General features: G+C 46.8%; 54 protein-coding genes and 2 pseudogenes (2 of these 56 cut by a window edge). 11 read left to right on the forward strand and 45 right to left on the reverse strand.

The genetic code is table 11. From position 1 onward, the window contains the following. From ACFRAM_RS04810 to ACFRAM_RS04825, 4 genes are all read right to left on the reverse strand, one after another. Window positions 1-126, reverse strand: partial view of an ABC transporter permease gene (locus ACFRAM_RS04810; RefSeq protein WP_379464798.1) — the 5' portion only. 795 nt of this gene lie to the left of the window's left edge; only the first 126 of its 921 coding nucleotides appear in the window; it begins with the start codon at window positions 124-126; its stop codon lies off the left edge, out of view. A 77-nt stretch (window positions 127-203) separates the two neighbouring features. Then, window positions 204-1,844, reverse strand: coding sequence for an extracellular solute-binding protein (locus tag ACFRAM_RS04815; protein WP_379464799.1), 1,641 nt, complete (start codon window positions 1,842-1,844; stop codon window positions 204-206). Between the two features lie 141 nt (window positions 1,845-1,985). Then, entirely contained in the window at window positions 1,986-4,331 is a 2,346-nt protein-coding gene (locus ACFRAM_RS04820) for a helix-turn-helix domain-containing protein (RefSeq protein WP_379464800.1), read from the reverse strand. A gap of 306 nt (window positions 4,332-4,637) precedes the next feature. Continuing rightward, a complete protein-coding gene (locus tag ACFRAM_RS04825; RefSeq protein ID WP_175371289.1) occupies window positions 4,638-5,516 on the reverse strand; it encodes a helix-turn-helix domain-containing protein in 879 nt (292 codons plus the stop codon). A 136-nt stretch (window positions 5,517-5,652) separates the two neighbouring features. On the opposite strand from ACFRAM_RS04825, the gene ACFRAM_RS04830 reads away from it, so the two are divergent. After that, window positions 5,653-7,629, forward strand: coding sequence for an alpha-amylase family protein (locus ACFRAM_RS04830; protein WP_379464801.1), 1,977 nt, complete (start codon window positions 5,653-5,655; stop codon window positions 7,627-7,629). A gap of 254 nt (window positions 7,630-7,883) precedes the next feature. On the opposite strand, the gene ACFRAM_RS04835 is transcribed toward ACFRAM_RS04830, so the two are convergent. Then, window positions 7,884-8,807: a helix-turn-helix transcriptional regulator gene (locus tag ACFRAM_RS04835; RefSeq protein ID WP_379464802.1), complete on the reverse strand. Its 924-nt coding sequence runs from the start codon at window positions 8,805-8,807 to the stop codon at window positions 7,884-7,886. A 184-nt stretch (window positions 8,808-8,991) separates the two neighbouring features. Between ACFRAM_RS04835 and ACFRAM_RS04840 the strand changes: the two genes are divergently transcribed. Both ACFRAM_RS04840 and ACFRAM_RS04845 read left to right on the forward strand, forming a co-directional pair. Further along, window positions 8,992-10,455 (forward strand): DHA2 family efflux MFS transporter permease subunit, encoded by a 1,464-nt coding sequence (locus ACFRAM_RS04840; RefSeq protein WP_379464803.1) that lies wholly within the window; start codon window positions 8,992-8,994, stop codon window positions 10,453-10,455. Between the two features lie 59 nt (window positions 10,456-10,514). Continuing rightward, window positions 10,515-11,096, forward strand: coding sequence for an LOG family protein (locus ACFRAM_RS04845; protein WP_379464804.1), 582 nt, complete (start codon window positions 10,515-10,517; stop codon window positions 11,094-11,096). Between the two features lie 196 nt (window positions 11,097-11,292). Here ACFRAM_RS04845 and ACFRAM_RS04850 read toward each other — a convergent pair whose 3' ends face one another. The 4 genes from ACFRAM_RS04850 to ACFRAM_RS04865 all read right to left on the reverse strand — a co-directional run bounded on the left by ACFRAM_RS04850 (window position 11,293) and on the right by ACFRAM_RS04865 (window position 14,380). Beyond that, window positions 11,293-12,231 (reverse strand): SDR family NAD(P)-dependent oxidoreductase, encoded by a 939-nt coding sequence (locus ACFRAM_RS04850; RefSeq protein WP_379464805.1) that lies wholly within the window; start codon window positions 12,229-12,231, stop codon window positions 11,293-11,295. Window positions 12,232-12,268: 37 nt separating this feature from the next. Next, window positions 12,269-12,868: a GNAT family N-acetyltransferase gene (locus ACFRAM_RS04855; RefSeq protein ID WP_379464806.1), complete on the reverse strand. Its 600-nt coding sequence runs from the start codon at window positions 12,866-12,868 to the stop codon at window positions 12,269-12,271. A gap of 157 nt (window positions 12,869-13,025) precedes the next feature. Continuing rightward, on the reverse strand, window positions 13,026-13,451 hold the full coding sequence (locus tag ACFRAM_RS04860) for a GNAT family N-acetyltransferase (RefSeq protein WP_379464807.1): 426 nt from the start codon (window positions 13,449-13,451) through the stop codon (window positions 13,026-13,028). A 38-nt stretch (window positions 13,452-13,489) separates the two neighbouring features. After that, the gene (locus ACFRAM_RS04865) at window positions 13,490-14,380 is read right to left on the reverse strand and encodes a LysR family transcriptional regulator (protein WP_379464808.1); all 891 of its coding nucleotides are present in this window, start codon (window positions 14,378-14,380) and stop codon (window positions 13,490-13,492) included. Window positions 14,381-14,488: 108 nt separating this feature from the next. On the opposite strand from ACFRAM_RS04865, the gene ACFRAM_RS04870 reads away from it, so the two are divergent. Beyond that, window positions 14,489-15,679, forward strand: coding sequence for a coenzyme F420-0:L-glutamate ligase (locus tag ACFRAM_RS04870; protein WP_379464809.1), 1,191 nt, complete (start codon window positions 14,489-14,491; stop codon window positions 15,677-15,679). Between the two features lie 156 nt (window positions 15,680-15,835). On the opposite strand, the gene ptsP is transcribed toward ACFRAM_RS04870, so the two are convergent. From ptsP to ACFRAM_RS04910, 8 genes are all read right to left on the reverse strand, one after another. After that, window positions 15,836-17,563 (reverse strand): phosphoenolpyruvate--protein phosphotransferase, encoded by a 1,728-nt coding sequence (ptsP, locus tag ACFRAM_RS04875; RefSeq protein ID WP_379464810.1) that lies wholly within the window; start codon window positions 17,561-17,563, stop codon window positions 15,836-15,838. After that, window positions 17,556-17,828, reverse strand: a complete 273-nt coding sequence (locus tag ACFRAM_RS04880) for an HPr family phosphocarrier protein (protein ID WP_379199648.1) — start codon at window positions 17,826-17,828, stop codon at window positions 17,556-17,558. Before ACFRAM_RS04880 ends, ptsP begins: the two co-directional genes overlap by 8 nt. Window positions 17,829-17,845: 17 nt before the next feature. Continuing rightward, window positions 17,846-19,867 (reverse strand): transketolase, encoded by a 2,022-nt coding sequence (tkt, locus tag ACFRAM_RS04885; protein ID WP_379464811.1) that lies wholly within the window; start codon window positions 19,865-19,867, stop codon window positions 17,846-17,848. Window positions 19,868-19,937: 70 nt separating this feature from the next. Then, on the reverse strand, window positions 19,938-21,377 hold the full coding sequence (locus ACFRAM_RS04890; protein WP_379464812.1) for a PTS mannitol transporter subunit IIBC: 1,440 nt from the start codon (window positions 21,375-21,377) through the stop codon (window positions 19,938-19,940). 53 nt (window positions 21,378-21,430) lie between these two features. After that, entirely contained in the window at window positions 21,431-21,868 is a 438-nt protein-coding gene (locus ACFRAM_RS04895; protein ID WP_379464813.1) for a PTS sugar transporter subunit IIA, read from the reverse strand. A 20-nt stretch (window positions 21,869-21,888) separates the two neighbouring features. Beyond that, entirely contained in the window at window positions 21,889-23,049 is a 1,161-nt protein-coding gene (locus tag ACFRAM_RS04900; RefSeq protein ID WP_379464814.1) for a mannitol-1-phosphate 5-dehydrogenase, read from the reverse strand. Between the two features lie 17 nt (window positions 23,050-23,066). Continuing rightward, window positions 23,067-23,627 (reverse strand): 6-phospho-3-hexuloisomerase, encoded by a 561-nt coding sequence (gene hxlB / locus ACFRAM_RS04905; RefSeq protein WP_175371276.1) that lies wholly within the window; start codon window positions 23,625-23,627, stop codon window positions 23,067-23,069. Continuing rightward, on the reverse strand, window positions 23,628-24,332 hold the full coding sequence (locus ACFRAM_RS04910) for a ribulose-phosphate 3-epimerase (protein ID WP_379464815.1): 705 nt from the start codon (window positions 24,330-24,332) through the stop codon (window positions 23,628-23,630). Window positions 24,333-24,615: 283 nt separating this feature from the next. Here ACFRAM_RS04910 and ACFRAM_RS04915 point away from each other — a divergent pair, with 283 nt between their 5' ends. Next, the gene (locus ACFRAM_RS04915) at window positions 24,616-25,365 is read left to right on the forward strand and encodes a DeoR/GlpR family DNA-binding transcription regulator (RefSeq protein WP_175371274.1); all 750 of its coding nucleotides are present in this window, start codon (window positions 24,616-24,618) and stop codon (window positions 25,363-25,365) included. A 225-nt stretch (window positions 25,366-25,590) separates the two neighbouring features. Here the strand turns inward: ACFRAM_RS04915 and ACFRAM_RS04920 are convergent, their stop codons facing one another. The 3 genes and pseudogenes from ACFRAM_RS04920 to ACFRAM_RS04930 form a co-directional block, all read right to left on the reverse strand. Next, window positions 25,591-26,178 (reverse strand): YdeI/OmpD-associated family protein, encoded by a 588-nt coding sequence (locus tag ACFRAM_RS04920; protein ID WP_379464816.1) that lies wholly within the window; start codon window positions 26,176-26,178, stop codon window positions 25,591-25,593. Between the two features lie 94 nt (window positions 26,179-26,272). Continuing rightward, window positions 26,273-26,524 (reverse strand): annotated as a pseudogene (locus tag ACFRAM_RS04925) (MFS transporter); the annotation flags it as partial. An 87-nt stretch (window positions 26,525-26,611) separates the two neighbouring features. Next, window positions 26,612-27,076, reverse strand: a complete 465-nt coding sequence (locus tag ACFRAM_RS04930; RefSeq protein WP_379464817.1) for a VOC family protein — start codon at window positions 27,074-27,076, stop codon at window positions 26,612-26,614. 102 nt (window positions 27,077-27,178) lie between these two features. Here ACFRAM_RS04930 and ACFRAM_RS04935 point away from each other — a divergent pair, with 102 nt between their 5' ends. Together ACFRAM_RS04935 and ACFRAM_RS04940 are read left to right on the forward strand one after the other, a co-directional pair. Next, window positions 27,179-28,093 carry a helix-turn-helix transcriptional regulator gene (locus ACFRAM_RS04935; protein ID WP_379464818.1) on the forward strand — a complete coding sequence of 305 codons (915 nt, stop codon included), beginning with the start codon at window positions 27,179-27,181 and terminating at the stop codon, window positions 28,091-28,093. A 100-nt stretch (window positions 28,094-28,193) separates the two neighbouring features. Further along, window positions 28,194-28,721: an ABC transporter substrate-binding protein gene (locus ACFRAM_RS04940; protein WP_379465515.1), complete on the forward strand. Its 528-nt coding sequence runs from the start codon at window positions 28,194-28,196 to the stop codon at window positions 28,719-28,721. Between the two features lie 482 nt (window positions 28,722-29,203). On the opposite strand, the gene ACFRAM_RS04945 is transcribed toward ACFRAM_RS04940, so the two are convergent. From ACFRAM_RS04945 to ACFRAM_RS04985, 9 genes and pseudogenes are all read right to left on the reverse strand, one after another. Next, entirely contained in the window at window positions 29,204-29,749 is a 546-nt protein-coding gene (locus ACFRAM_RS04945; RefSeq protein WP_379464819.1) for a hypothetical protein, read from the reverse strand. A gap of 714 nt (window positions 29,750-30,463) precedes the next feature. After that, window positions 30,464-31,438: a formylglycine-generating enzyme family protein gene (locus tag ACFRAM_RS04950; protein ID WP_379464820.1), complete on the reverse strand. Its 975-nt coding sequence runs from the start codon at window positions 31,436-31,438 to the stop codon at window positions 30,464-30,466. Between the two features lie 73 nt (window positions 31,439-31,511). Next, a complete protein-coding gene (locus ACFRAM_RS04955) occupies window positions 31,512-33,686 on the reverse strand; it encodes a LamG-like jellyroll fold domain-containing protein (protein ID WP_379464821.1) in 2,175 nt (724 codons plus the stop codon). Between the two features lie 206 nt (window positions 33,687-33,892). Beyond that, a complete protein-coding gene (locus ACFRAM_RS04960) occupies window positions 33,893-35,248 on the reverse strand; it encodes a sulfatase family protein (protein WP_379464822.1) in 1,356 nt (451 codons plus the stop codon). A gap of 26 nt (window positions 35,249-35,274) precedes the next feature. Further along, the gene (locus ACFRAM_RS04965) at window positions 35,275-36,141 is read right to left on the reverse strand and encodes a carbohydrate ABC transporter permease (protein ID WP_175371264.1); all 867 of its coding nucleotides are present in this window, start codon (window positions 36,139-36,141) and stop codon (window positions 35,275-35,277) included. Further along, complete coding sequence (locus tag ACFRAM_RS04970; protein ID WP_379464823.1) at window positions 36,138-37,028, reverse strand: carbohydrate ABC transporter permease; 891 nt, start codon at window positions 37,026-37,028, stop codon at window positions 36,138-36,140. The genes ACFRAM_RS04965 and ACFRAM_RS04970 overlap by 4 nt, the downstream gene beginning before the upstream one ends. 53 nt (window positions 37,029-37,081) lie before the next feature. Next, a complete protein-coding gene (locus tag ACFRAM_RS04975) occupies window positions 37,082-38,443 on the reverse strand; it encodes an ABC transporter substrate-binding protein (RefSeq protein WP_379464824.1) in 1,362 nt (453 codons plus the stop codon). Window positions 38,444-38,467: 24 nt separating this feature from the next. Next, window positions 38,468-39,190, reverse strand: coding sequence for a GntR family transcriptional regulator (locus tag ACFRAM_RS04980; RefSeq protein ID WP_175371261.1), 723 nt, complete (start codon window positions 39,188-39,190; stop codon window positions 38,468-38,470). Window positions 39,191-39,413: 223 nt separating this feature from the next. Further along, window positions 39,414-39,578: pseudogene (locus tag ACFRAM_RS04985) on the reverse strand (helix-turn-helix transcriptional regulator); the annotation flags it as partial. A gap of 177 nt (window positions 39,579-39,755) precedes the next feature. Between ACFRAM_RS04985 and ACFRAM_RS04990 the strand changes: the two are divergent. Continuing rightward, the gene (locus ACFRAM_RS04990) at window positions 39,756-40,661 is read left to right on the forward strand and encodes a DMT family transporter (RefSeq protein WP_379464825.1); all 906 of its coding nucleotides are present in this window, start codon (window positions 39,756-39,758) and stop codon (window positions 40,659-40,661) included. Window positions 40,662-40,908: 247 nt separating this feature from the next. On the opposite strand, the gene ACFRAM_RS04995 is transcribed toward ACFRAM_RS04990, so the two are convergent. The 5 genes from ACFRAM_RS04995 to lpdA form a co-directional block, all read right to left on the reverse strand. Then, entirely contained in the window at window positions 40,909-41,241 is a 333-nt protein-coding gene (locus ACFRAM_RS04995) for an ArsR/SmtB family transcription factor (RefSeq protein ID WP_379464826.1), read from the reverse strand. Window position 41,242: 1 nt separating this feature from the next. Further along, window positions 41,243-41,665 carry an SRPBCC family protein gene (locus tag ACFRAM_RS05000; protein WP_379464827.1) on the reverse strand — a complete coding sequence of 141 codons (423 nt, stop codon included), beginning with the start codon at window positions 41,663-41,665 and terminating at the stop codon, window positions 41,243-41,245. 78 nt (window positions 41,666-41,743) lie between these two features. After that, entirely contained in the window at window positions 41,744-42,883 is a 1,140-nt protein-coding gene (locus ACFRAM_RS05005; RefSeq protein WP_379464828.1) for an ABC transporter permease, read from the reverse strand. Continuing rightward, window positions 42,867-43,499 (reverse strand): biotin/lipoyl-containing protein, encoded by a 633-nt coding sequence (locus tag ACFRAM_RS05010; protein WP_379464829.1) that lies wholly within the window; start codon window positions 43,497-43,499, stop codon window positions 42,867-42,869. Before ACFRAM_RS05010 ends, ACFRAM_RS05005 begins: the two co-directional genes overlap by 17 nt. Window positions 43,500-43,529: 30 nt before the next feature. After that, window positions 43,530-44,918 carry a dihydrolipoyl dehydrogenase gene (lpdA, locus tag ACFRAM_RS05015; protein WP_379464830.1) on the reverse strand — a complete coding sequence of 463 codons (1,389 nt, stop codon included), beginning with the start codon at window positions 44,916-44,918 and terminating at the stop codon, window positions 43,530-43,532. Window positions 44,919-45,115: 197 nt separating this feature from the next. On the opposite strand from lpdA, the gene ACFRAM_RS05020 reads away from it, so the two are divergent. Further along, a complete protein-coding gene (locus ACFRAM_RS05020) occupies window positions 45,116-45,682 on the forward strand; it encodes a TetR/AcrR family transcriptional regulator (protein ID WP_379464831.1) in 567 nt (188 codons plus the stop codon). Window positions 45,683-45,945: 263 nt separating this feature from the next. On the opposite strand, the gene ACFRAM_RS05025 is transcribed toward ACFRAM_RS05020, so the two are convergent. From ACFRAM_RS05025 to ACFRAM_RS05045, 5 genes are all read right to left on the reverse strand, one after another. Next, window positions 45,946-46,731, reverse strand: a complete 786-nt coding sequence (locus tag ACFRAM_RS05025; RefSeq protein WP_379465516.1) for an alpha/beta hydrolase — start codon at window positions 46,729-46,731, stop codon at window positions 45,946-45,948. A 200-nt stretch (window positions 46,732-46,931) separates the two neighbouring features. Further along, window positions 46,932-47,366 carry a YybH family protein gene (locus ACFRAM_RS05030; RefSeq protein ID WP_379464832.1) on the reverse strand — a complete coding sequence of 145 codons (435 nt, stop codon included), beginning with the start codon at window positions 47,364-47,366 and terminating at the stop codon, window positions 46,932-46,934. A 118-nt stretch (window positions 47,367-47,484) separates the two neighbouring features. Next, window positions 47,485-48,393, reverse strand: a complete 909-nt coding sequence (locus ACFRAM_RS05035; protein WP_379464833.1) for a helix-turn-helix transcriptional regulator — start codon at window positions 48,391-48,393, stop codon at window positions 47,485-47,487. Window positions 48,394-48,542: 149 nt separating this feature from the next. Beyond that, window positions 48,543-48,863, reverse strand: coding sequence for a carboxymuconolactone decarboxylase family protein (locus tag ACFRAM_RS05040; protein WP_379464834.1), 321 nt, complete (start codon window positions 48,861-48,863; stop codon window positions 48,543-48,545). Beyond that, complete coding sequence (locus tag ACFRAM_RS05045; protein ID WP_379464835.1) at window positions 48,860-49,279, reverse strand: tautomerase family protein; 420 nt, start codon at window positions 49,277-49,279, stop codon at window positions 48,860-48,862. Before ACFRAM_RS05045 ends, ACFRAM_RS05040 begins: the two co-directional genes overlap by 4 nt. Before the next feature lie 111 nt (window positions 49,280-49,390). Here ACFRAM_RS05045 and ACFRAM_RS05050 point away from each other — a divergent pair, with 111 nt between their 5' ends. Together ACFRAM_RS05050 and ACFRAM_RS05055 are read left to right on the forward strand one after the other, a co-directional pair. Further along, on the forward strand, window positions 49,391-50,263 hold the full coding sequence (locus ACFRAM_RS05050) for a LysR family transcriptional regulator (protein WP_379464836.1): 873 nt from the start codon (window positions 49,391-49,393) through the stop codon (window positions 50,261-50,263). Window positions 50,264-50,335: 72 nt separating this feature from the next. Further along, window positions 50,336-51,085 carry a WecB/TagA/CpsF family glycosyltransferase gene (locus ACFRAM_RS05055; protein WP_379464837.1) on the forward strand — a complete coding sequence of 250 codons (750 nt, stop codon included), beginning with the start codon at window positions 50,336-50,338 and terminating at the stop codon, window positions 51,083-51,085. Window positions 51,086-51,162: 77 nt separating this feature from the next. On the opposite strand, the gene ACFRAM_RS05060 is transcribed toward ACFRAM_RS05055, so the two are convergent. The 6 genes from ACFRAM_RS05060 to ACFRAM_RS05085 form a co-directional block, all read right to left on the reverse strand. Further along, window positions 51,163-52,068, reverse strand: coding sequence for a DUF4261 domain-containing protein (locus ACFRAM_RS05060; RefSeq protein ID WP_379464838.1), 906 nt, complete (start codon window positions 52,066-52,068; stop codon window positions 51,163-51,165). Between the two features lie 21 nt (window positions 52,069-52,089). Further along, window positions 52,090-52,977, reverse strand: a complete 888-nt coding sequence (locus ACFRAM_RS05065) for a YwqG family protein (RefSeq protein ID WP_379464839.1) — start codon at window positions 52,975-52,977, stop codon at window positions 52,090-52,092. A 231-nt stretch (window positions 52,978-53,208) separates the two neighbouring features. Beyond that, window positions 53,209-53,817 (reverse strand): dienelactone hydrolase family protein, encoded by a 609-nt coding sequence (locus tag ACFRAM_RS05070; RefSeq protein WP_379464840.1) that lies wholly within the window; start codon window positions 53,815-53,817, stop codon window positions 53,209-53,211. A gap of 78 nt (window positions 53,818-53,895) precedes the next feature. Next, window positions 53,896-55,155, reverse strand: a complete 1,260-nt coding sequence (tyrS, locus tag ACFRAM_RS05075) for a tyrosine--tRNA ligase (RefSeq protein ID WP_066372427.1) — start codon at window positions 55,153-55,155, stop codon at window positions 53,896-53,898. A 356-nt stretch (window positions 55,156-55,511) separates the two neighbouring features. Then, window positions 55,512-56,720, reverse strand: coding sequence for an MFS transporter (locus ACFRAM_RS05080; protein ID WP_379464841.1), 1,209 nt, complete (start codon window positions 56,718-56,720; stop codon window positions 55,512-55,514). A 42-nt stretch (window positions 56,721-56,762) separates the two neighbouring features. Continuing rightward, on the reverse strand, window positions 56,763-57,671 hold the 3' portion of the coding sequence (locus tag ACFRAM_RS05085; protein ID WP_379464842.1) for a M24 family metallopeptidase. It continues 291 nt past the right edge of the window; only the last 909 of its 1,200 coding nucleotides appear in the window; its start codon lies beyond the right edge, outside the window; its stop codon occupies window positions 56,763-56,765.

A 57,671-nucleotide genomic window follows, 5' to 3' on the forward strand; every position in this document is an offset into this window, starting at 1 on the left:
CTGCAAACCGTACATCGGAAAATAAAGGAATACCAGATAGTAGATCACAACGGGAAGCAGCATCAAATAGATATATTTATGTCGAGACCAGTCTCGCAGCAGCTTCAACACATAGACCTCCTTCATGTACAGAGTAAAAACAGCGGGTCCCAGGCCGGCGCAGGTCAGCGCGACGAACCATTAGGAACCCGCTCAAATCAGCGTTACCGTTTCAAATATCGTTCGTAAGCTGCCTGCTGAATATCAATAGCCTCTTGAATCCCCATGCCTTCAATGGTTTTCACGAAGGTATCGAAATTGTCGATTGGCTCCACACCCATAACGAATCTGTCGAACATCTCGTCACGATAAGTAGTCACATCCGTCATAATCGCTGCCAATCTTGCCGATTCATCATTGGTTAACGACAGCGTTGGAAGCCAGTCACCATTCTCTACATCCATCCAGGTACTGAGCGCTTCCTTCTGTTGAGGCAGCGAAACGTTCTGCTCCTGATAACGTTTATCCTGTACAAACGGACCTCCGAACGGAATCGCATATTGGCCGAGCGCAGTAGCGAAAGCCATGCCATCCGGATTTTTCATAATTTCATCGGTATAGGTAGGAAAGCCGTCCTTCATCTCGTAGCTCTTGCCCTCAATACCAAAGTTGAACAGCATACTTCCCTCATCACCATATTTGAAATCCAACCATTTTACTGTCTCCTCGATATGCTTGTTGCTGCTGGTAATGGCCGCTCCCACGCTGTTGAAAATTGGCGTAATTTGACCCAGAACCGGCTTGTCGCCCTTCTTGAGCGTTGGATAAGGTGCACCTACCAGGTTAAAGTCGGGATCTTTCTCGGACATCGCTGTCATATACTTTCCGATCCCGCCGCCTACCGCCAGTTCAGATGCAGCTAACAGCCCGCCAGTCCATTTGGCGTCCTTCTGCTTGTCGTCCGTGGCTGCATAATCGCGGTCAATTAGGCCTTCTGCGTACCAGTTGCGCATCGTGTTCAGGAACTCTTTATATTCCGGCTGAATTGGACCGTAAGCTGCTTTTCCGTCCTTCAAATAGAATTGGCTGGTAATTCCCCAGGCATTGAGGAACACATTACTGAAATTCAGCATCGTATCCTTTTTAATCAGGAGCGGAATTTCATCGGCTTTGCCGTTTCCGTTGGGATCGCCTTCCTTAAGCGCTTTCAATACAGTGTGCCATTCGTCAATAGTTGTTGGTACCTGAAGGCCTAGCTTATCAAGCCAATCCTTACGGATGCCAAGGCCAAAGTACGTACGCAAGTATGGATCCGCCCGCAGGAAAGGAAACGCATAAATCCGCCCATCGTCCGTGGAAACCTCTTTCTTGATCTCCGGGTGGTCTGAGAGCAGTTTGGTCAAGTTCGGAGCATATTTATCAATGTAATCATTAAGCGGAACAATAACACCGCTGTTCATGGCACCTACACCACCGCCCGGGTAATCATTCCAGCCCCATTCGATAACATCCGGATAAGAGCCTGAGCTCATCAGCAGATTGAACTGGTTCTTCTCCTGACCGGTAGTAGGACTCTGGAATTCAATATGAATTCCTGTCTTCTTCTCTGTCTCTTGATAAGCAGCAATATCATTTTGAGTCTTGATTCCTGGTGCCGCACTGCCCAAACCCTGTACATAATAAGTTAATGTAAGCGGGCTGGATACGATCTTACCATCCTTAGGCTCTTCCACATTCCCCGTTCCCGCCGGTGGCGAATTCGCAGGTTCTTCTGCTTGGTTCCCCCCTGAACAGGCCGATAATGAAACGGTTAGTGCCGTCATGGCCGCCAGCATCGTGATCAGGCTTTTTTTTCCATAACTCATGAATATATTCCCCCCTCTGGTTACTGTATGGTGTGCGTCCACTCGCAACTCCGACATCATCATACCCATGTTACACTGTCGCTGAATATGGCCTGGATGTTACATTGCCATTCCAATTGAAAGATCGGAGACTGCACATATCTAAGATCGATGTTCCGTTTGTGTGTTCGTACGATATTGACCAGGGGTGATCCCCTCATGTTTTTTGAAAAAACGAATAAAACCAATGTCGTTGGAGTAGCCTACCGCACGGGCCACATATGCTACGGTACGATCCGTATCCGTCAACAGCCGTTTTGCCTCCTTAAGTCGGGTCTCTGCTATAAACTCAAGAATCGTGTGGCCGGTAACCTTTTTGAAAAAAGAGGATAGATATGGCTGTGTAATTCCCAATTCATCCGCAATCAGGTTTACACTCAACATGTTCTCGCTGTAACGTTCCCTTACGATCTGTTTGATCGTCTCCAGCATCCGGCTGCCCTGATCACTACGTCCTTCCCGCCAGAGACGGCAGACGGTCTGAAACTCTCCTTTCAGCTGCTGGAATGTACGGTGGGCATCCGCGTTGCCATCGGACTGATTCTGTAAAAGCCGCATAGCAAGCTCCGCATCCGCATTCGGTGTATTCTGGACAATCCGGAACAACGTCGAAGACAAATGTAGCAGGAAATACGAGCCAACCAGCGGACTGCTGCCGTCAGTGCTGTAATGATCCGAATACAAAGCATTCAGAAGCTGTTCTGTTTTCTCTTCCTCACCTGATTTCACATAATTGGTCAACTGCTGTTCGATATCCAACGGATAATAATAAACCGGCGGCCGCTCCCGTAATTGGTCAACTGCGTGATCCTTGGCCTGCTGCTTGGCGTCCTCATCGAGCCGCTTGAGAGCATCGCGGAAGGCTTCGCCGATTGTTTTTATTTCCCGCGCAATGAAGCTCGCACCAATAGACACCTTTAGCCGGAATCGCTTACACAGCATGTGTTCCAGTTGCTCTGTGATCGCTGACAGTTCTGCCGTGCATGCCGCCTCATCGGCTTCACTGAAATTAATCAGGAGAGCAATTCTGCCCTGATCCAGCTCAGTGGTGTAGGCGATATGTCGCTCGCCCACCAGATCGGTGGCAATATTCGAAATAACGAAGTTGATAAAGAGCCATTCTTTAGGATCATTTTCAGTAGAAAAAGCATTCATATCCTCCACGTCGATCAACAGGATCGCAAAAGTATCGGAAATAAAACGAATATCCATGAATTCCAAGGCTTCCGGCTGCAGCTCATGAGGATCTGCGTAGCCCTTGATCAGCCGATTCAGGAAATGAAGACGAATAATGGGTGTCTGCTGCGACAACCGGCCCCGGAGTTCCGTTTCCGTTATTCGGGCCGACTGGATCGATGTATGTATGAATTGATATTCCAGAGGTCCCTCCTTGCGCGGCAGCGCAGGACTGTTGCCCGTTACAACCGATACTAAATCACGGAGTGGGCGTACGTTACGATAGGATAGATAGAACGATACAGCCGCTCCTGAAAGCGCAGCCAAAATCAGCAGCAATAAGGCCCAGCTTCGTACCTCGTTCACTTCCTTCAGAAAGACTACACGGGGAACCTCCAACACAAATTTCCACCCGAAGACGCTTGAAGTCACATAGGAGACTATCATCTCTTTCCCCTCACGCCGGGTCTCCAGCTTACCCTGCTCTCCTTGCATGTCTCCATATGTAAAAGATAACGGTACCTTACTGGCGGCCGTTGTGCTGACCATCCGGTTACTGCTGTCCACAATGTAGATACTACCTTGTCCGGCATCCGCCAAGCCCTGGAACATTTTGCGTAGTTCATCTTCATTAATCATGATAAACAGCGTGGCTAATCCCTTGGAACGGTTGCCGAGCGGAAGGGTCTGCATATATGCTAGAATGTCGCTTGACTCCCCGATACTGCTCCTTGCATGCAGTGATGGCTCGAAGGTACGGAAATGGTATCCGCTTTCAAATTTCTGCACCCATTCATCAGCGCTCAACCCGTCAAAGCGAACGGCCTGCTCAAACAAAATTTCCGGTGTAGTCTTCACGCCCGGCCCCAGCATGGTTCCAGTTTTGGGCAGATATATGTAGTAATCATTAATGAATGGTGTCAATTGCTTGTATCGCTTCAAATCCTCGGCTAATGCAATCATCTCGTACTGCTCTTTATCAGACAGGGGCGTTCTACTGCTCATTAGCTGCAGCAGTTTGGGATGATTGGCGATCTGCTGTTCCAACTGCTCGATCATTTGCAGCTGCCCATCAGCAAGCTCCCGGAGCTGTCCCAGCATAGCGGAATTACTACGCTCCACGGATTTCACCACCACTTCCCTGGCGCTCCAGTAAAGTATGCTGCCAAGAACAAGCAGCAGCAGAAGTATTGAGATATAGGACCAGAACAATGCCGGCCAAGCGCCTTTGAACCTAAACCATTTCCAGCTTCTCATACCTTTCTTCTCCATCGGCTCTCCTCCGCTTCCGCTCTATTGTTGTGCCCCTAACACCTAGAGGACCTCTATAATCCCGCTTTAGTATACCATCATTACAAGTGGGCAGGACCTAACCATTCGTTCACTGGAGTATCCATTTGTATGATTTGTAAGGAGATACCACTGGAATCCAAGCATAAAAAAACCATCCTCCAATAAGTTACGGAGAATGGTTCTGGATCTGATCCTGCAGAAGGCTTCTTCTTCGGGTGATACGACACCTCATTCCATCATATTTATTGATGCTGGGGATACAACGTTGACGAACTACTCCATTTTCTATTCTATTAAAAACACCTGATACTGCCTGCGGTACTCCCCTGGCGTGAGTGAAGTTTGGCGCTTGAACAAGCGTGTAAAATAGTTATTGTCCTGCAGGCCACACAACTCACCGATCCGTTTCAATGAAAGCTCGGAATGCGCCAGCAGCCGCTTGGCCTTCTCGATCTGAAGATGGTGCCTGTATTGTAGCGGGCTCATCCCCGTATACTGCTTCAGGCAGCGAGCCAGATAATCGAAATGATAGAGCAGATCACGCTCCATTTGCACGGAATCGAACGGCTGCTCTAAATGCTGGTTCAAATAAGCCGCCACCTTCTCGCTGAGAAAATAGGAACGGGCCTGCGGACTGCTGCGTCGCATCCCGTTCTGCAGTTGCAGGAGAAATTGGCCGAGCAGGATATTCAACTCAAAGGAACGCTGTAGGGTCAACACATGGTGCAGCTCAAGCATCTCGGTCAACAGAGGCTGGAGTGAGCGCAGATCCACAGCAGCGAATTTCGGAATCTCAATGACTCCCGGTGGAGCTTCCGTATCCTGATCACTCCGCTGGAGCAACGGCTGCTGCCAATGTGTCTTCTCCTTCAAGATGGGTTCCACAGACACAGGGTACTGAAAATGAATCCAGTACACCTCGGTCTCCAGCTCGGTCGGCCGTGAGCCGCGATGGGTTTTGCCAGGCTCCAGAACCAGCATCATGCCTCCGGCTACCTCATAACCAATACCATCTTCCTCCATGTGCAGCATCCCTTTGGCGCATATAATGAGATCGAATACCTCGAATTGGCGCTGAGCATGCTGCACACCGGGCTTCCATAACGTGTGACCGATTGCCGCCAGCAATGGAAAGGGCGGGACCGGTAGTTCAAGCACAAGCATGTAACGTCCTCCTGATTTAAAGACACCGAAATTGTACTATACAAAGTCGGAATTGTCGGCTGTATGTCATCCCATAATCCATTAGAGTGGTAGATATAATATGATTCTATCATTTAATGACCAGGGGGACGCAAGCATGAAATTTCGTCAGGTGCATCTCGATTTCCATACATCCGAAGCCATTGAAGGCATTGGCCGGGACTTTTCCAAGCAGCAATTTCAGGAGATGCTTAAGACCGGGCATGTCGATTCCATTACCATTTTCTCCAAATGTCATCATGGCTGGGCTTATCACCCGACAACCGCGAATGAAACACATCCACATCTGGATTTTGACCTTCTGGGCGCACAGATTGAGGCCGCTCATGAAATCGGCGTGAAGACGCCAGTCTATCTCTCCGCCGGATTGGATGAGCGGCTCGCCCGTAAACATCCACAGTGGCTGATTCGCAATCAGCAGGAGGTCATTAGCTGGACGGGTGACTTCATGACACCAGGATATCATCAATTCTGTATGAACACTCCTTATCTTGACGTTCTGGCCCAGCAGGTGGAAGAAGTCGTGAAAAACTACGATGCAGACGGCATCTTCCTGGATATCGTCGGCGTCCGGGAATGCTACTGTCAATATTGTGTGGCTGACATCCGTGAGCGGGGCTCAGACCCGCGTAATCTGGAAGATATGCGGAAGATGTGGGAAGAGACCTATGCCCGTTATGCCAAAAGAATGAATGATACCGTTCACACGGTGAAGCCTGGGCTTCCGGTATTCCATAACAGCAGCCACGTTGACCGCGGGCGGCGTGACCTTGCCCATGTCAACACCCATCTGGAGCTGGAGTCGCTGCCGACAGGCGGCTGGGGCTATGACCACTTTCCGCTCTCCGCGCGTTATGCACAGACGCTGGGCATGGATTTTCTCGGCATGACCGGTAAGTTCCATACTTCATGGGGCGAGTTCGGCGGGTACAAACATCCGAACGCGCTGCGGTATGAAGCCGCGTTGAGCCTTGCCAACGGAGCGCGCTGCTCCATCGGGGATCAGCTGCATCCCGGCGGCAAGATGGATCTCGCCACCTACACGCTGATCGGCGAAGCTTACCGCGAGGTAGAAGCCAAGGAAGAATGGTGCCAGGATACCACGGGCATCGCTGATATTGCCCTATTGTCACTTGAAGCTGCATCATGGGCTGCTGGCAATGGTCCGATCCCTCAGCACAACAAGCATGACACAGGAGCCGTGCGGATTTTGCTGGAGGGCAACTATCTCTTCGATGTGGTGGATTTGGAGGCAGATCTGGCATCATACAAGGTGCTAATTCTACCGGACGAGATTCAGATTACAGCGCAACTTAAGACTAAACTAGATGACTTTATTGCTGGCGGCGGCAAAATCCTGGCTACCGGACGTTCCGGTCTGTCCGTGGACGGAAGCGGATTTGCACTGGATTTGGGCGTTACTTGGCAGGGGGTATCAGCGTTCCGGCCATCATATCTGCGGCCGTCTTTCGAGCTCCCTTCGCTGCGCACAGCCTCCTTTGTCATTTATACCGAAGGTCAAGACGCTGTACTCTCACCGGGCGGTACTCTGCTCGGCAGCAAGGAAAATTCATACTTCAACCGCGACTTGTTCACCTTCTGCTCGCACCAGCATACTCCTTCCGATCTACAAGAAGCCGGAGCGGGCATCGCAGAGGGACGGGACGGTATCTATGTAGCTTGGCATGTGTTTGAAGATTATGCGGTAAAAGGTAGCCTGCCCGTGAAGGAAATCATCTGCTACGTGCTGGATCGCCTGCTAGGAAACCATAAATCGCTGACTACCAATCTGCCTGCGCAAGGTGTTACCACTTTGCAGGCGCAGCCGGCCTTCAAGCGTTGGGTTAATCATCTGTTATACGCTTCTCCGGTCCGCAGAGGGGAAGGTGTAGAAATTATCGAGGATCTGCTGCCTCTCATGAATACAGAAGTCACCCTTGCGGCGACAGAACAAGTTAAAGATGTATATCTGGCACCTCAAAACGAGGGTCTTCCATTCAACCAAGTTGACGGCAAACTGAGCTACACTGTGCCGCTGTGGGCCTGTCATCAAATGGTTGTGATTCAATTCTAGTGCGGATGTCCAGCCAATAGTCCATTGTTATACAGAGCATCCCCGCTACCAGCCATGGTCGCGGGGATGTTTTTTAGCTAGACTTAATTTAGTAACGTGAGACTCGATTCTCACAATGCGAGCATTCCTAAGGTATCTTGAAAAATTGTAATGGGATCGTTATTCTCTTAAATGATTCACAGACACCGAAGTAAGTTCAACAACTGCAACTTTAGCTTGTCTAGAAAACTAAGATATATACTTTCACCGATTTTTTAAGTGGAATAGACTTTGTAAATACCTTCAATTCGTTTGGTTAACTCGCTTCTTACATGTTCAGGCTCGATACATTCGCATTTGTCCCCAAAGCTAAGTAAATGAGTATATCCATGGTCATTTGCAATGAAGGGGAACTTTGCTATCCACTTAGCACCTTCATAGAAACGAATGTTCTTCTCTCCACAGTACTCGCTCATATAAGGAATAAGTGATTGGTCAAAAAGCAGAGTTAAATGTATGATTTCTTTCTCCGTTATATCTAAAACCTCGTCTTCGATTTGTCTTTTCCTAAATGTATCCTGGTGAGTAACAAGAGAAGAAATGCGGGAAACTTTAAACATTCGGAACCCCCCTTTCTCTGTACAAAATCCTTGCATATACCACACTGAATTCTTCAATACTAGTCTGCATGGCTCAATAGTGAGTTCCAAAGGAGTCATACCTTCAAAAGGATCTAGATATTCAAATGTAATTAAGCGGTCCTCTTCAATTGCGGTTCTAATTTGCCCCAATTCAGGTGGTTTGACATGAGTACTTCCGAACCAAGGTGAAGGATCAATTGCTATTAGTTTATCTACCAGTTGATTTTCATCTTCCGAGATCAAAGATTTCACTTTAGCAATGGCATTCAAGACTTCATCGCTAGAAACAGTTGAATGGATACTGTTTAAGCCAAGTATTAAAACTAATATCTCCGCTTGCGTAAAGATCTTCTTCTCAAATTTGTAACGCTCCATAATACTGAAGCCCCCATTCACACCAAGGGAAGAGGTGATTGGAATTCCGGCTTTGGTAATGGTTTCGATATCTCGAAAGATAGTACGAGGAGTGACCTCAAACATGTTCGCTAATTCAGAGGAGCTCACTTTTTTACGTTCTAACAAAAGTAAAACTATCGATAAAATCCTTTCAATTTTCACGGAGATCCCCCCAAAATTTCTAATCTAATTATGACATAAAGATGTCATAGTTCCACCTGTAATATATAGAAAGTATAAAGAGGTAAGTACTAAAACGATCTATGAAGGAGCATATCTATGGAAGGGTAGAGTTAACGCAATAGTAAGTTGATATATATAATGATTAGTGGAAGGTGTGGTAAGGTTGCAAGCAATACACATTGAAGGTTCGAATGTTAAAGTCATGGAAAATCTAAAAATCATACCATTAATGATAGCATTATTACTAGCAGGATTCGTTGGGACATTTAACGAGACTGCACTGAATATTGCACTCAGTAATTTTATCGAAGTATTTTCAATTACTGAATCCACTGCACAATGGTTAACTACCTCCTACTTGCTAACTCTTGGAATTGTCATGCCATTATCAGGAGTTCTTATTCAACGATTCACGACAAGAAAACTTTTTCTTACTGCAGTCTTTATGTCATTAATTGGCGCTTTAGTTGCTGCACTTGCAGGGAACTTTCAAGTTCTTTTATTAGGGCGAGTATTACAAGCTTTTGGAACAGGCATCATTATTCCTTTAATGTATAACATCGTACTTATTATTTTTCCCATACACAAAAGAGGAATGGCCATGGGATTAGTAACTATGGTTTATACAGCAGCTCCCGCAGTTGGACCCACTGTGTCTGGCTTGATTCTTTCTAATTACACTTGGCATTGGATCTTTTGGATTTCATTCACGCTTATGATGGCTGCACTCATTGTCGGATGGATCTCTATGCAAAATGTATCACAACCCAAAAAAATAAATTTCGATGTTGTATCGTTGGTTTTGTCAACCATTGGATTTGGAGGAGTTGTATTTGGATTTAGTCAAGCTGGTGAAGGGACATCTGGTTGGCTAAGTATTGAAATATATTTGCCCATTATCATCGGGGGGTTAGGCCTCTATTGGTTTATTAAGCGCCAACTTTCAATGGCAGAACCATTAATGGACTTGAGAGTATTTTTCAAACCGATGTTTATTATTGGAAACGTGTTAATTTTCATTTGTATGATCGTCAATCTCTCAGTGACATTGCTCTTGCCAATGTTTCTAATTAGAGTTTTGCACATGGGTGCATTTTCAGCAGCGATTACTTTGCTACCAGGTGGGATTATATATGCACTAATTTCACCGATAAACGGCCGCTTGTTTGATCGTTTTGGACCGAAATGGCTTGTTAGGATCGGGACGATTTTAATGGCAGCAGGCATGTGTTCTTTTATATTTCTAGATCCAGACTCGTCCAAAATGTATATTATACTGATGCACATCATTGTCATGTTGGGCTTATTATTCGTATGGATGCCCGCTCAAACGAATGGAATGACGGCATTGCCACCTCATATGCACAAAGATGGCAATGCCGTCATGAATACCATTCCACAGATTGCAGGTGCTATCGGAATTGCACTTGCTGTTAGCATTATGACGGTGAGTTCGCGTAAGTATTCTGGTGATTTGCTCCCATCTAACCATGAGGAATTTTCAACAGGCGCATTAGTTATGGGAATTCAAAGCTCATTCATATTTTTGTTTATTGTTGCAATAGTGGGTGTTATAGCTTCACTGTTTTTGCGCAGAATACATGGAGATAGTGATCTATCAACGTAATTCAAAAAACAGTTAATTAGAAAGTAATGATTAACAAAAGAAATGGAGAAAATGTATCTATGAAATCAATCGCTGTATTCTGTGGTTCCAAAGAAGGAAGATCTGCAATTTATAAAGAAGCTGCAATAGAACTGGGTCATGAACTAGCCAGACGCGAAATCACCCTGATTTACGGAGGCGCTATTACTGGGCTCATGGGAGAAGTTGCTGATGCAGTGTTGGATAAAGGGGGCCTTGTAATTGGAGTGCTTCCTCATTTTTTACAGACTCGTGAGATTGCGCATAAAGGTTTGACTGAACTTATTATGGTCGATTCTATGCATGAACGTAAAGCCAAAATGGCTGAATTAGCAGATGGATTTATTTCACTCCCAGGCGGGCCAGGGACATTGGAAGAATATTTTGAGATATTTACTTGGGGCCAGCTTGGCCTGCATCAAAAGCCTTGTGGTTTATTGAATGTAAATCAATACTTCGATCCCATTGTATCCATGTTTAATGTTATGGACCGGGAACGTTTCATGCAACCGAACGTTCGTGATATGGTCTTAATAGATCAAACTCCGGAAGGGATACTTAATCAATTTTCAATGTATACTGCTCCTCCTGTCAGAACGTATCTCACGGAAAAACGCACTTGATTAAATGAAGCTCTCCAAACCACAGAATAGCGTTCACTAAAGTACGTACAACTCTCTATTACGTTCTAACGGGAAACGATAGCTTAAATAGCAGATTGCTAATGCAATCTGCTTTCTTTATTGAAGTAACGGGCAGGATACTTACACTGTAGGCCTTGAATTCAGGACCGTTACGTTAACGGCTTGCTACCCCGTTCTACTCTCCGATCAGCATCATACCCAGCGCCCATATCTTCTCTATGTTCTGCTCATCCGCAGCGTAAGCGGGATAGCTCTCCGATCCAAAGATATTCCTCAATTGTGCGAGGCCTGTCTCCGTTGTTGCCGGATGCATAATCTCTCTCCTGTGGTTAATGAACCGTCCAGTGACAGTCTTGAATTCGTCAGAGGTGCAGATGTGAAAATAATGATCAGCCATACCGGATGGCAGTGGGTTGGTCAGATTTTGGACCCGTGCCAGCACTCGCCACAGGGGACTCATTTTGTTAATCGTTGCTGGAGACAGCTTTACACGATTAATCTGCAGGGCATTAACGCTAATCCCTCGGCTCTTGTACTCTTCGGCCAGTTTGAAGCTCAACAGCAATAAGGCCATTTTGGAATCTCCATACCGTTTATACATACTGAACGGCCGGATGCCACGGTACTCACCGCGCAAATTATCGAACTCAATCGTCCGTTTGGGATCAAAGAAGTGTTTGATATTGGTTGTGCAGGCATGCAGAATCCTCGGATCTGGCGATTGTTCAAGCAGGCCGCGCAGCAAATGACTCATTAGCAAAGGACCAAATGTGTTGGTCGCAAAGGTCAGCTCGATATGCTCGGGGCTGAGCTTATACTCTTTTTCACCATGATTCAGGTAAGCAGCGTTATGAATGAGGATATCCAAACGGGGGTACTTAGCTATAAAAGCTGTACAGAATACACGGATGGATGCAAAAGAAGACATATCAACCTCCATGAGATCGACACTCTCGTTACTGGAAAGCCGTATAATCTCCTCCTGGACGCCCCTGCTCTGCTGCAAACTTCGACAAGCCATCACCACATGATAGCCCTCACTGGCAAACTTCAGCGTCGCCGCCCTGCCTATGCCCGAATTTGCCCCAGTAATGATCACCATTCGCTGTTCCATACCCGGCCTCCCTGACATCTTAGTTTGCCTTGGACCTCTAATCTTGAATTACCCAATTCTTTCTATCAAGCCTGTAATGATTATAGCTTTCGTTATCGATCTCAATAATCCCTTGCAATTGAAATCCGGATTTTTGGATGACTTTATTAGACGGCAAGTTAATTAAAAGTGCAATAGCATTCAGCACCTCAACGTTCGTATGTGCGAATAAATACTTGACCATCCCTTGCACGGCTTGTGTTGCGTATCCTTTACCCCTATGATCCCTGGATATTGCGTACATAATTTCTCGGCTTGAGGCCGGCAATTCATCCTTTATCCCTGAAGCGCACCATCCAATTAACTCTCCCGTCTCTTTCAAAACAATACCCAGTCGAAGGCGGAGTTCACCAACATCCCCACCTTCTGCTACAGCCTTCAGAAACTGCCCGTTCTCTGGAATTTCGTAGTGTATGAGCCATTCTTCCCGCTGCTCTTTCGCTACGTTCCAGCCTGGCAAAAATTCATGTATTTCAGGTTGCCAGGTAAGCGAATGAAATGTATCTAAATCAGCAACTATGTATTCTCTTAAAATGATGTCCTGACAGTCAATGCTAAACGTAATATCCTCTGCATGATAATGAGTATGGGTCTCCATGAAATATCTCCTTCGGGAAAATGTCCTTTTACCCATCATAATCATTTATTAGATTCTATGACTTGGCGAAAATAATTATAGCTAAACTGTACCGTTCATGAAGAAAACCTGAGTGATGCGGGGCGCCACGTTTTCAAAGGGCTTCTATACAGAGGTATTAAAGCTTTTTCTTCAGCATTACTTCATCATCCTTAATATAGCCGCTTAGTTCATAGGTTTGAATGGCTGGATTGTTGTCTCTTCCGGTTAAAATCTTAACTGTTTTGACACCACGTGTATGAAGTTGTTTTTCCAGAAAAGAAATTAAGGAAGTAGCGACTCCTTTACGCCGGGCAGATTCCTGAACATACATTTCAGTAATTTCTCCGTGAGCTTCATTGTAACAAAACGATTTCATACTTTGAGCACAGGCAAAGCCGACCACTTCGTCCATTATAGTAGCCACGGCTACCAATTCATTGTTGCTATTCAGAGACTTCATGATTTCTGACACAGAACGCTGGTCTCCACCATTGAACTCAAGATTTAATCTAGACAATGCCTCTGCATCATTTATCGATGCCAACCTTACATTAGTAGACACTCATCTCACCCATTTCCAGAATTTTTATTAGCCTAAAATCAATCCAATAACTTGTTCTTTATAATCTCAACAAATTTTGTCGATGCTGGCGATAAGGATACACTTTTCAAAAAAGAGATGCCAATACTTCGCTTCGGTATTTCCTCAGTTAATGAAACCTGATGCAATACTCCAGTATTCAAATATTTCTGGGAGAATTCCTTCGTCACACAAGCTACGCCTAAATTGATCTTGGCAAATTCCAGTAACAAATGATGTGAACCCAGTTCAAATTCGGGAGAAATTTTAATTCCTTTTGACAGCATATAGTCTTCCACATACTTTCTGGAGTTGGACTTGGATTCAAGGAAGATTAACGGCAATTTGACGACCTGATCCAGGGTGACCGTTCCTGCTAATTGGCTCTTAAATTTCTCCCCATATACAAAAATATCATGAATATCAGTGCAGGGGACTAATTCTAGTGCCGGATCTTCCAGCGGAAAATTACAAATACCAATATCCACACTGCCTGATTTAATTAGCGCACAAATCTCAAGGGTAGTGCCATTCACCATCTTGAACTTGATATTGGGGTAACGATTATGAAACTCTTCTAAGTACGGAAGTAAAAAATACTTGGAAATCGTATCGCCTACACCTATCTTCAACTCGCCAGTCGTTAAATTTTTCAATTCGAGCAGCTTTTCTTCCCCGACGTGGATTAAATTCATGGCCGAATTGGCATAGTCAAATAAGAGGCGGCCTTCATCCGTTAAAAATACACCCTTCGATGTTCTGGTGAATAGTCGAGTGTCGAGTTCCCTTTCTAATTGCATAATCCCCTGGCTGACAGCCGGCTGTGTCATATAAAGCTCTTGAGCCGCTTTGGAAAAGCTTGTGTTCCTAGCCACTGTACAAAACACTTTATATAAATCTAACTTACTCACTCCTATAAGCACCTCTTATATCACGTATTCAATATATTAATTTCATTTATACCACTTGCTGAGTGTATATTACAAATAGGAATCCAAATTATGCAAGGAGCGATTATATTGGAAAGAGTTGTCGGAACAGTTGTAAGAGGCCTTCGCTGCCCCATCATTAATCAAGGAGACAGCATCGAAGACATCGTTGTAGATAGTGTTCTAAAAGCTTCCGAAGTGGAAGGCTTCACCATTCAGGATAAAGACATCGTTACAGTTACGGAATCCATCGTTGCACGTGCGCAAGGCAACTATGCTACCATTGATCATATTGCACAAGATGTAAACTCCAAATATGGAGAAGATACGATCGGTGTTATTTTCCCCATCCTAAGCCGGAACCGCTTTGCTATCTGTCTTCGCGGTATTGCTAAAGGCGCTAAAAAAATTGTGCTCATGCTCAGTTATCCGTCGGATGAAGTAGGCAACCACTTAGTGGATCTGGACGAGCTTGATGAAAAAGGGGTTAATCCTTGGACCGATGTACTGACAGAGCAACAATTCCGCGAACTATTTGGATATAAAAAGCATACCTTTACCGGCATCGATTATATCGATTACTATAAATCATTAATTGAAGAATATGGCGTGGAATGTGAAGTCATTTTCTCCAATAATCCCAAGACTATCCTGCAATATACTAAACATGTACTGACTTGTGATATCCATACAAGATTCAGAACGAAGAGAATTTTGAAGGCCAATGGCGGAGAAAAAGTATATAGCCTCGATGACATACTGGCTGCATCGGTGGATGGCAGTGGATGTAATGAAAGCTACGGTCTGCTTGGTTCTAATAAGTCGACAGAAAATAGCATAAAGTTGTTCCCGCGCAATTGCCAACCAATCGTGGATAACATTCAGCGCAGACTCAAAGAAAAAACGGGCAAGCTCGTCGAAGTGATGATCTACGGGGATGGAGCATTTAAAGATCCTGTCGGTAAAATATGGGAATTGGCTGATCCGGTTGTATCGCCTGCTTATACAGCAGGACTTGATGGCACACCAAACGAGGTGAAATTGAAATACCTTGCTGATAACAACTTCGCTGATTTGAAAGGTGAGGCATTGCAGCAGGCTATCTCTCAATACATTAACAATAAAGAGACCGATCTGGTAGGCGCCATGGAAGCACAAGGTACGACACCTAGAAGATTGACCGATCTGATCGGCTCTTTATCAGACCTGACTTCCGGAAGTGGCGATAAGGGTACGCCAATTATCTTTATTCAAGGATATTTTGATAACTATACGAATTAACGTTTTTGGGAGCCTGTTCCCAATATATAAGACTATCCGCAAAAAAGCTGGGCACCTGTAGAGGTACCCAGCTGTACTTTATTTATGGGATATGCCACAGTGATTTCACTGAAAGGCATCGCTTGAAGTTTTATTATATGCCAAAGGAAAATGCTGTTAACTCACTGTCAGCTTCTCGTTATTTGCTTGTACAAGCGCTGCAACTTCCTGCGCAGTTGCACAGTTCAGCGCCTCTTCCGCCAATTGCTGAGCCGATTGGAAAGACAGCTTCGTCAGTTGGCTTTTGGCTGGGAGAATCGAGCTTGCGCTCATACTAAACTCATCCAATCCCAGACCGAGCAATAACGGGATTGCGATGGCATCCCCTGCCATCTCCCCACACATACCAACCCATTTGCCTTCTGCATGCGCTGCGTCAATCACCATTTTGATTAGCCGCAGTATGGAAGGATTATATGGCTGATACAAGTAGGACACCCCTTCATTCATGCGATCGACGGCAAGCGTATACTGAATCAGATCATTGGTGCCGATACTGAAGAAATCAACCTCCATGGCGAACAAATTCGCCAGAACAGCTGTTGAAGGAATTTCCACCATAATGCCTAGTTCAATATCCTCCGCAACCGGAATACCTTCACGCACCAGCGCGTCCTTCTCTTCCAATAAAATATCTTTCGCTTGTCTGAACTCATCCAGCGTAGCGATCATTGGGAACATAATCCGCAATTTGCCACTCACACTGGCACGAAGAAGTGCCCGAAGCTGTGTTCGGAATATATCCTGTCTGTCCAGACATAGGCGGATGGCCCGCAAGCCTAGAAACGGGTTCATTTCCTTGGGAAGCTGAAGATAAGGCAGCTCCTTGTCTCCGCCGATATCCAGCGTCCGGACGACAACGGGCTTATCCTCCATTTTTTCAAGGATCGTTTTGTACACATGGTATTGCTCATTTTCCGAAGGCATATTGTCTCTGCCCATGTACAAAAACTCTGTCCGGAACAATCCTACCGCTTCTCCGCCGTTCGATAGAACCGCCTCTACATCAGATAGAGAGCCAATATTCGCTGCCAGCTCTACTACATGACCATCAGCTGTTACGCTTGGCTCATGCAGCAGCCGTTTCCACTCCAGCTTCTGCGCTTCGTATGCCGCCTGCTTGTCACGATACAAAGCAACCGTTTCCTGATCGGGATTGACATACACGCTTCCTGTTAATCCATTTAAAATCAACAGGTCACCGTCCTGCACCTGGTCAATAATATGCTTGGTTCCGACAACAGCAGGGATTTCCATAGATCTCGCCATAATGGCAGAGTGCGAAGTTCTCCCTCCGATATTCGTCGTAAAGCCTTTTACATAATTCCTGTTCAGCTGTGCGGTGTCAGACGGGGTTAAGTCTTCTGCAACAAGAATGACATCTTCATGAATAGAACTGAGATCTGTCGACTTGGCATACAATAAATGGTTCAATACACGCTTGGTCACATCTCGCATATCTGCTGCCCGCTCTTGCAGATAAGTGCTCTTCATATCTTCAAACATTTTAATGAACATATTAGAAGTTTCTTGCAGTGCAAACTCGGCATTGCAGTGGCCGCTGCGAATCTGCGCTTCTACCGGCTCGATCAGTTCAGGATCACTTATGATATGCAGATGTGCTTCAAAAATTTTAGCTTTTTCCTCGCCTAGCTCCTGAAGTGTCCGCTCTTTCAGAGCTTTCAGTTCGTCCCTAGAGACGGCCAGTGCCTGATGAAAACGAGCGACTTCCGCTTCCGGATCTGGAACAGCCCGCAGTTCAATTGTTAGCTCAAGCTCTTTAATAACAAAGGCTTTAGCAATTGCTATTCCTGCGGCGGCAGCTATCCCGGATATATTATTCATGAACTGTGCCCAGCCCTTCCTGCTCAAATACCGCTTCAATAGCAGAGATCACAGCTGGCGCATCTTCTCCTGTAGCCTGAAAGGAAACATATTCTCCTGGCCCGACACCTAGTGAAAGCACGCCAAGGATCGATTTAAGCGACACATTACGACCATTAGAAGCAACAGTTACCTCTGATTGAAATTTCTGTGCTACGTTTACAAGAGCAGTAGCGGGGCGCGCATGAATGCCTTCCTTACTTGTAATAATAAATGTCTTGTTCATCCGGCTTCACTCCATCTTTATAAATTCAATAATGCCTTAGCCTGTGCAACTACATGTTCCACTGTAAATCCAAACTCTTTCATTAACCGGTCTCCCGGTGCAGATGCACCGAAAGTCGAAATCCCAAGAATAGCACCTTCTGTTCCCGTAAACTGTTCCCAGCCAAACGGAAGTGCCATTTCGATCGCAAGTCGTGCGTGAACTTCCGGATGCAATATAGCATCGCGATAAGCCTGATCTTGCTGTTTGAACAGTTCCCAACTCGGTAAACTTATGACGCGTGACAGAATGCCTTCTTCAGCAAGCACTGCCTGCGCCTGAACGGCAAGCTGTACCTCCGAGCCTGTGGCAATTAGCTGCACATGCGGCTTCCCAGTAGATACATCCGATACGATATACCCGCCCCGATTCACACCTTCAGAGGCTTGTGCTTGACTCTGCTTCAGAATCGGCAAATTTTGTCTTGTCAAAATCAATGCGGTCGGTCCTGCTTGCTTTCGAACCGCTAGCGCCCAGGCTGCAGATGTTTCATTGCCATCGGCAGGCCGAATCACCGTCAGACCAGGAATAATCCGTAAAGAAGCCACTTGCTCAATCGGCTCATGTGTTGGTCCATCTTCACCTACAGCAATACTGTCATGTGTGAACACATAGGTAACCGGAAGCTTCATCAGTGCCGCCAGTCGAATGGCCGGACGTAAATAGTCAGCGAATACGAGGAACGTTCCCCCAAATACTTTTAACCCGCCATGCAAAGCTATACCGTTCATCACAGCAGCCATAGCAAATTCACGGACACCAAAGTAAATATTCCGGCCCTCATAGCTGGAAGGAGTGAACATGGCTTGACCCTTCAGGTGCGTCATCGTCGAGCTCTCCAAATCAGCAGACCCGCCTAGTAGGAAAGGGATAGCCTGTGCCAAGCCATTTAACGCATGACCTGACGCTACTCGTGTAGATACAGCAGCATCCCCTTGTTCATACACCGGCAGTAGTTGCTCCCAGCCCTCAGGCAACCCTCCCGATATCGCCGTTTCAAGCTGGTCAGCCAGCTTTGGATAAGCCTCTTTATACGCCATAAGCAGCTGCTCCCATGCCTGGTATGCTTCGACGCCACGCTGCTTCACTTGTGCAAAGTGTTCACGGACTTTATCCGGTACATAGAACGGCTCTTCAAACTCCCATTCATAGAACTCCTTCGTTAACTTGGTTTCCTCCTGACCAAGTGGAGAACCATGCGGCCCTCCATGTCCGCCTTTCCCCTGCTTATTCGGGCTGCCGTATCCAATTACCGTCTTGACTTCGATTAAAGTTGGGTGCTCGCTGTCCTGTTGCGCCTCTTCTATGGCAGCAGTTATTCCGTTTAAATCATTCCCGTCTTCTACGAGCATGGTTTGCCAGCCATAAGCTTGGAACCTGTCCCGAACCTTCTCTGAGAAGGAAAGCCCCAACTCGCCGTCAAGCGAAATATCATTGGAATCATACAGCACGATCAGCTTACCGAGCTTCAAATGGCCTGCAAGCGATGCAGCCTCAGAGGCCACACCCTCCATCAGATCACCATCGCCGCAAATCGCATATGTGAAATGATCGATAATCGGGAATTTTTCTTTATTATACGTCGCCGCCATATGCGCCTCGGCTGCAGCCATGCCGACAGCCATGCCAATCCCCTGACCGAGGGGGCCTGTCGTTGCATCAACCCCAGGTGTGTGCCCATACTCCGGATGTCCCGGAGTTTTGCTGCCCCATTGCCGGAACTGCTTAATCTCGCTAAGCGGAAGATCATAACCGCATAGATGCAGGAGGCTGTACAACAGCATTGATCCATGTCCTGCTGATAGTACGAAGCGGTCACGATTCAACCAGTCCGGCTGACCCGGATGATGCTTCATAGTGTTGGCGAATAGCTGATAACCCATAGGTGCTGTCCCCATCGGCATACCCGGGTGCCCTGAATTAGCCTTCTCTATCGCATCGATCGCTATCGTGCGGATTGTTGCAATCGAAAGCTCATCTATTGACTTATGTTGACTCATGCAATTCAACCGTCCTCTTCTCAAAATATCCTTGTCTTCATGACAATCGTAGCGTCAAATAACAAACAGCTTACACTGTAGTTCCTTTATTCTTCTCAACCGTCTCAAGCAGTTCTCTTAAACTTGGATCATCAATATAATTGCTGATCGTCACAATGTTCTTGCCCTTATGTCTGAGCAGCGCTCTTTCGTACAAGTCCTTATGAACAACAATAATATCGGAATCATCCGGTACGTCTTCGATTCTGAAATGCTTGACCTCAATACCGGTAATGTTTTTCTTTTGCAGTCTCTTTCTAAAGGTGGTAGCCCCTAAGGCACTGCTTCCTGCTCCGGCATCACATGCAAAAGAGATCTTGTTAATTTCTGTTGTAGCAGGTGCATCCGTTACAATCTCATTAAGCAGTTCCTTACCTTCAGCTTTCATGGCTTTGGATTTTTCCAGAGAGCTGCTGAAGCTTTCCTCATCATCAGACTTATTGTCCAGTTTCAAAATAATAGAGGTGATCACAAAAGAAACAATTGTCGCAGCAAGCACGCCCAGAAGCATGCCGAGGAAGCTTCCTTTTGGCGTTAACGCCAAATATGAAATAAAAGAGCCTGGACTTGGTCCTGCTACCAGACCGGCATGAAACAGATTAAAGACTGTAATACCTGTCATGCCGCCTGCAATCATTGCAATAATCGTCAGCGGTTTCATTAATACATAGGGGAAGTACAATTCATGAATCCCGCCGAAGAAGTGAATAATAATAGCGCCCGGTGCTGTTTTTTTCGCTGCCTTTTTCCCAAAAAATGAAAACGCAAGCAGAAGGCCAAGACCTGGTCCCGGGTTGGAGGCTACTGTAAAGAAAATGGATCTGCCTGAGCTTAACGTATCCTGCATGCCAAGTGGATAATAAATGCCTTGATCGATAACATTATTCAGGAATAATACTTTGGCCGGTTCATTAATGAGAGACAGCAACGGCAAGTAGCCGCCGGCAACCATGGCTTTAATCGATGTTGTGACAAAGGCATTTGCACCCTCGATCACCGGACCAATTACATAGTAAGAGAACACCATTAATATAAAGCCCAATATTCCGATAGAGAAATTGTTAATGATCATTTCAAAGCCCGCTGGCATTCTGTTCTCCAGGCTTTTATCGAATTTCTTAATGACCCATCCGCCCAGAGGACCAATAATCATAGCCCCTAAAAACATGGGTATATCGGATCCGACAATAAGACCAATGGCCCCGATTGCACCCATTACCGCACCCCGATTGCCTGCTACCATTCTTCCGCCGGTAGATGCAAGCAATAAAGGCAGTAAATACGTGATGGCCGGACCGACGATTTCCGCCAATTTCTCATTTGGGAACCAGCCCGTGGGAATAAATAGCGCGGTCAAAATCCCCCAAGCAATAAACGCACCAATATTAGGCATAACCATGTTGGTCAAAAAACCGCCTACAACTTGAATCCGTGCACGTATTGATGATTTCTGCTTTGCAACACTGGACATTGGAATCGTCCCCTTAGTTCAAATTTTCTGCTGCTCAACACCATTTGCAGGTGTTATTCCACTTCTTCGATGAGGGATATTAATTCCGTCTCACTGCTTACTTGGAGCAGCTTCACCATTACATCCTCGTCTATCAGCATAGAGGAGAGATCTGTAATAAGCTCCAAATGTCCTGTACTATCCTCAGCTGCAAGTACAAACAACAAGCTTACTTCCTTACCTTCCGGGAATAACACTGGTGTTTCCAGTTTCAAAAAGGACATTCCTGTGGCATTAATATTGCCTGTATTCTTAGCATGTGGCATAGCAATACCCGGTACGATCACGATGTACGGACCATTCTTATGCACATTATCTATCATGGCCTGGACATAAGCAGTTGTAATGGCGCCTTGATCCAGTAATGGCTTAGCCGCTATTTGAATGGATTCTTCCCAGCTATGAACCGATTGAAGGAATTTAGTATTATTTTTCAAAAAATGACTTAACATGATGTTTAGCCCCTCTTCATTCATTTGGATACAGCTGTCAATGCAGAAACATGCTGTCTAATGACTTCCTGTACTTCCGGCTCGGTAATGTGTGAAAAAGCTGCCAGAGCGCTTATCAAACCTTGTTCTGATATATAGTCTTGCAGCTCTACCGCCTCTTCATCCTTCGTATTGCGGAATAAATAACCGGCGGCAATCACTTTGGCAAGCTGGCTGTAAGGAAGACCTCGCTTATACAACTCAGTCACTGGTTTTACAAGCCGCTCATCCTGACCAAGCTTCCGAATCGGGGACCTGCCAACCCGAAAAATATCATCGCTCACCTGTTCGTTTCTGAAGCGTTTACATGTTGTTTCGATAAAACTTTGTAATTCTTCGGCAGACTTGCCATAGGCTGCTTCAAAATAACGGGCCACCTCATACATCGCCCCCTGAACCGTAGCTTCGATGTCCGGATGAGCAAGCGCACGCTGGATAGTCGGCTCGTTATACAGGTAACCAAGGTAGGCTGCTGCGGCATGACCCATATTTACGATAAATAGCTTTCTCTCAATATAGGGCGTCAAATCATCTACATAAATGACTTTATCCAATAAAGGCAAAGAATGATTCAGCATCTCCGAACGATTAATGATCCATTCAAAAAATGGCTCAACCTGAACCAACTCCCCCTCATTAGTTCTTCGGGATAATGCAAGCCGGTCGACCGCCGCATTAGGAAAGCCTGCAAACGAAAGGATCGTTGCCATTTCTTCTGCAGAGGCAAGCCTTTCAATTTCCTTACGCAAGGTCGTCGAAGCGTTGATTGCATTTTCGTTAGCAATGATATCTATTGGGCCCTTGCGAAGTTCTGCTCTGGAGAGCAGAGCCTTGAACAGAATATTGGCAACCTTAGACAGATTCGGAACACCTACAGAAAGCGTAATTAGGTCGGCTGCTCCAATATTCGCAATGACCTCTTCCTCTTGTGTTATGCTGTTAAGCGCTGACACCGGCGAGATCACTTCAATCGTATGATCCGCATCGAGAAGTTCAACCTTATAGCTATTCGTTTTGTTGATGGTGTCGATCATCTCTGGATTAACATCAACAAAGCATACCTCAAACCCGGCTTTGCTAAGCACATTCCCTATGAAACCTCGGCCGATATTACCGGCACCAAAATGAACCGCCTTCATCATAAGCCCCCTTCTACCTCTTATTCCAGGTTGGCATGGTACTGCCACAGAGCGTGCATATCGACATTGTTTTCTTTGACAATCATTAATGAGATCGTGTCGCCAAGTAACAACAGACTCTGCTCAAACAGGCTGGTCATCGGTTGAATCGACGGGATTTCACCTGGCAAATTCAGCTTTGTGCTAACGGGAATTCGTACAAATATATCAGCATACTCTCTCATGGAGCTCTGCGGGTTAGCTCCGATATGTGCAACGGTTGCTTTGAATTGCTTCGCCTTCTTGGCAATGATAAGCGGGAAGGCCGTCTCTCCACTGCCAGATCCCACAATGAGCAAATCATTTTCCGTAATCGCCGGCTCCGTAATTTGACCAACTACGAAGGTGTTCACACCGAGATGCGCTAATCGCTTGGCAATCGACTTTAGGGACAACAGTACTCTGCCAACACCTACAAAGAAAACTTTATCCGCCTTTTTGATCGCGTCTGCCAACTGCTCCACCTGCTGAGGCTCGATACTGATCAATGTCTCGGAAAGCTCGTTAGCAATGGCCTTGGACACCTCATTGAATGGACTCATTTACTTCACCCCCGCTTGAAGTCCTTGATGAATTGCTTCCTCAACCAATACTTTGTTGTCAGCCAAGCTGCGGTGTGGGATAAACAAACTGGTTGAGCCCGCGACCAAAATATCCGCTCCTGCCTCTACAAGTGCAGGGATCGTATCCAGGGACACCCGACCATCCACTTCAATTTTTGTGTTCAGCTGCTTCGCTTGGATTAGTTGCTGCAACTCCTCTACCTTCTTCACAGCATAAGGCACTTGCTTCTCATTCTTGTCTGTTGCAAAGCCTGGATTAATAAGCATCAGCAGCACTACATCACATTCCGGCAGGATATGATCCAGCACAGACAACGGCGTAGAAGGATTTAAGGCTACCCCTGCTTTAATGCCACTTTTTTTAATAAGTTGGAGACAACGATCAACATGTATACCGCTTTCAACATGAAAAGTAATTTGTTGTACCCCGATATTGATCATCTCTTGGATAAAAAATTCGTTATTATTCGACATAATATGAACATCAAAATTCATATCTGTAATTTTGCGGAGCTGCTTGATTGTATCGATTCCCAGCGGCATGCTTGGGCTGAAGCTTCCATCAATAACATCAACATGCAAAGTATCCAGTCCGACCTTCTCGATTTCTTTAATTCCACTTTCCAGATTGCAAAGATCCGCACACATGATAGATGGTGCAATTGTGATTGCTCTTTTGCTCATGTTTATGTCTCCTTTTATGCGTTTATATGCTTCTTTGTACGAGTATAAAACAAAAAATATGCGCAGTAAAGCGTTTATTTTCGAATTAAATAAGATAACAATTATAAACACGCATAAATTAGCTAATCTTTTTATCGCATCATGCATATAAACCGCAACAAAAACGTCAATTCAGGTGAATGAACCAGGCATAATAATGATAAACATGCAAAACAAGGACCTATTTATTGCAGTTTTTTTGAAAATTGTGCTACACTAAAAAGAAAAGAAGGGTACGGACTACATGTTAAAAGAAGAACGTCAGCAAAAAATCGTGCAGATTTTAAACACTGAGCACAAGGTCATCGCCAGCGATTTAAGTAAACGCTTAAACGTATCTGAGGATACTATCCGCAGAGATTTGAAGGACCTTGACATACAAGGGCTTGTCAAACGAGTTCATAGCGGTGCACTCCGCATAGGCCCGCCTGTTGAGGATTTTTCCACGAGGCAAAATGTTTCCAGTGACTTGAAGACGAAGCTGGCACTCAAAGCGCTGGATTATATCAAAGACAACATGGTCATTCTTATTGATGGAGGAACGACCAACCTGTATCTGGTGAAGCAGCTTCCATTAACATTAAAAGCTACTATTATTACCAATAGCCCGCCTATCGCGATGGCCTTGTCCAACCATAATTCAGTAGAGGTGATTATGATAGGCGGCACCTTGTTCAAGGAGTCCATGGTCAATTTAGGTATTGATACCGTAGAAACACTCAACACAATGCGCAGCGATCTATACATTATGGGCGTCTACAACATTGATCCGTATATCGGCATTAGTGTTCCTAGTCTGACCGAAGCGTTGGTCAAACGAAAAATGATATCTATTTCCACCGAGGTGCTGGGAATGGTAACATCTAATAAGCTGAATACGATTTCGAATCATATTGTATGTCCGTCCAACCAGTTGACTTATCTCGTTACAGAGCATGTGCATCCCGAAATTACGGGATTGTATGCTAATCAAGGTATCATTGTGACGGAATAGTTACCCTCCGGTGTACTCCCCGACAAATTGTACATGATTGTATTAACATGTAATTGAGCATACCAAAAACCTCCTTATACGAAGATAACTATATCTCTTCTTTGTACAAGGAGGTTTTTACGTATTGAACAGAAGAACTTATCCTTTAAAAGTACACTCATAAAGAACACAAACAGTACCACCCTATCCGGGCAGCCCTGTCTGCGTGCAAATGTTGCAGCTATTTTATTCCTCTTCCTCCACGATGTAATTTAGTAGACGTCCATTATCATTCCATTGGCCGTACATTTTGTTTTCTCTCGTATTGGTTATGAATTTGTCTAATCTGTTGTTAAACAATTCTGGCTGTTTCTTATTGCTTTGTATCGTGTCGATCCGGACTCTTTTATAAAGCTCTGGAAAGGCCATGAAATGATCGTATACTTGCTTTTCCTCTTTTAATCTTTGCTCTATATCTTCATCTATTTTGAAAGAATCGTAATCCATATCAGGAAGAACCTTTCTTCCTTCGTCTGTCATGAGTCCCAGCCTTTCGAGGCGGCGGACACGTTCTTTATTCAATTCAGTCCATGAGCTTTTTTGGCTTCGGGGTGACAATCTCTGAGCCAGCTCCGTTTCAGATATTTTCTTCTTGACTCCATCAATCCATCCAAAGCACAAAGCTTCCTCGACCGCGTCCAAATATAAGAGCGTATCCGATTTGGGCGTCATACTGACCAAGACCCAACAGCATTTTTCAGTCCTACTATTCTCCTGTAGCCAGAACCTCAGCTCTTCTCTCGATTTTACGGGAGTCAAATGATCCATTTCCATATATAAAAAGAAACTCCTCTCCACAGTTATCATATATCGGTTAATTCACGCTTGCTTTCTCAACATGCGCATTGGAAATGGCTGTTTTTATCATGATCAGTATGAAAGCAAGCAATAAAAGCATAACCGCTCCAGACAAGCTAGTATAAGCATACACCAAATTAGAGATAGCAAACATCAGGATAGAGGAAAGTAAGATTGCTTTTCGATTCATGCCGGATGCAAGTAAGGTTAGGAATGGGCCCGAAATCGCAACGATTAACGCAAATGCACTGACAAGGTATCCGGCCTCCGAGGGCGCTATATGAAACTTTTGAGTGATTTGGGGAAGAACTCCGATCAGCCCAGCGAAGAATAGCTATTTTTCATAAATCGTGCCTCCATCGGTATAAAAAAATGGCCTTCAGCTGGAAGACCATTTTTCAGAAGTGAGTTACTGTTTGTTGGCTATTACTTGATCTAGGAATTTATCCGCGTCACTATTAAACTTCCAGTTGACCCCGAACTGATCAACCAGCGTTCCAAAGCACGAAGACCAAGGATAATTGGATAACGGCATGGTGACATGGCCGCCAAGGGACAAAGCATTAAAGTATTGCTCCAGTTTTTGCTTATCGTCAATGACCAGACTAATCAGAATATTATTCCCTTGCACCAGCTCACCTGTTACCGCCTTCATGGAAGGCAGAATGTCCGACATCATAAGCTTCCCGCCTGCGAATTCGATGGAAGACTCCATGATCATATTTAACTCATTTTCCGGCATTGGGTAGTTTGGATCTTGCGGAATATCCCCAAATTTCACTTTCTTTACTTCAATTGCACTTAAAGCCTCCGAATAAAATTCAATCACTTCTTCTGTGATTCCATCAAAATTCAAATATGCAATAGCTGACATAAAGTAATCCCTCCTTCTTATGATAAATGTAGTATAATCTACAAAAGGTGACAACTATATGTCACCGTTCTCAGATGATGTAGAGAAATAAGAGGAGGAAATATGGACAAGGTTGAGCGACTTATTTCTATAATAATGATTTTGCTGAAAAAAAATATCGTTTCGACTAGTGAATTCGCGCAATTATTTAATGTTTCCAAAAGAACGATTCTTCGTGATATGGAAACACTGAGTCTATCAAACATCCCGATCTATGCTACCCATGGAGTTAATGGCGGCTACGGTATTATGGATGAATACAAAGTTGATAAACGTCTTTTAAGCAGCACCGACTTAGAGAATATATTAACTGCGCTAGGCGGATTGGAACAAATTCTAATTAGCGAAGAAGTTGAACTTACTATAAAAAAAATAGAAGCGATGGTTAGCCCCTTATCTCTGAAAAGTTCAATTCAACTGTCATTTTATGATTGGGAGGGGCGTTCTGAGATCCTTCAAACCTTGAGGGCATGTCAAGAAGCCATATTAATGAGAAGGTTAGTTTCATTTGATTATATAGATAAGGATGGCGCTACGTCGAATAGAATTGTCGAGCCCTATCAGCTTCATTTTAGCGAAAGAAGTTGGTATCTGAAAGGATTCTGTTTAGATCGTATGGGGTATAGAACGTTTAAATTATCCCGGATCGATAAGCTTACTATGGATGAAAAAACATTTAGCCCTAGGGATGATTTGTTGGAACAAGTGCAACAAGCAAGTTATCAACCGCAGCTAGTCGCCATTAAGGCATTGATTTCGCCTGGCATCAAAGATCAATTCATTGAAAGATACGGTCGGAAAAGTATTGAAAACTATAGTGCTGAATTTTTATTAGCAACCATTTATGTTCCTCAAAACAGTACGGGATTTCAATTTTTAGCAAGTTTCGGCACCAATCTAACCATCCTAGAGCCCAAAACATATGTTGAAGACTTTCGAAAATATTTAAAGAAAATGATGGATAATTATTCCAGATGATAGCAGAGGGGATGAATTCTATTTCAACCGCCGCTTTAAGCAGACGGAGGGCCTAACGCCTGGACAATTTGTCCGCAACTATGAGAATAAACCAGCTAATATTTGTGCTTTAACCTGTCTTGGGCATTTACTCGCACTTGGCATCCGTCCCACTGCAGCCGCAAAGAATTTGACCAACAGACCCTACTTGCGAAACCTTATTCTGGATATTCACCGGGTGAACAATATTCCTTATCAACTGGAAGAGATCGCCGAACTACATCCGGAATATATACTGGTATCGAACGAACAGGAATGTGAAGAGCTGTCAACCGTTGCATCTACGATGATCTTCTCACAGAACGACCATAAACCAATGACTTTACTGGCGATGCTTGGCGATGCTTTTAACAAACAGAGGATGGCGCAGCAGCTTATTATGCAATATGAACAGAAAGCTGAACGTCACAGAACCGAAATACGGAGATTCATATCCAAGGAAGAAACGGTGTCAGTTATCGAAATACGCACCGATTCCATTTATGTGTTTGGCAACTTCTGGTGCCGTGGAGCTTATAATTTATACGATGGGCTTCAGAACGCTGGAGAAGACTTTCATTTGGAAGCAGTTAAAGGCTGTGCAAAATAATCGTGTCTATTCCATAGATCCGGAGCATTTGCTGTCAGCGACCCCATCTCCATGCATAGCCAAATGGACGTGCAGATGAATCTCCTGCTTGCTCGGTAGTTAGGAAACAATCTGGCTAAAGATTCTCTTTACTCTATAAAACGAAACCAAGATCATGCTAAAAAGCCAGCTATAATAGCTGGCCTAATTTGTATTGTGAGGATGTAGGTTAGAGCATAGATTTATAACGTAGACTGGATGAACACCGTAAACGTAAAATAGTCCCCACCTAACGATCAGATGGAGACTACTTCACACTTACTAGGTGAAACCCTTCTGCTTTGCGCCAATGGCGGTTGTGCCTATCCGAAGCCCGACCGTCCCTGTTGCGCCAACTACGGTGGCCGAGTTAGTTCGTGTGTGCGACGGCACTTATTTCAACCAATTGCTCAGGGGACGCAAGATAGGTCACGCCGATGAGACTGCCGGGATATTTTCACTAGCTATGAGAGGCGGATACTCCGAATGATAAGTTCAATAGTATCCTTGTTTTGCTCGTAAACGTCCTTCGTCATATGGATGTTCCCGCCTAAAGCTCTTGTATTGTATCCAAGATCCCTTAATTGATTCTGATCAAACACATAATAAATGGAGATCGTATCTTGATCCTCACTGGTATATTTCTTACCCTTTAATCCGGTTTGCGTGACAAAGTCTTCTACAACAGCATTACCTGCGGGGTCCCAAGACAGTGTTCCTTCTTGGCCAGACAAAGATATTTTTTGTTCAGGATCGTTCTCAACATTTATAACAATTCCTGCATCAGGTATGGCTTCTCTCGATTCGGTAGCTTTGTAATTTTCAGTTCCTTCAACCCTGTAATCCCAATTATCGGGAATACCCACACTAAAGTTAAAACGTGAATTGCTGTGCGTAATAAAATTTTGTGGTGTTGAAAACTCTTCAACGATTTCATTGGATTGACAGGCTGACAGTCCAAAAACTGTGAATATCAGTAGAATGAGCTTTTTGAATTTAAGTCGCCTCATTATTAATCGCTTCCTTAACTATCGTTCTTAAAGTGGTGTGCCGAATTCGACAAGCGTATTTCGGGCAGATCGTTGTCTATGTTTATCAACAAGCTCTCGAGAAGAAGCCGTTATTCGACATTCTTTAGCATCTCAAGATATCCGCCTAAACTGTTATTACTAATTCCTACTACAGGTCTGCCCATTTGAGATGCTTGTCATAGGAAATCGCAACAGTCGAGTAAATAAATTACTTGTCATTCCAACAACTCACTTTTCTACTTGTGGAGTCGGTTATCTAGCACCGTCTGAATGATTTGACGATCTGAAAGATCACTGAGCAAAGAAGCAAATCGATATGGTTGTAGGCTGTAAATTGTTTAAAAGTGAACATTCACTTACCTTTGCACCAAATTAAACATTGAGCAGGGACATGGTAGTGACCATTCTTGGACGATTGGCAGAAATGGATGTTGCAGCTTATACGTACGACCAGGGCGAACCATGTTCCGAAACGTTAGTAACGAGTGTAGCAATGGACCCGGCGACGCGAAAAAGCCGTCCGGTGCCGGACGAGCTTCGTCATATTTTCGGCTAGATCCAGCCAACGCAAAAAGCTTTTCAATATGAGCCACGTTGCTGGTCCGTTTCGGAAAGCTTTTTGCGTTCAATAAGATATCTTCCCAAATAGATCGAAATTTCCAAATCATAATTTCCGGTAGTCCCTTGGAACTTTTATGCATGCATTGCGACTCGAAAGCCACAATGACCGCTTGAGCTATCCGGTGTATTCGAGCTTCGAGCAGCAACCCTGTAGCGATTACAGTAGGAACGGTGACAAAGGTAAGATCCTCCTCTCATCGATTTATGTCCTGTATCGATATTAAATATCGGATTCACATTTTGCGTCTGTTGGTGATAAGCCGGACTGAACCAGTCTGCGCACCACTCCCATACGTTTCCTGCCACCTGATATAAACCATAGCCATTCGGTTCGAATGTATGGACCGGAGCCGTATCGATATAACCGTCGCTTGCATGGTTTTTAACAGGAAACTTTCCTTGCCAAATGTTGCACATGTGCTGGTCGTCAAGCTTCAGTTTGTCTCCCCACGGGTATCTTTTCCCTTTCAATCCACCACGTGCTGCGTATTCCCACTCCGCTTCGCTTGGCAGCCTTGTCCCTGACCATTTGCAGAACGCTATTGCATCATTCCAAGTGACATGAACGACCGGATGATCCATTCGATCCGTGATGCCAATCTCTATTCCTTCCGGCCTTCTCCAATTTGCTCCTTCTACCGCCAACCACCAGGGCGCCTGTTGCGAGGAACCCTTCACTTTGCTCCTTGTCTCTTCGGACACCAGAAGATGAAATACATAAGACCAACCGAATTTCTCCGCTTCCGTTATGTAACCCGTAGCCTCAACAAAAGCTCGATATTGCGCATTTGTGACTGTATAAGCCGAAATGTAAAACGGATCAATCTCAATCTTTCGAGCTGGCCCTTCCCCATCGTCCGGAAAGCCTTCCGAGTCATTCGTTCCCATCTCGAACGCACCGCCTGTTAAACTTACCCAGTCAAATCGGAGACTAGATGGAGCACTGAGAGTGCATGGTGTCGCAACCGGTTCTGCTGCTTGTATAAGTTTATCATTCGTATGCTGTCTGCTCACCGAGCAGCATGCTTTGGGAATTGGATGGTTCATCTTTCTCTCTCCTGTCGCAGTATTCAAATGTGCAAAAGTTCCCTGGCCGTACTAACGGACAGGGAGCTTAAACTTAACTGTTGTATAGCCGGTACACTTGGGCGCTGTTCAGCGCAGTATTGTATAGCTGGAAATCATCTACGCTGCCGTTCCAATAATCGTTGGCATCGGTAGGCGATTTATGGGCCCCGATGCGGAACGGGGACGTTTGGGATTCGATGGTGCGTGTTGCCGATCCGACCGGTTGTCCATTCACATAAAGCGTGACGGCTCCGCCCCGATTTACAACCGCTACATGCGTCCATTCTCCTGTAGGAATCGTCTCAGATGAGAGCAAGGCGCTTCCGCCAAGAAAAGTACCGAGTTGGCCAGTCGAAGTTACTCGGTATAGTAATGTGCGCCCCAAAACGCCCTCCTGTTGAAAAATAACTTGGTTAACACCAGCCGCAGTATCCAGCTTGACCCATCCCGCAACGGTAAAATTGCCTGAGCCCGGATTCAGTACGGCCGGCACGCTCACGTAATCGCCTCTGCCGTTCAGCTTGAGCGAACCGCCGATTTTGCCGTTGTTGTTCCAGACCGGGTTGCCTATCAAACTGCCGTTATTCGTACCTGCTGCATCAGCGGCCGTGACGCCGCTTCCGTCATCGAGCTTGAAATGAGCAAGCGGACTAACGAATGCAGGTGCAAGGCCTGGCCCTTGATAAGCTCCGATACTCGGCGCTGTCGTAGAAGAAACAGCATTACCAAAATAATCTCGGCCTCCGTTTGCAGGGATCACAGCCCCTACATTCAGTGCCACCGAGCCGGCTCCCAGCTTGTAACCCGCCTGGTCGAGACTGCCGGGGCCGTTCAGCCAAGGGTCAGTTGTTACCGTATTAGTCGCCCATGCTGGAACCGGCACTCCGAAAAACGCGTTATTGTCGATAACGAAATTCAAATCGTCCAGCGTCCATGTAACCTGACCGCCACCCTCTTTGTAAATGAGGTTGTTCCGGAACTGGATGGCCTGCCGCTGATTCGTCGTCTCTTGATAAATAACGGGCGCAAGGCCGGAACCTATATACATTGTATTATTGTAAATATGGCTTGAAACCACCTCGCCGCCGCAGCTTTGGAACATACGCGCCCGGTCGTTGACCGAAATATTGTATCGGATCACGAAGTTGACCGCCTTACTGTTTCCCTGGGCACAAATCAGAAAAAATCCGCCTTCGTTTCCATGGGAATAGTTGTATTGGAATGTGATATTGCTTGTGGAATGATCGATGTCATATGCCATACCATCCTTAGTCGTTTTGCCACCGGACGTGTCGTTGAATTGAAAGGTGACATTGTTTGCGTTCGCCGTCCACATACCTGCGTTCGGCGAGTCGGATCGCATATTGAAACCGGTTAAGGTATTGGATTCGACCAGCGCCCCGTCAACCGTCATTGGTGCGATTCCGTCCCCGCCGATATCCGAGAGCGTATTACCGCTAATGTAGAGGTCGGTCATCGGCTTCCACGACCCGTTGCACAAACTCCCCCAAAACTCCACCAGTCCCGGTCGTTGGCAATAATTAGACCAAACATAAATCCCTTGACGGTCTACGCTTGCAATCTGATTGTTCAACACTTGCACCTGATGAAAAGCGGTCGGCACCGCTGTGCCAAGCACCTCAATAACGATGCCGCCTGAAGCATTCGCGTATTTGCCTGTGCCGTGATAGTTGCCGCTGACCGTTGAAGGCATGTAGCCGCGGACATCGTGAATATATAAGTTTCGCAACGTAATGCCGTATAAGTCGCCTGCGTTTTCGCCAAGAACGTGTACCCCCCGTCTAGCCGTCTTGTTATCGCCGGAAGCTGTCAGTTCGAGATCGCTTAACTCTATATATTGCAAATTACGCAGCAAAATAGCGTCGGTCTGACCATTCGCGTTAATAACGGGTCTTGCCAAGCCCGGACCGTAGGCAGCAATCGTGACAGGTGCGGCGAAACTCCCGCTTCCTACCGGCGCAAAAGTGCCGGAGCAGATCGACCCGCGTTTGAACAGAACGGAATCACCGGGGGTAAGATGAACCGTATTAATTGCCGCCAAATTGTGAAATGGAGCGGCCTCGGTTCCCATGCCGGCTTTCTCAGCAGCACAATCCACATAATAGGAAATGCCGGCCGCGAAAACGGAGGGTACGCGCTCTATCCGACCAAAGACGGGAATTAACAACGCTAATAGAACCAGTAATCGGACTAGTTGACGAATCATTTTGGAAAACAGCTCCTTCGTTCAGTGTAGGTTTAATCGCACTGCGGCACTCTTTGCAAGGCAAGCAAGGGAATTGTACCGCAGTTGCGGGCTTCACCGGCAGGTAGCGGAAGTCGCGCCCGTCACGGAAGGAGACCAGTACTGGAAATTAAGATCAAGCGATGTGAAAAGCGATCCGGCAAGAAGGGCAGCGGCCCTTTCCGTTGTCAGCTCCGCGCTTCCTGCAACGAAACATGACGCTGGCCTCCCGGCACGGCCGGCGCCGGCCGGATGATCGGCACGCTCTCCCCCGCGGCCGCCATGCGATGCTGCAGACGGGCTTGCAGGATATCCGCAGCCTCGCGATGAGAGTCCAGACCAATCAGGTTCGTTAGTTCATACGGATCAGCATCAAGGTCGTACAAATAAGCCTCGATATACTCCTCCGAGCCGGCCTGCGCGTTACCGTCCTTGCCCTCGGCGACGACACAATATTTCCATTTTCGCGTGCGGATCGCTCGAGCGATGCTGCTTTCGCTGATTTGCACGAACACCTCCTCCTGCCAAGGCTGAGAAGAGCCCGCACCGTTCAAGAGCGGCATTATCGAGTTCCCTTGCATCTGTGCAGGCACCTTAATTCCTGCGGCATCCAGCAGTGTAGGCGGCAGGTCGATCAGACTGACAAGCTGCCGCAGCTTGCGGCCTTCGCTAAATCCAGGGCCACTAAAAGCTGTAGGGACGCGAATCGAGCTGTCATGGCAAGAACGCTTGTATTCCTCGTTCCGCGTCTTGAAATGGTTGCCGTGATCGGAGGTAAACAGTACAATTGTTTGCTCGTCCAGCTCCAAGCTTTTAAGAGCGTCGAGCACCCGGCCGAGCGCTTCGTCTAGCCGTTTAACCATGCCATAATAACCGCCGATATGCTGATGGACGGTGCCTCCTAGTGCCGCGAGATCGGGCGGAATCCAGCGGCCGCCATATTGCTCGCGGTAGCCAACTGGAGCAGGATAGTCGTCAATATGATTCTGATGATGAGGCTCCAAATACGATACAAACAGAAAGAATGGATTTTCCCGATGGTTGTCGATGTATCGAATTGCAGCATCGGTAAGCGCATCAACCCGGTATCCCGGCAGCCGTACCGGATTGCTGTCATTATCGTACATAACCGTTCGGTAGCTGTCCGACGAAAACTCGAGCACGTTCGAGGCAAGCCAATAATCATAGCCACCACGTTTGGCCGCAGGTACCGGCTCCTCGTCTGCCAGATGCCATTTCCCAATATAGCCGGTCTGATAGCCAGCCTGCCCGAAATATTGTCCGAGCGTCCCTAAATGCTCCGGCAATGGAATACCGTTTTTGTAGCAGCCGGATGTAGTGCCATAAACACCGGTTTGCAGGCTGGAGCGCGCTGGACCGCATACGGGCTGGCAAGTGAAGGAATGCTCCAAATGCGTACCGTATGCAGCCATTCGGTCGAAATTAGGCGTCAGCCCCAGTGGATTGCCATGGGTGCCCGTGGTGTCCCAGCGCTGTTGATCGGTGAAAAAAATGAGGACATTCGGTTTGCTGACGGTTGTCATACTTCTTCTCCTCTCAAGCATTTTGCTTATTCTTTAACTCCTCCTGCGGTTAAACCTTCCACCATATACCGCTGCAAAAACAGAAACAAGACGAGCAGCGGGGCTGTAGCCGTGACAGCTGCTGCAGCCGCCCCCGACCAGTTGGTGCTTAATTCGCCAAGGAAGGTAAGGGATAGCCCCGGACTGAGAGTCCGCATATTGAGATCACGAACAAGCGTCATGCCAAACAGAAAATCGTCCCACGCTACGAGAAAACAATAGATTGTTACCGCCATGATCCCTGGCTTGGTCAACGGCAAAACGATATGGATAAGCGCCTTTAGGCGTGTCGCGCCGTCGACCTCCGCGGCCTCTTCCAACTCGCCGGCGATCCCGTCCATGAATGTTTTCATCATCATAATAGAGAAAGGTAGCGCTGTCGTTGTTGCGGCTAACATCAACGCAAGCAGGGTGTTGAGCAAATGAAGCTTGCTGTATAGCGTGTACAGTCCGATCAATAACGTCACGGCGGGGAACATTTGCGACGATAGAAAGAAGACGAGCAGTAGATGGCTGCCCCGGAACCGGAAGCGCGAGAGGCCGTATCCGGCGAGAATCGAAACGGCAATTGAAAGTGCTGTTGATCCGGCCGCGACAATCGCGGTGTTTTTGTAAAAAGTAAGAAAGTTCGCCGAGAGCAGGACACCCTTATAGCTTTGCATCGTCAGCTTGAACGGAACCCATTGGGGTGGAAACTGAAACAGATCGTCGTTCGTCTGCAGTGAGACCGATACCAACCAGTAAACCGGAAATAGAAACAACGAAAGAATAACCGCAAGCAGGACATAAACACCGATATTGCTGCGGTTCAGCAGATGACGTCGAACAGTGGGAAGCCGATATACCCCCTTCATGACATACTCCGATGCGCCACACGGTTAAGTGGAACAGCGATGAGTAGCAGCAACAGCATCCATATTACGCCGATTGCCGAGCCCTTACCTAGATCGTAGGCCTGGAACGCCGTTTCGTACGTGTAAATAGCCAATGATTGAGTCGCGTCCGCCGGTCCGCCTCCGGTAAGAGCATAAAATAACGTGAACATTTGAAAGTTGGCAACGACCATCAACAGCGTCACGTTAGCGAGTACAGGTTTCAAAGCGGGAAGAGTAATATACAAAAATGTTTTTAATTTGCTTGCACCGTCAATTGTTGCAGCTTCATACCAGTCGCGCGGGACACCCTGCAGCCCGGCAAGCGTCATTACGGCGGCCAGCGGCGTCTGGCGCCAAATCGCAACGCCCATGATGCCATACAACGCCAAGTTTAAATCATTCAGAACGTTCAGCTTCTTGTCCGTTAATCTGCTCTGGATAAGCAAGCCATTCAAAACTCCATAATCAGCCTGATAAATCAGTAGGAAGACAAGCGCTGCGACAAGCGTTGGGATCGCCCACGGGATGAGCAAAATGCTGCGGAAGAACGCCCGAAATCGGATACGGCTGTTCAGCAGCAAAGCGCTCACGAGTCCAAGAACAATCTCAATGCCGACAGTGCATGCAACATACCGAAGCGTAATGGATAGCGCATGATAAAATTCTTGTCCCGACAACAACGCCTTATAATTGGCCAGACCAATAAAGGGCTGTTCAGCCGAAAGCAACGAAGCGCCCCGGAAGCTCGTCGAAATGGAACGAGCCAACGGGATTAGAATCGTCACAGACAACAGCAGGGTCGCGGGTGCGACAAGCAGCATGCCGAACGCCTGATTTTTAAGGGTGCGAGACCATTTGATTGACATAGACTGCCTCCCCCCTTAGCTTATAAGTGTTTGAAATAAAGGTTTGCCATTGCCTACTTCGCAGCATACAGTTCTTGAAGCTTCGGCAGTATCTTGGCGATAATAGCTGGAATATCCTCGGATGTTGTTGTCGCGAGCACAGTCAAGTTGGACGTTTCTTTCATAGCCTGTTCGAACGCAGGGTTGCCCGTCGGGAATGGGCTGGCCGTTTTCATCTGCTCATTGAATACCTTGGCGTAATCGTCCTCGTTCAGCTCGGGCAATGATGCAACTGAGGCGCGGGAGGACATGACTCCGTTAAGTTTGTGGTACAAAATCATGGCATCCTTAGATACCAGATACTTCACGAACTCAGCGGCTGCTTCGGCATGTTTGGTCGACGATGAGATAAGCAATTGATGCTCGGTGAAGACGGTCTCGGAACGTCCGGTCGCGCCGACAGGCACGGTTGTCACGCCCCACTCCTTATCGAAAACTTCCCCTTTGCCGCTAGTGGTTCGGAACGTGTTTCGGCCGAAGTCGCCGTCGACGAGCATGCCCAGCGAACCCGTCCCGAACATGGCGCGCAAATCCTTGATCTCGGCACCGACCGGGGCAACATTCTTATTGGCGATGTCGCGCAGGTATTGCAGCGATTCTACGAGCGCCGAGCCTTGGTTGACGATCAGCTTGCCCTGATCGTCAACGAACTTACCGCCATGAGAGAGCGTTATACGGAGCAGCATTTGGCCGGTGTAAGCGCCGGTTTTATTTGCTTCGCCGATACCATAGATTGGGTTGCCTTTATCGTCTTGTTTAAGCGCTGCGACTGCCTCCGCATATTTCAGAAGCTCGTCCCACGTCTTTGGCGGCGCATTGGGGTCGAGACCCGCTTTGGCGAACAGCGTCTTGTTCCAGAACAGCGCATTAGGATGCGGCGCCCACGGCATAGCGATCACTTTGCCGTTAAAGGTGACTCCTGCTTTGCTCGAAGGCAAAATATCGTCGATGATGTCACCGCCAAGTATTGTTTCTAGCGGCTGTACGATGTTTGCATTGCCGAATGCCGGCGTAAAGCTCTGGTTTGCCATCAGCACATCCGGCGTATTGCCTCCGGTAGAGGCAATGAGTACCTGATCTTTGTATTCGTTGAACGGGATGCCGAGTGACTTGATCTTGATGTTCGGATGGGCGTTTTCAAAACCTTCTACTAACTGGTTGTAGGCATCCTTCGTCGCATCCTCCGTTGAAATCCAGTTAGCAAACGTTAGTTCGATATTTTCTTCCGATGAGGCTGGTTGTTGTTGATTATCTTTTGAAACGTTGCCTGCCTGATTGACCGGCTTTGCGCCGTTATTACTGCTGCCCGAGCAGGCCGTTACGATGGTTAGTATTGCGGTGACGAGAGATAAAGTTACTATTTCCCATAATTTCATGACATCCCATCTCCTTTGAATTTGTTAACGGCTGAGCAATATCTCATGGGTGTAGCGTTCTGGATTGCAATAAGACAAGGAATATTGCAAAGGCTGATCACGGTTGTTGAACAACAGCGTCTGTATGACTAGCAATGCGGTGCCTTCGGGAACTTCGAGCAGTCTGGCGATGCGGGCGTCGGCATTGACTGCTGAGTAGCCTTGCGAGCCTTTCTTGACATTCATTCCGCTCTGTTCCAGCAGATCGAAGACAGTTGAGCGCCCAAGCCGCTCTTCCGTTATGACCCCGGATAAATTGATGTTGAAATAGTTCTCATCCACTATCACATGACCGCTGGATACCGCAATTCGTCTAACCGTACGGATCATCTGCGTAGATGCCGGAATGCCGAGTGCCTGTGATACGGCGGCCGGCGCTTCGCAGTGTCCGAATTCCGCGATTTCAATGGTCGGGTATAATCCCTGGCTGCGAAGCTGCTCGACTAGTCCGACCAGCTTCGTCGTGACAGCGGCGGAAGTACGCTGTGCAACGAAAGTGCCTTTTCCATGTTTGCGTTCAAGCCATCCCTCCGCAACAAGTTCTCCAAGGGCCTGACGGATGGGCGTACGGCTCAATCCCAACAGTTTCTCCAGTTCCCGCTCGCTTGGAATCGCGATACCTGGCTGCCATTGGCCGCTTTCGATTTGTTGTTTGATATACGTTTTGAGCTGGTGATACAACGGTACCACCTCTTGCAACAGTTCCAAGAATATTCCCCCTTTTGGTCTCTCTCTCGATCAAGTGGTAATCTGGTAATTACCAGTAAACGAAAAAGAGACAATTATTCGCAAAAACGAATAATTGTCTCCAGTGGACTGGTCAACAATGCAATACGTATAAATCGAACCCGATTAGTTGGAATTATACGGGGCAAGTGTGCGAGATGTCAATATATGTTTTTTGGCTGAAAACCAAAATCAGAACCGGCAAGATATCTCCTTTAATTGAAATGTGAAAGGACATTCGAGGATAGGCTTTTAGAGAAACGCCTTTATCGCGCGCAGATATCGGCATGATCCCATGAAGATTCTTAAACGCCCGTGCAAACGCTTCTGGCGAATCATATCCATATTTCATAGCTATATCAATAACCTTAAGGTATAAATGTGGACAAGGAAAAAAAGTATGTTTGTCTGGCGGTTGCGAGATCAATAGATCGCCTTCTCTGCTGGTGTATCGGTACAGATAGCCTTTTTATGCATTGAATCGAAGACGACTCCGCTCTAAGATGATGAAAACAATCATCATATAGAAAAAGGTAGGGACTGAACGATGAAACGATTAAACTACATGCTGCTCTTAGGCATCGGCCTGATCTGGGGTTCCCAATTCTTCTTTGTGGATCTCGTTATTGGCAACATTACGCCGATTACACTGGCGGCCAGCAAAGCAGTGCTGGGCACCATTACCCTTGCTGTATTGTATCTATTCACAGGCAAAAAGGAGTCTACACCACTGCCAACCGGCACCTGGAAGTCCTTTATCCTGATCGGTTTATTTGAAGCCGTGGTTCCCTTCGTCCTGATTGGCTGGGGACAGCAATATATCAACAGCAGCACTGCTTCGATTTTGTTAGGTTCCATACCGATCTTCACCATTGTGTTTGTGAAGATTTTTGTACCCAGCGAGAAGGTATCCTGGCAAAAATGGCTAAGTGTACTGATCGGCTTTGCAGGTCTGTGCCTGTTGTTCGCTCCGGATCTGTCGTCGGCATCCTTGGCTGGAAAAGGAAGCTTTATCGGCTATGCCGCACTACTCGGCGCCGCGGTCAGCTTCGCGGCTTCCCTGCTGCTGATTAAACGCCTTCCGCCCATATCGTCGATTCTGGCGATGCGCAACGTTCTGCTCGTGGCATCGGTTGTCCTAGTGCCGCTGGCCTTTATCTTTGAGGACCCAATGCATCTACACTTAAGCGGACAGCAGGTTCTATATGTCATCATCCTTGGGGTGTTTCATGCCGGTCTAGTGTACATGCTATACAACACACTGGTCAGACGAACCGGCGCCGCCTTCACATCGTTAACCAACTACCTGGTTCCATTGTTCGGCATCTTGCTTGGCACGTTGATCCTCAGCGATCACTTGGCCTGGACCTCCATCGCTGCGCTTGTTGTTATTCTGGCTTCTTTGGCGATAGGCGAACTATCCGGCTCAGCGAAAGTCAAGCAATCCAGCTGAGTTCTCAACATTTAGGGCTGTGGCAACAGATGCAACTGTTAGCGGTAGAAGTTGCCGATATCGTTAGGTGCAACTGTTAGCAACAGATATAGCCGATACTGATAGGTGTAACCGTTAGTGCCAGATGTAGCCGATACCGATAGGTGTAACCGTTAGTGCCAGATGTAGCCGATACCGATAGTTACAAACGTTAGCGACATGTACAACAAAAAACCGGGAAGCGTGTAATCACACGCCTCCCGGTTTTTTAATTGTCATTAGTATCAGCCTCGACATAGTCTTTAAGATCCAGTAATTTATTGGACCAGTATTGTTCAAAAAAGGCCAGCCATTCCTGTAGCTCCGCTAAAGGCTCCGGCTGAAGCCTGTACCGGGTCTCCCGTCCGACTTTCTGGCTGCTGACCAGCTGTGCATCGGACAGAACCTGCAGATGCTTATTAACAGCCGTTCGGCTGATCGGGTAGCAATCCGTAATAGATGCAATGGACATTTCCTTATCCGCTAGCAGTTTCAACAAACTGCGGCGGGTAGGATCTGCGATGGCTTGAAAGACATCATGACCTGATTCCGCGACAGGCATATTAAGCCTCAACGTAAGCAGGAAGTTTCTCCTGCACGATTTTCTCCCAGCCGCTGTTCATGAAGCCCCGGACGATTGGATGCGGTTGTCCAAATTCGGTCATCTTGTTCGGGTCCCATCCGGAATGAATCAGCGTAAATTCTGTCTTGCCGTCGACTTCTTTCAATTCAAAGGCCAGATGCCAATCCTTGCCCCAATTGAAACCGAGCCGGTACGGTGGATCAAGCTCGGTTACTTTACAAGGCGAATCGCCGTATGGGCCGGCATGAAGGATGAACTCATGGCCTAGCATAGGTTCAAATGTACTTGGCATCCACCATGCGGCCATTCCTTCTGCCGTAGCAACAGCCTTCCATACTTTATCGATTGGGGCATTAAGAACAATAGTCTGACGAATTTCTGGCAATGATTCCTGAGTTGACATAACTGGCCTCCAGTATTCAATGTAACACCATTTGGGTTCACATCTGATTATAACACCTTTAGGTGTTATGTCAATTCACTATTGTTCCAGCGCAGTATTCATCTTCCCGACTTCCCGCAGCATCAGTAAACCAATGAACAAAGCCGCAGCCCCGATAATAATCAACAGCGCCCCGATTTCCAGACTATAAGAGGTCAGGGAGCCCCCGCGGAACCCCATTCCGCGAATGAGACGGTTAAGCCAATTCATTGGCAAGGCCCAGGCGGAGATTTGAAAAGCTTTCGGGAACGCAAGCGGACTCAGCTGAATACCCGTCACCAAAAAGGAAGGGTACAGCACAATACTGGTCCGGGAACCGACCTTGGAAATATCTTTTGCAGAATACCCTAGAAGCATTCCCAGCATTGATAAGGCAAATGAATAGACCAATAACGGAATCAAGAATAGAAACGGTGAAGCCTCAAAGCGCATACTGCCCAACTGTTTAAGGAGTCCGTAGCTTAAGAATAAGGACAGTGCACTTAGTACAGCGTAGGGAACACTACGGAGCCATAGCTGTGCCGGATTGCCGCCACCTGCGAACAGTCTCCCTTCCCGTCTGAGCCGGGGTGCGACAGAACCCGCAGCAGTAGTAGTAATCATTAGGACGACGATATTTACGAAGCCCAGGACCATAAAGCTGACATAGCTTGTGGTCGGGTTGTACAGCATTCGTTGTTGAAGGGCTAACGGAGACACCAGTCCCTTGGAAGCGTCGGCATCCATTCCACTTTGGCCCAGCCGGGTCAGGGAGATGGTCGTATTTTCCGTCTGGATGACCTCAGAAATCGCGGTTCGGATACCCGTTAATCCGGAAGGCATGGAATTATCCATTAGGATGCCGATATTTGAAGATTTCCCCTGCAGCTGGCGCAGCTCTAATTGGCTTGGCAACATAATAACCGCTACTGCTTTTTCGTTAGCCAGCAAGGTGTCAGGATCCATTCGATTAGGAAAAACATTCGTGACCTTCATATATTGGGACGCATTTAATTTGTTAATCAGCGACCGGGAGTAGGCACTGTGATCCTCGTCAATCACTACAACGGGCGACTTGTTAATCTGATTATGGGAGAACATTAAGCCAAAGAACAGGGCCGCAATTAGCGGAGCGAAGAAAATCATCCTAACATACTTACTGCCCGCTACGAATTTCCACTCGTCAATTAGCGAGTTCATCAAGATCAACCTCCGCTGTCATGCCGGGAAGCAGTTCAGCCTTGGCATCCATAGATATTCTGACCAGGAACATGCTTAAATCAGCTTGCCCTTTCTCACGTGTCATCCGCAGGCTCGCGAATTGTGGCGCAGTCGCAATGGAAGCTACCACACCCTCGGCCTCGGCAGGCTCATCCAAATTACGGAAATGAACAGTAACATTCTGATTTAGCTTAAGCTTTTGAATAACCTCTTCTTGGACATAAAGATCGGTGTAATACGTGTTCTTCTGCAAAAGTGCTACCGGCATTCCAGGCTGCAGCTTATCTCCTGTCTTAGCTACCAGTCTGCTGATCTGCCCATCTCCCGGCGATAGGATATCTGCTTCTGCACCATCAGCTGTTTGCACCGTGTAAATGCTCTGACCCTGCTTTACGGAATCGCCTACAGCCGCGTTGACCGCTACAATGGCACCCGGACTTTTATCATAGAGGACCGTTGTCTGCTCCGCCTCCAGTATACCTTGTTTTCTGTGCTCTGCCTGAGTCACAGCATCATTGCCCTTGACAGTTAAAAGTATGCCGCCTGCGATCAATATAACCGCCAAACCAATAGATAAACCTGCTTTCAATTTCATTATTCTGACTCCCCTTTGATCTGATCGTTTCTATGCGTGAATCTTAACTTTCCTGGCAGCACTTTCGGCAGCCTCCATAATTACTTCCCCCAAGGTAGGATGGGGATGAATCGTCATAGCTAGGTCCAGAGCAGTAGCCCCCATCTCAATCGCCAATCCCAGCTCCGAAATAAGGGTGGAGGCCTCTACACCAACGATTTGCGCACCCACTACAACCCCCGATTCCGCATCGGCAATGATTTTTACGAATCCATCCACAGCCTTCAGAGCCAAAGCTCTGCCATTAATAGAAAATGGTGATTTGCCGATGACCACGGATATCCCTTTCGCCCGGGCCTCCGTCTCACTCAAGCCAACGCTTGTTAACTCTGGTTCGGAAAAGACGACCAGCGGCAAAGCTTTGTAATCGACTATGGACGCTGTATGTCCTGCAATGGCCTCGGCGGCGATTTTTGCTTCATAGGAAGCCTTATGGGCAAGCGCGGGACCGGCTGTAATATCACCAATCGCAAAAATATTGTGGATGGCCGACCGGCATTGTGCGTCGACCTCGATCAGACCTCTATTCGTGACCTGCAAGCCGATGCGGTCCAGACCCAGATTTCCGTCTGTATTCGGCTTTCTGCCAACAGTAATCAGCGCGTATTCTACGGTCAACTGATGCTGCTCCTGATCTTTTGAATAATGCAGTGTAATTGTGTTCTCACCCTGGTCAGCTTTAGCAGCGATTGCCCCGGTGATGATCTGGATGCCGTCAGCCTTCAGCTGTTTGATCACTGGCGCCGCAAGCTCCGCCTCGAATCCTGGCAGCACTTGTCCTCCACCTTCGAGAATTGTGACCTTCGTTCCGAACTTGGCGAACATCTGACCGAGCTCCACGCCGATGTATCCTCCCCCGATAATCGCCAGACTCTGTGGAATTTCGGAGAGTGACAATGCCCCGGTCGAGGACAGGATACGTCCGCCGAACGGCAGTGATGGCAGCTCAATCGGACGGGAGCCTGTTGCCAGAATGGCATTTTTAAACGTAACAACCTGCTCTTGCCCATCCTTAGTAATGCTCGCAGTGTGTTCATCCAACAGGCTCGCTTCGCCTTCCAGTACAGTGACACCGGCAGATTTCATCAAGTAACCTACGCCACCCGACTGCTTGTTCACAACCGCCTGCTTGAATGCCTGGGCACCTGCAAAGGAAGCTGCGGCATCCACGGTTGCCCATTCTCTGAATGCACTAAAACGATGTGACTCAGCAATCATTGCTTTAGAGGGAATGCAGCCGACATGGGTGCAGACACCACCGAGACGATCACGTTCGACAACCGCCGTCTTTAATCCGAGCTGGGCGGAACGCTGGGCTGCCACATATCCCCCTGGACCGGATCCAATAACTAATGTATCCACCACTTCAACCTGACTCATGTTTTGTTACCCCCAATCCTTTATTTTAAAATATTATGAACGTAATATATTATTATCATCATATTTTAGAATCGTCAATAGCCTAGTCTATTGTTTTTCTAATGAAAAGAAGGCTGACTTAGTGAATTTGACACTCTTTATTATGATGATTATAATATTTTAAGAATTCATTTATATTTAACAACGGAGTGATGGCCATGCCTTATCCTGAAGGACATAAGTTAAAGGTTCGCGGCAAAATCATCGAAAGTGCAGCCCAGGCTTTTCGCACCCATGGCATCCGTGAGATCAGTGTTCCGTTCATTATGAAAGGGGCCGGACTGACCCACGGAGGGTTCTACTCACACTTTGAAAATAAAGAACAGCTGGTGGCTGAAGTCTGCCGGTATGCCATCAGTGACACGATTGCGCTTTTGCAAAAAGCTGCCGATGAGGAAACGCAAATCCCTAAGATTCATGCGGTTATCCATTACTATCTGAGCCAGCATCACCGCGACCGGACAGAGATGGGCTGCATCCTGCCCGCGCTTTCCAGCGAAATATCCCGAGCTTCAGAAGAAATCCGGCATATTTTCACCCAAGAGCTGGGACGAATGATCGACTTTATCTCCAATATCGCAGAGGTGGATAAGTCCGTCGGCAGTGCGCTGCTCAGTGCCATGGTTGGCACGGTTGTACTGGCACGTTCCGTCAACGATGCCGCTTTGAGTGACAGTCTGCTTGCAGCAGGTAAACAACAGGCTAAAGCGCTGTTGGTTGCATAAGTGGCTGGCTTGCTGCTAGCTAAGCACCGCTTACAGCATATGCAGCAGACTAACGGCTAGCTAAAGCGCCGCTGCTGCTGCGTATACGGCCTGATGATTGTGCAAAAATCTCACTGGTGAGTGATCCCATCAAGCATTGAGCGTCGGGGATTGAACAATAGGCCCACATGACTTACCAACAACACCCAACAATAAAAAATCTCCCCTATACAACGGAGAGACTAGAAAGATCATTGCTATTTCTTACTTAAGCGATTTTAATGTCATTTATGAAGAGCCCGCCTCAATGCGTCGATATATTGCACGAAGGTACGTTCACTGATTTCCGCTGAAGGAGCCACAACTTCAAACCCGTGAAAGCCTCCCGGATACAGATGAAACTCCGTTGGAACGCCAGCTTGGCAAAGCCGAGTTACATAATCAATCGTTTCATCCCGGAATGGTTCTAATTGTGCGATACACGTATAGGTAGGCGGTAAGCCTGACAAGTCAACTGCGCGATTTGGGGCCGCATAAGGCGACACTTCCCCCCTATGATTTTCACCCAAATAGGCTTTCCATCCCCGTAAAGTTAATTCCCTATTCCAAATTCGGGGATCAGTAATCTCATAACTGGATGATGTCGTATTCCGGTCATCAATCATCGGATAGAGCGGCATTTGAAATATAATCGATGGCCCCTTGCGATCTCTGGCCAACAAAGCGAGTCCCGCCGCTAATCCCCCGCCCGCACTGTTACCCGCAACCGCAATACGTGATGCATCCACTTTTAGACTTGTAGCATTCTCAGAGAACCATGTCAAAGCGGCATAGCAGTCTTCCAATGGGCCAGGAAACGGCGTTTCAGGCGGCAAGCGATAATCTACGGAGACGATAACACAGTGGGCTTCCTTCACAAAACGCACGCAGAGCTCATCATTCATTTCCGGGAGACCAACGACATAGCCACCGCCATGTATCCACAGACTTCCAGGAAGTATTTCGTTTCTTACGGCTGGTTCATAAATTCGCACACGAAGATCAGGATCTCCGTCAGCCCCTGGAATCATGCGATCCGTTATCGTGACCGCTTCATCCACATAAGGCTTAGCTGTAAAGAATGCTTGCAAATTTTTTCGAGTCACATAAAAATCTGCATTCAAGCTAGGCATACCCTCTAACACAACACCTATTTCAGAATCCCAAACCGGTTCCAACTTCTTATCCATTTCACTTCTCCTCCTTGGCTGAAATCGTCACTTCCCCCTTGTTAACCTGTAACAATTTCGCCATTCCAGCCCGAAGATATCGGCATAGAGGAATGTTCGTGTATGACTTTCCACTGCCCGTTTTGTTTTTCAAAACAATTTGTCTGACGAACAAGCATAGGAGGTCTGACAGTCCCATCTTTAGTTACCAAATTCCAGCTTTGAACGGACCAAACAACACCAATATCGCCGTTTATGATGGTATCCATTTGCATAATGTCAACTTTAAATGATTTTAATTGACTGAATGCTTTATCGAATTCTTCATATGCAGGCTTAATGCCTTTTGAGGCAAAAGGAGCAATATCAAACCAAACCGCATTATCAGCCCAATGCTTCGTACTTTGTGCTCCAGTCATTGATTTTGACATTTCCTCAACAATAGAGATAAGGATCTCTTTATCTTTTTCCGTATTCATAAAATTGTTTTCCATCATGTTCTCCTTTTCAAAACAGGTATTATTCCCACTATACTGATTTAACTTAGGATTCTAACAATGGGCTAGGTCACTATAAATTAAGCTCTGACAGATCGCCAGCAGAACTATACCGAGCTCACCGATACCGATTCAACAGATTCTGTGCCCGTCGTTTTACTTCTTCAATGAGATGATCAGGCGCAAGTACCTCTACCTTATCCCCGAATCCTAAAATAAGCTGCACGATGTATTCCAAATTCGTATAGGGATAATTAATTTTGAGGCGATTGTCCTCCATCTTTTCATACGAACCATCACCCGTCAGATCAATCAATTGGTATTCAAGGGCAGCGTCGAACAATAACACTGCATGCTTCATTTCTTGAAAATGAGCAGCGAATTGAAGACTCTCTTTCTCGATATCCCTCGGCTTATAAGTCTGGTCCGTTCCCTGCAAATCTACCATTCGCGTTAACCGGAACATCCTAAAGCCACCACGAAGCTCGCAATAGCCATATACGTACCAGGATGACCAGCGGAAAATAACATAATACGGTTCCAGCCGGCTCAGAGATTGTCCTTGATCTGAATAATATTGAAAGGTTACATAGGTTTCATTCTTCAATGCCTCTCGAATAAGACTGATTTTCTGGGGAATGCTTGTCCGATGAAAGGTAGTCAGATCAATTAAAAACCGGTTGTTAAGGGTCAATAAGCTTTCGTGCTTGGATGCCAATTTTTCAAGAACGGCATTGCTATGTTGCTGATTCAACGACACGCTCTCAAAGCTCTTTAAGCCGATTATGATATGATCCAGTTCGTCAACCGTCAGCATATTTTCTTTAAGCCTAAAGCCTTCCGCCAAACCGACACCACCATCGCCGCCTTGATAAGTCACTACCGGAAGACCGGCCATGCCGATGGCCTCCATGTCTCTATAAATGGTTCGTACCGAAACCTCAAAATGATCCGCCAATACTCTAGCTTTCGTCTGCCCGTGATTAAGCAGATACGTTACAATCCCAAGTAATCGATCTGTTTTCAATTTTAATCACCTCTTTCCTAGAGACTTAGGCAGCTCTACATCAATTTTCCGGTAACTATAAAACTTCGTTGCTACATAAAACAGAATAACAAAGTGAATATGCCATCTGTTTGTCATATTCATTTTTTAGCGTGGGATACTCTCCATATTCACTCGAACACTTCCTTCGCAATCTGTAGCGCCGCAGCGGCCCGCGGCCATCCTGCATAAAAAGCAAGATGGGTTATCGCTTCGACTAGCTCGCCTTCTGTGAGACCATTCTCCCGGGCTAGCCGGAGATGATAAGGCAACTGCTCCGCTTGTCCTCCGGCAATCAAGGCAGCGACGGTAATCAGACTGCGCTCACGAAGTGCCAGCTCTGTTCTTCTCCATACATCCCCGAAGAGGACATCTTCGGAATATTGGACAAAAGCAGGGGCGATCTCGCCAAAAGAGTCCCGCGCAGTCGATTTTATAAGGGGATGCTTCATGCCAAGCCACCCTCCTTCCGATTCTCCTGGGTTTGGATCATCTGTGCAATACCGTTGCCAAATGTCCAATCCTCGAACTCCGTTTCAACTAAGATTGCAAAGACATCATCTTGTCTAATATTCACTTTGCTCGCCAAATTTTCAGCCAGGCTTTTATAAAAACCCGTCTTCTGCGCAGTGCTTCTGCCCGACTTCAAAGTAACCTGAATATACAACAGCCGATCACTCCGCTCGACATTCAGATAATTCCGGTTGTAGTAAAATTCATAAGGCTTATGGGCATGAAACACTTGAAAATAATCATCTTCTGGCACATTAAAATGTTCCATCAGACCCTCCATGATCACTTCGCTGATCAAAGGCAATTCCTCCGGCTTGTACTGACCTTCCTGGTAACTTACACGAATAAATGGCATGTGGTTTTTCGCTCCTTTTATGGGATGTCTCCATTGTACGCCTGCTATCTTCATCTATATAATTGAATAAAATGATAAACTTGTTCTAAAATATAGATGGAGGTGTGATCCATGGATCTAAGAGAACTCACTGCATTTCACACTATTATTCAAGAGGGAACCTTCGCCAAAGCAGCGGCAAAATTAAACTACGCACAATCCACCATCACGAATCAGATTCAGCGGCTGGAGAAGGAACTCGGTATACAGCTCTTTAAACGAGGATGGGAAGCGGAGCTAACGGATGCAGGAGTTGTATTCGCGTCAGAGGTAGACAAGCTGATCCAGCACTGGAATTATGCAGCGGAGCAGGCTAGAGCCTTGCAGCAAGACGAAATTGGAACCCTGAGCATCGGTGGATTGGAATCTTTAGCTGGTCATGTACTGCCCAGTGCCCTACGCCAATTCAGAGAGCGTAAGCCCCGGATCGCGTGCAACATCATCATTGGGAACACCGATTTCCTGTCACAAGCGCTGCTGCATAAGGAGCTGGACTTTGCCATTTGCGGCGAGCCAGCAGACTTATCCTCTTTTCACTTTGAACCGCTGTATGAAGAAAAAATGTCCTTTATTGTTCCTGCCAACCACCCTTTAGCCAAAAAAGCGGCTCTATCCTTTGCAGACCTGCTGGACTATCCTCTTATTGCTGGTGGGCACACCTGTTTATATTCTTTGCGATTATTGAGAGAGTTATCCCGTTTCGACAAAGCGCCATTTCTAAATACCGTGGGCCAAATCTCTGCCATTCCAGGATTCGTGCGGGAGTTGAATGTTGTTGGTGTAGTTCTGGAGTCGACGCGTTTACCTGAGGGGGTCGTTAAAATAGGGATCGAAATGAATGATTCTGCGATTCCGGTTGGTCTACTTCAGCTTCGAAAAGAGGAGTATCTTCCAGCTTCGAGATCGCTAATGATGGATTTGATAAGGGAGAAGGTACGACGGTAAATAGCAAAGATACAGTCTCAAAAGCTCTAATATGTTACAATCTTTCTATACTCTTCAATGGAAGGTGATTATATGGAAGGCACAGTGAATATATTAGGTGTCCCTTTCTCCAAACTAACTCTTGATGAAACTACACAACAACTAGCTAGACATATCCAAAAGGAACAGCCCCATCTGTATCATCTAATCACAGCCAACCCGGAAATTACAATAACCCATCAAACAGATACTGTACTTCAAACCATCGTAAGAGAGGCTGATTTAATTACTCCGGATGGGATTGGCATTGTGATTGCGTCCAAAAGAAAAGGGCAGCCTATTTCTGAAAGAGTAACCGGTTATGATCTGCTGCTTCGGCTCTTGGCACAAGGAAATGCATTGGGTTGGAGCTTCTTTTTTCTGGGGACGGACGAGGAGACAAACCGTAAAGCTGTTGAAGAAATTAACAGGCGTTACCCAAATGTTAAAATTGCAGGGCGGCATAATGGCTTTTTCAACAGTGAAGAAGAAGCTGGCATCCTTGAGAACATACAGCACACCAAGCCGGATATACTTATTATTGCGATGGGGGCACCTTACTCCGACAAATGGATCTATAAGTATAAGCAAGAACTCAATCAAGTTAAGGTGGTTTTTGGCGTTGGGGGAAGTCTGGACGTCATTGCCGGAAAAGTAAACCCTACCCCGAGAGTCTGGAAGACTCTCAATCTGGAGTGGCTACATAGATTACTGACTGTCCCCGTTGTAAAAGGTCAAAAATCTCGCTGGCGCAGACAATCCGCCCTCCCAAAATTTGTGTACCGGGCCATCATCAAGGGCTAATACCCCCTTTCCCAACAGCACAAAAAGAGGGGTCTCCCCCTCTATTCCATATATCTTATGTTTAATCCTCTTGCCTACTACTCCGCATGCCCCTGTCTTCCAGCGTAATAAGGCTCTCCCGGATCAATGTCCAGCACGACCCGATGCGGCGCGGCCAGTGCGTACTGGTGCTCACAGCGCCAGCGCATCTCTTCGGTGAAACCAATCGTCTCCCCATCGTCAATAATGTCTCCCTGATCGAACAGATAATAAGCGATATCCGTTAACTGTCCAGCTACTTCACCTGGCTCGAGATCATAGAAATGACACTGCACATCAGGTATTCCGAGCGCGGCAAGTCCCAGCGAATCCATCAGACCTTCACGCCGTCCACTTCCGGTACCCTCCACATTGTAGAAACGTATATTCATCGCCCCATACAGAATCGCACCCTGTCCCACCGCGGCTAGATAGGCCCCGGGTTCCACCAGCTTATCGCTCTCCCGAAAATAGATGGCCTCGCAAGGTGCCGTTTCCAGGATAGCCCTGAGCGTCCCAGTTAAAAGCTGCAATCTGGCCTTTGGCTCCAATCCGGAACTCATCAAGTCTGTCAGCATCAACGAGTAGTGGCAGCCCTCCAGCGCCTGCGCTGCCTCCGGCCAATGCCAAGCTTGCTGAACAGCTGTCGCATATTGATCAGCCGAACGGTGGTCCACTTCCATCAGACTGGTCTGAGCGGGAATCGCCCCATCTGTATATTGAACCTGATAATTCAAATGGAAAAAGTGCAGCATTTCCTTCTCTTCAGCTTCATTAGCCTCCCATACGGCAAGCTTGGGATCTTTGTTGTCCCCGGTTGCCGGCTGTTCGACTTGACCCGTGTAGGCTTCCATTTTCGCATACAGCAAATCTCTGTCCAGCTTCGGCTTCTTGCTGTATTTCAGTTCAATGCCGTAAACTCTTGCGAAGCCAAAGTCCTTTTGCTCATCTATAACATCAGTCATAATTCAATTGTCCTCCTGCCGTTAACTAGAATAAAGCGAACAATATGTACGCTCAAAATTCCCTGCCAATAAATCCTCCTTGCGGATAAAAAAGTGCAGTAACCCGGCATCCCACCAGCAGAAGCCCACATCGTTATCCGATTCCAGTTCAAGTAGCATAAGCGTATCCTGAGTTTCTTGCATGGCTGCTGCCTCATCTCCGCCAAAATGATCAGTGATCTGGGCCAGCGCATCTTTTTTACTATAGTTGTATTCCTCACCGGTCAGCAGCATCAACGCCGCTTCATATTCCGCATCATCATGCTGGCCAATCGGATAACCGAACATCCGCACTACTTCGCTGCTCTGACGGTCGCTGAGCGCATAACTGAAATCCTCATACTCCTCGTAATCCACCGTCTCGTTCTCAACTTGGTCGCTATCGACATAAGCGTAATTCGGTGCTTCAAGCGAGGCTTTGATTTCAAGCTGATAGCCGTTGAACTCTTCTTCCAGCACCGTCATTTCGGGAGCTACACGCCGCTCTGCACCAGCAAGCTGATCTTCCCGCACAAAAAGCACACGATGCTCAATATTGTACGCCGGCTCATCCAAGCCTACGAAGAAATAAAGCATCCCTTCTCCCGGGAGCAATGACGACTCGTCATATCGGGCGCATTCCTTGAGGTTTAGTTGTGTTAAAAAGGTCATTGGCACTCCATCTGTAGTTAAAGGCCACTCTATATGAGGTGGGAGATCCGGATCTCCCCCGATTCTGGACACGCCTGGCGTGGTATAGTCTTCAGCAACAGCCTTAGTGCAGCTAATGGTTTGTCTCGTATTTTGCAACAAATAGGGCGCGGCATGTGTCAAATGATGTTCCAATATCATGCTTTCCAGCCGTTTGCGATTAGCTTCATTCAGGTTCAAAGTAGTCCTCCTCAGGTCATAGGCATAAATCTATTCTATCTGATCCTGGGAGTGCCTTCTATAATGCTATGTGCCCAGGTACCTTGGAGCTATAGAGGGAGAGTACTACTATTTTCACAAAGTTACAATTCGATGCCTCCCATTAGTAAGCCTACTCTATAGCAGGTCCTGCCAGCATCTTTATCTGAAGCGTATTCGGCTTGATTGTACTCAAAAAAACACCTCAGAGTCTTAACTCTGAAGCGCCTTTATAAATTCAATCATTTCATTATTAGCTTTGAGCGCTGACTCTTGGCAATAATGGCTCGAACCAGGATCGCTGAAACCATGTTTAGGACCTAAAACTTCAACACGAACGTGATTTTTCATTCGCAATGTAGAGCTTAACTCTTCAACATTAAACGATTGTTCCTCTTGAGGGAAGAATAACAGTACCGGGCATGTAGGATCAATATCCGTGTAATCTCTAATCCGTGAACCGTAGTAACCTATGACTCCATCACATAAGCCTTCTTCTTCCGTGCACAACCACGCGGTAGTTGCTCCCACGCTGAAGCCGAGTACTAACACTGCCTGATATTGTTCTCTGATCTGTCTAATTAGACTTTCTACCTGCGAAAAGGCCTTTTCAAAACCTACGTTGTGAACAAAATGCCCATAGGCCAATTTTTCTTCATCATAACGAAAAGACCGTTCTACATTCAGCAAATCGGGGCAGTATACATCGACCAGCAGCTGTTCAGATAGCACTTGGCAGGTGTTGGTCATATGCTCATTTATCCCATAAATCTCATGAACAACAACAACAGCTGTGTCAGAATTATTCAGATAGGTTAGCATTACACTCTCCTTATATAACAATTGCTGGCACATCGAGATTCGAAAATCTTGACATGCCAGCAATCGGGATACAAGCTACTAAGACAATTTCACCAGGCTGTAGTTCTTCTTACCTTTACGGATGATGATAAAACGCCCACCAATCGCTTGATCTGCAGTTACTTCGAACGCTACATCGGTTACACGCTCGCCATTCAGCGAGATCGCACCCTTCGTAATGTCTTCGCGCGCTTGACGTTTGGACGGCTCAATACCGAGATCCACAAGCCAATCGACAATGTTCTTCGACTCTTGTGTCGCTTCGAACGTCGGCATCTCCTTGAAGCCCTGCTCGATCTCATCGGCCGTTAGTGATTTAATGTCCCCGCTGAACAGCGCCGCTGTAATGCGTTTTGCTTGCTCCAGTAATTCTTCGCTATGAACGAATCTCGTCATTTCCTCTGCCAGCGCTTTTTGTGCTTCACGTTTATGAGGCTCGGTCTGTACTTTTTCAGCCAATCCGTCAATTTGCTCTTTCGTGAGGAAGGTGAAGTATTTCAGGTATTTCACGACATCGCGGTCGTCAGTGTTAGCCCAGAATTGGTAGAATTCGAAAGGCGTTGTTTTGTTCGGATCAAGCCAGATCGCTCCCCCCGCGGATTTACCGAACTTGGTGCCATCTGATTTCAGCATCAGCGGAATCGTCAGACCAAACGCTTTAGATTCAGAGCCTTCTTTTCTACGGATCAGATCCAGACCGCTAGTAATGTTGCCCCACTGGTCGGAACCGCCGATTTGCAGCTGTACATCCTCATTCTGGAACAGGTGCAGGTAATCCAGCGATTGCAGAATCTGGTAAGAGAACTCTGTAAAAGAGATCCCGCTCTCCAGACGGCTCGCCACAACATCCTTCGCCAGCATCGAGTTGATGCTGAAGTTTTTACCGTAATCGCGCAGGAATTCAATAACATTGATCTTATGGGTCCAATCGTAGTTGTTCACCATACGCATCTGATTGTCGCCTTCGGTGATGAACAGCTTCTTCAATTGAGCCGCCAGTGCATTCACGTTGTCCTGAATTTGCTCCAGCGTCTGTAGAGAACGCTCGCTTTGCCGGCCGCTTGGATCACCAATCGTTCCTGTAGCTCCGCCAATCAGAATCACCGGACGGTGTCCAGCCAGCTGAAAACGTTTGAGCACCATGAACGGAATCAAGTGACCAATATGCATACTGTCACCCGTTGGGTCTACCCCGCAGTACAGCGAGACTGCTTTTTGATTCGTCAGCTCCCGCAATCCCTCGGCATCCGTCTGTTGATTGATGGCGTCGCGCCATTCCAATTCGTCAATAATATTCAAATCATTCCACTCCTCAGTCATAGTTATCTAGTATCCAAACATGATTCCACGAAAAAAAAAAATCGCCCCTTGTCTATTGTAGACATAGGGACGATTCAATAACCGTGTTACCACCCAGCTTGCAGCTATGGATTCTTGTGCTAATGCACACCAATGCTGCCACTCTTAGCGAAGTATCGATCGCCATTCCGCTCGGCATTACCCGAGATACTCCAGAGTGTAATTCGACAGGCTTAGTGTGTACCGGGTTCCATCACCCCCGGCTTTCTGTGACAGGGACTAAGCTGCTACTGGGCTCTTTCAACGTATATCGTATATTAGAATACAGACAGTATATGTGAATTCTGACATCGATGTCAACCACTTAGAGTAGAAATGCTGTTGTCCCCAGCTCCCAGCCGTTTAAGAACGGCACATAACAGAACTCCGATAACGACATACACTGCGATCAAGCCAACAATACCAGACCAGCCGAATTCATGATACAGCAGACCGCCACCTGTACCGCTCAGACTGGAGCCTACATAGTAGAAGAACAGATACAATGAATTGGCTTGCGATTTATGTTCCTTGGACACCAGTCCGACCCAGCTGCTGGCAATCGAATGGCCACCGAAGAAACCGAACACGAACAACGTAATCCCAAGTATTTTAAATACTAAGCTTCCACAGCCGGTAAGTAATGCACCGCTCAAAAAAATACCCAAGGCTGCCAGCATGATCGGAATCCGTCCATATCGGTCGGCCATTCTGCCCATCCAGGTTGAGCTAATCGAACCCATGATATATACGACAAAAATACTACCCACCAAAGACTGACTTAGATTATAAGGTGCCCCTAGCAGCTCAAACCCGATATAGTTGAACAACGTCACAAATCCGCCCATGAACAAAAATCCCAAACCGTACAGACATAACAGCCTCACGTTAACGAGCTGCGTCCAGAGCAGCGGCACCAGTTTGCTTAGCTCTAACTTACGCTTCACAAAGTTCCGGGATGCCGGAATAGTCAGCCAAAACACGATTGAAGCCAGTATACTGAGACCTCCCAGCACTGTTGTCGCCACACGCCAATTGAACCAGTCGGTTAATAGCCCGCTTATAATACGCCCAGCCATGCCACCAATCGCATTTCCGCTTATGTATAAGCCCATGGCATATCCCAGACTATTCTTATCCATTTCCTCCGACAGATAGGTCATCGCAATGGCAGGTAACCCCGCAAGCACAATACCCTGTACGATACGTAACAGCAAAAGCATATTGAAGCTGGTACTAAAAGAGAAGGCCACCGTAATTACTGAAGCTGCCGCCAGCGACGCAGTCATGATCGTTTTTCTTCCCCATGCATCCGACAGTGCACCGACGAACAGCATCGTAAGCGCCATAGCAATTGTCGTAACCGACATCGCCAGGCTCGCCAGAGTAGGCGTAATGTTGAAATCCAAGGTTAACTCAGGGATTATAGGCTGGAGACAATAAAGAAGTGCGAATGTACTGAAACCGCCAGCGAACAACGCTAGACTGCTGTGTTTAAATTCTCTTGTTCCTTGCTGTATTCCCATTACATCTATCCTTCGTTGATTAATTCATGCTTTGTGCCTTTACTACTGTTGATACAGCCTACGCTCCATGTGAGTAATAAATTCGAAGCCATCCTCTGTCACAACAACGGTATCCTCAATTTGGAATCCACCCGCACCCAGCTCATAATATGGCACCTCTACGCAAAGGACCATTCCCTTCTCAAGCACACTATGATCGCCTGGCGATAACGTTATACCATCGTAGAGTTCCAAACCAATCGCATGGCCTACATGCTGACGGCGGTAATGTGGAATCCCTTCCTTTTGCACAGTAGTCAGCGCCGCTTCGAACACCTCGGAGGCTTTGACACCAGGTCTGATCATGTCGAGTGCCCGTTCCCAGCCGGTCTTAACGTAATGAAAATGGTTCCGTTGCCACTCCGTCGGCTCACCCAATACGGCTGTTCGTCCGGTATCCGCCCAATATCCGCCTAGTTGCAGACAAAGATCGAAGCGGACGAGATCTCCCGGTGCAATGGTGTGAAAATAGTTTTCGATTAGCGGCAAGGCGCTGCGTGGACCGGCACCCACAGCGGTCATTGCCGGAACGGCTTTACCCTTCACAGCAGCAAGACGATAATGCTGCGCTATATCCGCTTCATGAACACCTGCGGCGATCATCGCAATCAGCTCGCTTTCTGCCTGCTCGTTCAGCGCTGCAGCTTTTTTCAACAGGGCAATCTCGGCCTCTGTCTTCACCCCGCGGATTTGCCGGAACAGAGCATACGCCGGGAACGCTCCACCACTCGGTAGCAGTTCATTCAGCTTGCTATAAATATCCGGGGCCATCCGCATCTCATCGACACCGACAGGTTGTCCTTTAATGCCCAGCTGTGTTAGAGCCGCCTCCAACGCTGCGAAAGGAGTGGCATAGGATGGAGTATTTTGCAGCAAATCATAGAAGAGATCAATATCAGGCGTTGAAGGCTT

The organism is Paenibacillus sp. NPDC056722, assembly GCF_042790635.1.
GTDB lineage: Bacteria > Bacillota > Bacilli > Paenibacillales > Paenibacillaceae > Paenibacillus_AQ > Paenibacillus_AQ agri.

Coding starts and splice junctions, on each gene's coding strand:
- ACFRAM_RS04880 (WP_379199648.1), bottom strand. CDS start 17,828: ATGAACAAGACATTTATTATTACAAGTAAGGAAGGCATTCATGCGCGC.
- ACFRAM_RS04825 (WP_175371289.1), bottom strand. CDS start 5,516: ATGCTTGTGCTTGAACTACCGGTCCCGCCCTTTCCATTGCTGGCGGCA.
- ACFRAM_RS05040 (WP_379464834.1), bottom strand. CDS start 48,863: ATGAAGCATCCCCTTATAAAATCGACTGCGCGGGACTCTTTTGGCGAG.
- ACFRAM_RS04895 (WP_379464813.1), bottom strand. CDS start 21,868: ATGTTAAGTCATTTTTTGAAAAATAATACTAAATTCCTTCAATCGGTT.
- ACFRAM_RS05000 (WP_379464827.1), bottom strand. CDS start 41,665: ATGTCAACTCAGGAATCATTGCCAGAAATTCGTCAGACTATTGTTCTT.
- ACFRAM_RS04970 (WP_379464823.1), bottom strand. CDS start 37,028: ATGTCAATCAAATGGTCTCGCACCCTTAAAAATCAGGCGTTCGGCATG.
- ACFRAM_RS05010 (WP_379464829.1), bottom strand. CDS start 43,499: ATGAAATTGAAAGCAGGTTTATCTATTGGTTTGGCGGTTATATTGATC.
- ACFRAM_RS04855 (WP_379464806.1), bottom strand. CDS start 12,868: ATGGAGACCCATACTCATTATCATGCAGAGGATATTACGTTTAGCATT.
- ACFRAM_RS04975 (WP_379464824.1), bottom strand. CDS start 38,443: ATGAAATTATGGGAAATAGTAACTTTATCTCTCGTCACCGCAATACTA.
- ACFRAM_RS04965 (WP_175371264.1), bottom strand. CDS start 36,141: ATGAAGGGGGTATATCGGCTTCCCACTGTTCGACGTCATCTGCTGAAC.
- ACFRAM_RS05020 (WP_379464831.1), top strand. CDS start 45,116: ATGCCTTATCCTGAAGGACATAAGTTAAAGGTTCGCGGCAAAATCATC.
- tkt (WP_379464811.1), bottom strand. CDS start 19,867: ATGAGTCAACATAAGTCAATAGATGAGCTTTCGATTGCAACAATCCGC.
- ACFRAM_RS05060 (WP_379464838.1), bottom strand. CDS start 52,068: ATGACTGATGTTATAGATGAGCAAAAGGACTTTGGCTTCGCAAGAGTT.
- ACFRAM_RS04830 (WP_379464801.1), top strand. CDS start 5,653: ATGAAATTTCGTCAGGTGCATCTCGATTTCCATACATCCGAAGCCATT.
- ACFRAM_RS04920 (WP_379464816.1), bottom strand. CDS start 26,178: ATGGAAATGGATCATTTGACTCCCGTAAAATCGAGAGAAGAGCTGAGG.
- ACFRAM_RS05050 (WP_379464836.1), top strand. CDS start 49,391: ATGGATCTAAGAGAACTCACTGCATTTCACACTATTATTCAAGAGGGA.
- ACFRAM_RS05070 (WP_379464840.1), bottom strand. CDS start 53,817: ATGCTAACCTATCTGAATAATTCTGACACAGCTGTTGTTGTTGTTCAT.
- ACFRAM_RS04900 (WP_379464814.1), bottom strand. CDS start 23,049: ATGATGAAGGCGGTTCATTTTGGTGCCGGTAATATCGGCCGAGGTTTC.
- ACFRAM_RS05055 (WP_379464837.1), top strand. CDS start 50,336: ATGGAAGGCACAGTGAATATATTAGGTGTCCCTTTCTCCAAACTAACT.
- ACFRAM_RS05045 (WP_379464835.1), bottom strand. CDS start 49,279: ATGCCATTTATTCGTGTAAGTTACCAGGAAGGTCAGTACAAGCCGGAG.
- ACFRAM_RS04915 (WP_175371274.1), top strand. CDS start 24,616: ATGTTAAAAGAAGAACGTCAGCAAAAAATCGTGCAGATTTTAAACACT.
- ACFRAM_RS04910 (WP_379464815.1), bottom strand. CDS start 24,332: ATGAGCAAAAGAGCAATCACAATTGCACCATCTATCATGTGTGCGGAT.
- ACFRAM_RS04950 (WP_379464820.1), bottom strand. CDS start 31,438: ATGAACCATCCAATTCCCAAAGCATGCTGCTCGGTGAGCAGACAGCAT.
- ACFRAM_RS04890 (WP_379464812.1), bottom strand. CDS start 21,377: ATGTCCAGTGTTGCAAAGCAGAAATCATCAATACGTGCACGGATTCAA.
- ACFRAM_RS04960 (WP_379464822.1), bottom strand. CDS start 35,248: ATGACAACCGTCAGCAAACCGAATGTCCTCATTTTTTTCACCGATCAA.
- ACFRAM_RS04815 (WP_379464799.1), bottom strand. CDS start 1,844: ATGAGTTATGGAAAAAAAAGCCTGATCACGATGCTGGCGGCCATGACG.
- ACFRAM_RS04820 (WP_379464800.1), bottom strand. CDS start 4,331: ATGGAGAAGAAAGGTATGAGAAGCTGGAAATGGTTTAGGTTCAAAGGC.
- ACFRAM_RS04945 (WP_379464819.1), bottom strand. CDS start 29,749: ATGAGGCGACTTAAATTCAAAAAGCTCATTCTACTGATATTCACAGTT.
- ACFRAM_RS05030 (WP_379464832.1), bottom strand. CDS start 47,366: ATGATGGAAAACAATTTTATGAATACGGAAAAAGATAAAGAGATCCTT.
- ACFRAM_RS04930 (WP_379464817.1), bottom strand. CDS start 27,076: ATGTCAGCTATTGCATATTTGAATTTTGATGGAATCACAGAAGAAGTG.
- ACFRAM_RS04935 (WP_379464818.1), top strand. CDS start 27,179: ATGGACAAGGTTGAGCGACTTATTTCTATAATAATGATTTTGCTGAAA.
- ACFRAM_RS04955 (WP_379464821.1), bottom strand. CDS start 33,686: ATGATTCGTCAACTAGTCCGATTACTGGTTCTATTAGCGTTGTTAATT.
- lpdA (WP_379464830.1), bottom strand. CDS start 44,918: ATGAGTCAGGTTGAAGTGGTGGATACATTAGTTATTGGATCCGGTCCA.
- hxlB (WP_175371276.1), bottom strand. CDS start 23,627: ATGAGTCCATTCAATGAGGTGTCCAAGGCCATTGCTAACGAGCTTTCC.
- ACFRAM_RS05005 (WP_379464828.1), bottom strand. CDS start 42,883: ATGAACTCGCTAATTGACGAGTGGAAATTCGTAGCGGGCAGTAAGTAT.
- ACFRAM_RS05080 (WP_379464841.1), bottom strand. CDS start 56,720: ATGGGAATACAGCAAGGAACAAGAGAATTTAAACACAGCAGTCTAGCG.
- ACFRAM_RS04995 (WP_379464826.1), bottom strand. CDS start 41,241: ATGCCTGTCGCGGAATCAGGTCATGATGTCTTTCAAGCCATCGCAGAT.
- ACFRAM_RS04850 (WP_379464805.1), bottom strand. CDS start 12,231: ATGGAACAGCGAATGGTGATCATTACTGGGGCAAATTCGGGCATAGGC.
- ACFRAM_RS05025 (WP_379465516.1), bottom strand. CDS start 46,731: ATGATTCCAGGGGCTGACGGAGATCCTGATCTTCGTGTGCGAATTTAT.
- ACFRAM_RS04845 (WP_379464804.1), top strand. CDS start 10,515: ATGAAATCAATCGCTGTATTCTGTGGTTCCAAAGAAGGAAGATCTGCA.
- ptsP (WP_379464810.1), bottom strand. CDS start 17,563: ATGAATAATATATCCGGGATAGCTGCCGCCGCAGGAATAGCAATTGCT.
- ACFRAM_RS04990 (WP_379464825.1), top strand. CDS start 39,756: ATGAAACGATTAAACTACATGCTGCTCTTAGGCATCGGCCTGATCTGG.